The sequence below is a fragment of the Sphaerimonospora thailandensis genome, assembly GCF_016863115.1.
GTDB lineage: Bacteria > Actinomycetota > Actinomycetes > Streptosporangiales > Streptosporangiaceae > Sphaerimonospora > Sphaerimonospora cavernae.
Genome location: NZ_BOOG01000003.1, coordinates 114,849 through 156,646, shown reverse-complemented (window position 1 = coordinate 156,646; position 41,798 = coordinate 114,849). Strand labels below are relative to the sequence as shown.

Here is a 41,798-nt window from a genome sequence, read left to right as displayed (position 1 = left end):
CCCGGGGGGGGGGGGGGGGGCGGCACCGGGCGACCGTACCGGCGAGAGCCGGATGTATCCGATCGGCGCACCCATCCGAGCACACTCCGTTCTCTCCGGTGGTGGTCGCGCCCTGGCCTGCCCCGCTCAGTCGCGACGTGCGGCGAATCCCTCGAAGAACAGCTTGGCGAGCAGGTCCGCGAACTCGGGCGTGGAATAGCCACGGCGAATGGGCCAGTGCATCGTCGCCCATAGGGAGTCGCGGACGGATCGGTAGAAGATCTCCGCGGGGATGTCGTCGCGGAGGCTTCCGTCCGCGATGCCGGCCCTGATCGCTGTCATCCAGTAGTCCCGGACTCCGCGGGAAGCGCTGTCGACCGGTTCGAGGAGGCCGTTGTCGCGCAGGTACTGCCGGTCGTTCTGGTAGATCGCCGTTGCGTGGGGATGCTGGTCGATGGTCACCAGTGTCTCCCGGATCAGGCCCTGCAGGGTCTCCCGGGGTGTCCGGGTGTGCTCGGCCACCCGGGCGAACCGACGGTGAACATCGTTCATGAGGTCGCCCAGGATTTCGGTGACGATGGCGTTCTTCGATTTGAAGTGGTGGTAGAGGCTGCCGGAGAACACTCCGGCGGCTTCGCCGATGTCGCGCACCGTGGTGGCCGCGATCCCCTTGGCGGCGAACAGTTCTGCCGAGATGGCGAGGATCTTCTCGCGCCGTTCTGGCGTCGGGCTCAAGGCGTCCTCCATGGCTGCTGCCACTTCATGTGGTTCGTCGACGATTGCTTGACCGAGCCCAGGTCCCTCGGACCAGACCGTCACCTCGGCCTTTCGGTATCAGGGGGGCCACTTGTCGGGGCTCTGTTCGAGGTGTTAGCGTACCGCACCAAGCGCTTGCTCAACTAGTGATTGGAGGGAAGTGAGCGTGCAGAGTCTCGAAGCGGAGCTCGGCCGGTTTATGAGTGAGGCTCCGTAGACCACCGTGCGGACGACGGTGCCGCGGCCGGTGGTGACCCAGGGCAACGAGCTCTGGTTCCGGTTACCGCAGCGGCCACGGACTCTGCCACGTGTGTCGAGCCGGTCTTCTGCGATGTTCCGGAAGCCGGAATCACGCTGCTGCGCTACCGGCCGCTTTCCGGGCTCAGGTAGACCCCATCGGGGAGGTGGCGTGCAGCGCGTTCGTTGTGCCGGCACGTTCATGACGGCATGATGGGTCTTTCCTCGTTCCCAGCCAGGCTATCGGAGTGTAAACTATACGACGTAGTGTAATCGATGGAAAGTCTGATGAATTTCTCTTCCAGTCAGGAAGATCTTCCGCGCACAGGCACTCGTCGTGGAGGATTGCCAGAGAAGCGCCGTGCCATCATCCAGGCGGCGCGCACGGTATTCGGGCGCGAAGGCTTCACCCGGACCAGCGTCGACGCCATCGCGGCCGAGGCGAACGTGTCCAAGCGCACTATCTACAACCACTTCACCCACAAGGAACACCTGTTCCAGACGGTGATCCTGGAAGGTGCCACGCAGGTCGCCCAGGCGCAGGCGGCTATCGCCGACCGCCACCTGCACAAAATCGTCGACATCGAACGGGACCTCATCGACTTCTCGCTCGAACGGGTGGCTTCACTGGAAAGGTTCGCCAGCCACTGGGCGCTCGTCCGGGTGATCGAGGCCGAGGCCACCCACATCCGCCCCGCGGTGCTGGAGGCGTGGATGGAGGCCGGGCCGAGGGAAACACTCCGCATCCTCACCTGGTGGATGGGCGACCTGACCTCGCGTGGTCTGCTGCGGATCGACGACACCGCAGTTGCCGCGAACCTGTTCAACCTGGTGACCTTCATCAGCGTCGCCCAGCCGACGTTCTATGGGGCGATACCGATCGACGGCCCGGACGAGCTCGTGCGCAACGGGGTCCGGGCGTTCCTCTGCCTCTACCTGCCGTACCGCTGACAGACGGCAGGCTTTCGCGAGGCCACCGCGCGGGCGAGGTCATCATCAGTACGGTGCTGCCCGCCGGTCACGTCACCGACAGCCGATCTGGGACGGGAGCCGGATAGGGGAGAGGGTCACGTTCGGTTCTGCGGGAGCCGGACGGCGAGACTCCCACCGGGCGCCCGACATGTTTCGCGATTCCCGGCTCGCGCGCAAGCGTCCACTGGTTTCGCTAAGGGGTTCTCGCCGGACAGTCGCCGACTTGACGAACCTGTCGAGCATGTTTTGCCCGCGGCCAGGATGCCCTGTCAGGATTCTTTTATGAATCAATCCACTGGCGGCCGAAAGCCGCTCTTCCAGGCCCGCGCGGAGATTCGGATTTCGGCTCGGCCGAAAGAGGTCTACGCCGTCATCAGCGACTTACGGCGGAGCGGTGAATGGAGTCCGGAGTGCCGGGGTGGCGAATGGATTTCCGGGGAACCGGGGACCGCGGGCGCGGTGTTCCGCGGTCACAACGAGCGCGGCTCCGACGTCGTCGCCTGGGCACCTGTCGTTCGCGGTCACTGGATCACTACCTGCGAAGTGGTCGAGGCCGAGCCGGACCGCACGTTCTGCTGGGCGATGTGCAGCCGTTCTGGAGAGCGCCAGGAGAGTGTGTGGGGCTTCGGTGTCGAGCAGGTCGGCGACGAGAGCGTTCTGGTCCACCACTTCCTTATGACCGAACCCACTGAGGGGATCCGGGAGATCACCGCTCAGATGGACGTCGCGGAGAAGACGAATTTCTTCTTCGAGTGGGGCGAGAAAGTTCAGCGCGATATGGAGGTCACCGTAGCGCGCATCAAGCGTGTTATCGAGGAGGACTGAGCGGCCCACGCCGAAGGGGACGAGAGATGTTACTCCAACGGATCGGAAACCGGGGCTTCGGGCTGGGCACTCTGTTCGAACGGGCCGCGGCGAAACACCCCGCCAACGTGCTGATTCTGGATCATGACCTGGACATCGCGCCGGAACTCGGACGCCGGACGACCGTCGCCGAGGTCGCCGACGTGGTGGACGAGTACGCGTCCCGGCTGCGGGCAGCCGGAGTCCGTCCTGGTCAGCGGGTGGTCGTCTACAAGTCGAATGGCTTCGACATCACGCTTCTCTCCTGTGCCGCCGCACGTGCCGGCGCGGTTCCTGTGCTGCTGTCCCCGAAACTGGACGGCGAGACCGCGATCGAGCTGATGCGGCGCACGGATCATCCGTACCTGGTCACCGACCAGGCCACGCTCGACAAGGAGCTGACGGAGTCGATCTTCTCCGTCAGCGAGCGGGTGCTGCTGACCTCCGGTAACCACCCGCACGCGGTGGGACTGCGATCGCTGTCCGAGATGCGGCGGGTCCCTTCCATCCCGCGCCCCCCGGACGAACCCATACTGATCACCCACACGTCCGGGACCACGGGTATCCCGAAGCTGGCAGTGCACACGGAACGCACGTTGCAGGCCCGCTACCGGCCGCAGGCGGCCGTGATCAGGCCGATCATCCGCGGCCGGGAGACCATCGCCATGCACCTCTCCTTCGTGCACTCGCGGATGTTCACCGCGCTGGCGATCTCTCTGTTTCGAGGATTCCCGATCATCGTCCTGATCGACTCGGACCCAGACCACGCGGCCGACCTGTTCGCGAGGCTGCGCCCCGGGATCCTGGAGGCCCATCCCAACACGTTCATGCAGTGGGAGCGGATCGCCGATGATCCACGCGGCCCCCTGGCCAACGTCAAGCTCTTCAGCAGCACGTTCGACGCCATCCACCCAAGGACCGTGCGCCGGATGCTGAGTGCCTCGCGCCGGCGTTCTCCCGTCTGGGGCCAGCTCTACGGGCAGAGCGAGGTCGGGCCGGTGGTGGCGCGATCGTTCTCCAGACGGCGTAGCCCCGGTGCCGACGGGCGGTGTATCGGCATGCCGTTCCCGGGCATGACCGACGTCCGCGTGGTGAGCCGGGACGGCCGCCCACCCTCCGAACGAAGTCCTGGGTACATCGAAGTGAACACCGACGGCAGGATCGTGACCTATTTCGGTGAGCAGGCCCGCTACGACGAGCAGGTCCACGACGGCTGGTGGCGGATGGGCGACCTCGGCTACCGCACCAAATGGGGCTGCGTGCACCTGCTCGACCGCGAGGTGGACCTGATCGAGGGTTTCGGCAGCACTCTGGCCGTGGAGGACCGGCTCTTCAGTCGGCTGGAGGATCTCACCGAGGTCGTCATCATCCCCGCCCCGGATGGCGAGCCGGTGCCAATCGTGTGCACCAGAGACGACAAACTCGTCGATCCGGCGGCGTGGCGGGCCGCCACCGCGGATCTTCCCCCCATGGCCGATCCCGTCCACATGCGGCTCGACGAGCTGCCGCAGACCGCCACCACCAAGATCAGGCGTCTTGAGCTGGCCCGCATGCTGGCCACCGGCGACCATGTGCGGCCGGCCGGACGATCCCCGGAGAGTGAGTGATGCCGAAGATCATCATTGTGGGTGGGGGCATCGGCGGTCTCGCCATGGCTCTCTCCGCCGCCGCGCGGGGCCACGGGGTCGTCGTCCTCGAACGCGCCGCCCGCTTCGCTGAGATCGGCGCGGGCATCCAACTCGCCGCAAACGGCATCGCGGCCCTGGACCGACTCGGCCTGGGCGAGGAGGTCCGCCGCATCGCGGTCCGCATGGCCGAGCTCCGCTTCATGGACGGGGTCACCGAGGAGCACGTGACGAGCCTCACCCTCACCGAGGAGTATCGACGGCGCTTCGGCAACCCCTATGTCGTCGTGCATCGCGCGGAGTTGCACGCCCTGCTCCTGGAGGCCTGTCAGCGATCGCCGGCGATCGACCTGCGCGCTGGCAGTACCGTCACCGGGTACGAGCAGGACGTCCGAAGCGCGACCGTCCTGCTGGAGGATGGTGCTCGAATGACGGGCGATGCCGTGATCGGCGCCGACGGCATCCATTCGGCGATCCGGCGGCAGCTCGTGGGCGATGGTGCACCGCGGGTGTCGGGTATCACGGTGTATCGAGCGATCATCCCGATGGAGCGGGTCCCCGAGCGGCTGCGGTGGAACACCTCTGTGACGTGGTGGGCGGGCCCCGGCTGCCACTTCGTGCACTATCCGATCGGCGGGGGCACGTATCTCAACCTCGCCGCGAGCAGCGACAACGGCGCGACCGAAGCGCTGGCGGGCGTACCGGTGACCCGGGAGGATGTGCGCCGTGAGTTCGCCGTTCTCGGTGACGCCCCGCACGAACTCCTCGAACTGGGCGACGGCTGGAAGACGTGGGTGCTCATCGATCGGGACCCGGTACGCGACTGGACCGACGGCAGGGTGACACTGCTCGGAGACGCGGCCCACCCGATGCTGCACTACGCCGCGCAGGGCGCGTGCCAGGCGCTGGAGGACGCTGTCGTCCTCGGCGACCTGCTCTTGTGCGGGGTGGACGAGTTTCCCCAGCGGTTCGAGAAGTACAACGCCGAACGGTGTGAGCGCACCGCTCGCATCACGCTTCTCGCCCGCGAGAGCACCAAGCTCTGGCACCCCGCCGGTGAGGAGGCCGTCGCTCGGAACGTGATGCTGTCCTCGCTCTCGACGACTCAGCTGCACGACTTCGTGGCCTGGATGCACGGTGCCCGGCACTTCAGGGAAGCAGAGGGTATTCCCTGACGGGTGTCGCAGTCCGAGACGGTTCCGGGCCCGGTGGCTCAGCCACCGGGCCCGGAACGTCATGCCTGGCCGCCCGCGGTCAGTCCCGGATGACGGTTTTGGTCCGCATCAGGAACTCGCCGAGGTAGCCGTCGTGCGGCACTCCCGGTCTGATCCAATACGTGGGGTGGTCACCGTGGTAGACATTGCTGATGGTCGGCTCGTCGAGCAGCCGGTCGACCAGCTCGTCGTCCCCGGTGATCGCCGTGAGCACCAGGGTGCCGCGCAGCGGCGCGATCCCGTTGGCGCGCGACCAGGGAGCCACCCACACGCAGGGGAAGGGAACCTCGATGCCGGCCTGCTCGGCGTCGGGGCGATCGAGCTGGTAAACGGCAGGGCGCAGGACCGCGCTGCCGTCGCCGAGCTCCTCCACCAGGCCCTCGTCGCCCAGCCAGGCCCGGAGCCCCGCCGCCCGGCCGAGCACGAACGCCTCGATGGCGCGCGCCGACTCCGCCGGCTGGACCGGCAGTACCGCCTTCTCGTCCTCGGGTGGCAGGCTGGGCAGGTCGGCCAGCCGCTCGGCGATGGCCTCCGCGACGGGCGCGGGGTCGCCCTCCACGAAGACCGCCGTGGCGTTGATGCAGGCAACGCCGCCCTGGTCGCCGATCGAGCCGACGATCGTGTCGAGATGGTCGCGCCAGTCGCGGTCGCGGGTGATCAAGATCTTGGATCGTCCGGGTCCTTGGGGCAGCACGTTGGTTCCGGCGTACTTGCGAACGACCTCGTCGCCTCCGTAGACCATCCCCAGATCGCTCCGGCGCAGCAGCTCGTCGGCGGCGTCGTGATCGGTCGGCAGCAGCGCGACATGGTCTTCGCCGAAGCCCGCTGCGCGCAGCGCGGTGATCAGTCTGTGCGGTGTGAAAGGCTCGCGGCGGGAGGGGCGGACCGCCACTCGGTAGCCGAGCGCCAGGGCCTCCAGCCAGAGGCCGTGCGGGCCCGGATGGTTGCCGGCCGCGTGCACCGCGAAGACGTCGCCGCGCCGGGTCCACACGGCTCGGCCCTCGCGAGTGAGCGGATCCCGCCAGTCGCCGACGGCCCCGGCGGGCCGCGCCTCGAAGGCCGTCGAGCCGGCCTGCTTCGCCGAATCGGCGACGGCGGCCGCGGCCTCCCGGACCACGCCGATCGGTACGCCGGAGACCCGGCTGACGACGCGCTCGTACTCGTTGAATGTGAGCCCGCCGATCACGCCCTCGGTGAAGAGGCGGGCGGCGCGGGTCAGTGCGGCGATCCGCTCAGCGAGCGGCAGGGTGTGCGCCCGGTGCATGGCCGCCATCGAGCGGGTCACGTACAGCCTGGGGACCAGGCTCAGTTCGGCTACTGGCGTCCCGGAGACGTCGGAGACAGCCATCCGGTTCCGTGCTCGGAACGTCCCGTGGGCGCCCAGCGCCTCCAGGGAGATCAGGCCGCGCCCCATCAGTAGACCCCCTCGATGACCTTCTCGCTCTTGAACTCCGCCACCGGCGCGATGTCCGCCACGGAGTCCCCGACCTGACCGGCCGGCGGCTCGACGCGCGTGGCCAGGTCCCGCTCCAGGTTGTTGGGCAGGAACATGGCCTTACTGACGTGGTGCATCACCACCTGGCCGCGTTCGCCGTACGGCACGGGCTTGCCGGTCTCTGGGTCGACGACGCTCAAGCTCATGTACGGCGAGAACGGGTCGTAGACGCATGGGTCGTCGTCGGTGAGGCCGACCCGCTCGCTGGCGTTACCCAGGATCATGGTGCTGCCGTAGCCGCTGTACAGCACGGCATTCGGGAAGATCTCGCTGCGGTAGAGGAAACGGGTGTCGGCGTCCATCTGCGTGCCCACCCAGTTGATGGCCCGAACCTTCTTGTTCACCAGCCGGGCGAGGTCGTCGCGGGCGGCGATCCGTTCCAGTACCGGCGGGGTGCACATCAGCACACCGATGTCCTGGGACTCCAGAAGATAGGCAACCTGCTCGATGATGTGGTCGGCGTACATCCCCGCCTCGGCCGCCTTGCCGTCTGCGATGAGCCTCTTCACCCACCGCGGATCGAGATCGACGGTGAACGGGAGACCGCCGCGCGACACGGCCTGCGCCTTGATGACGTCCCCGACCATGTGCGGACCCGTGGGCACCACCACCAGCCAGTTGACGTCCCGCGGAAAGCCGTGGGCGTCCAGTTGGGCGCTGCTCCAGTGCAGCAGCCGATCCAGCCAGTCCCGCAGCAGCACTACCCGTTTGGGCTCGCCGGTGGTGCCGCCGCTCTCGTATACGCCGACGACATCTGGGCACGGGCCGTAGCCGCGGGGAATCACGTCCTCTATTCGGACCTGCCGCAGCTCGTCGGCGAAGTTGGGGAACAGCGTGAGGTCGTCGAAGGTTCGAACGTCGGTACGCGGGTCGAAGCCGAGGCTTCCGGCGCGCTCCAGCCAGAAGGCGGAGCCGGTCTCGGGTGAGAAGTGCCAGTGCATGGTGGCACGCAGGAACTCCTCGGGGTCGATAGCGGCCCCGAAGGGCACCTCCAGCGGGGATTCGGCAAATGACACGGTTGTCCTTCCGGTGATTTTCTGCGTCGAGCCGGCTCAGTGGCGCGGTCGGTCTGTTCCAGACGGGTTGTCGATCACGTACCGCCAGCGGCCGTCCGGCCCGCGGCGGGCGACATCGGTCGCCGAGCCCGCCAGGTGCACCGGTTCTCCGTCGGGTCCGATGCCCTCGATGAGGTAGTCGCAGATCAGCAGTGCGAGATCCTGGCAGACGTAGGAGTGCCGTACGGTCAGCTTGATCGGCACGCCGAGCCGGAGGAACTCCGCGTTGGCCCGGCGGCGGGCGTCACCGGTGACGGTCGTACCCGGCTCGGTGATGAACACCGCCTCGGGTTCGAAGAGGCTGTCCACGGCGGCCAGGTCACCGGAGTTGAAGGCACCGGCGAACACGAGCGGGAGCCGCTTCGGGTCGGCGGGGGGCAGGGGGGCCTCGGTCACGGCGCGGACCTCACCCCAGTTGGGGGCCCGCGACCTCGCGGTTTCCTGGCTCCGGCCGCGGGGGAGGGCTGTCGAGGTTGAAGCCGAAGTACTTCCGATAGGCCGCGAGCACCGCTTCGTCGTCGGACAGTTCCTCGGTGGTGCGCTCTTCGCCGTTCACGAAGGTCAGCGTGTTGCCCTTCAGCGTGATGCGACCGGTCTCGGTGCGCAGTGTGCAGAACACCTCCCGGAGGAACGGGGACTGCGGCGAGGTCCGCCACCACCACAGGGTGGGCTCGAAGTCCTCCAGACGACAGGGACGGGTGTCCAGCCGGTACAGCGGCCTGCTGTCGAGGTACACGTCGATGCCGCCGTCCTCGGCGTCCCGCAACTGGTATTCCCCGTCGGGATCACGCTGTGCATCGCGGGAGTCCCAGCGCAGCGGAAGCCGGCTGTTCCGGCCGAATCCTACGTCGACCAACCAGGTCTCCGCGAGTTCGACGCGCAGCGCCAAGTGGCACAGGGCGGGTCCCAGGACGCCGCCGGGCCGGTACACCCGACCTGGGAGGATCTCCACCTCGTATCCCAGCGCACGCAGCAGGAACGCGAACGCGGGGTTCACCTCGTAGCAGCCGCCGCCCCGGTGCCGGTGCACGATCTTGCCGAGGACCCGCTCGTCCATGAAGATCGGCTGGTCCAGGTGGTAGTCGAGGTTCTCGAACGGCACCGAGAGAACGTGCTGTTCCTGGAGGTGCCGCAGGGACGTGAGGTCCGGCCGATCGGGGCGGGTCGCGCCTATTCGTTCCAGGTATGCCGCTACCGGGACGTCACTGGTTACGTGATCCATGTATGTCTGCTCCTGTCGTCTTTTCTGATGTCGGCCGGTCACCAGCGCAGCAACCCCAGCCCAAGAGACATGCCTCCGCCGAAGCCCGCCAGGAGGACCAGGTCACCCGAGCCGAGCGCGCCGGATTGCGCGAGGTGGTGGAGCGTGATGGGCACCGAGGCCGCCCCGGTGTTCCCGAGATCCTCGTAAGTGGTCCCCATGCGCCGGTCCGGGATGCCCACCCTCCGGGCGAGGTCGGCGAGCATCCGGCCGTTGGCCTGATGCGGCACGAAGTGCGCGATGTCCGCCACCGACAGACCCTGGTCGGAGAGGAAGGCCCGGATGGCCGCGGGCACGTGCTCGGCGACGAAATCACGTACCGCCCGGCCGTTCATCGTGAAGTAGTGCAGGCCGAGCTCCACGGTGTCCGCGGAGGCCGGGAGCCGGCTGCCGCCCGCCCGTACCTTGATCAGGTCGCGCTCGGAGCCGAACGTGATGAGCCGGCTCGCGACCAGGCGCCGCCGGCCACGGGCCGGTCCCAAGACCACCGCGCCGGCGCCGTCCCCGAACAGCACCACCGTGCGTCGGTCGGCGGGGTTCAGGATGCGCGAGTACATGTCCGCGCCGATGACGAGCACATACATCGAGTCCGAACCGGCCAGCATGCGTTCGGCCACGCTCAGTGCGAAGACGAAGCCGCTGCACACGGCGTTGATGTCGAAGGCGGCCGCGCCCGTTCCGGCGCCCAACTCGTCGGCGACCACGCAAGCCGTCGGCGGCTGCGGCGAGTCCGGTGTGGACGTCGCCACGATGATCAGCGAAAGATCGACGGCCGAGAGCCCGGCGGCTGCGAGCGCGGCGCGTCCGGCCATGGCGGCCAGGTCAGAGGTGGCTTGGTCCGGTTTGGCCCAGCGCCGCTCGCGAATCCCGGTCCTCTCCCGGATCCATTCCGCGGTGACCCCGGCCGCCTCGCAGATCTCATCGTTGACGACCACACGGTCCGGCCAGTACCCCCCGGTGGCCAGGATGCTCAACGCTCACCCCCCGCTGCGGCGCTCGCGGAACCCGCCAGAACGTCCGTCAGAAGCGTGCCGAGGATTCGCTCGCCGCCCTGGGTGAGCACGGACTCGGCGTGGAACTGCAGCGAGACGAAACGCGGGCCGCGCAGCGCGTGTACCTCGCCGGTGCCCGGATCCCGGCTGAGCTCCACCACGCCCACGCCCGAGCACTCGATCTTGTCCTCCGGATTGCGGGCGGCGAAGGTGTTGTAGAAGCCGACCCGCTCCCGGACCCCGAAGAGGTCGATCTCCCGCTGCAGCCCCTGCGCCGGCGCGTCCCGGCGGATCAGCTCCAACCCGAGCTCCGCGCATAGCACCTGGTGGCTCAGGCACACGGCCGCGAAGGAGTGCTGACCGGTGAGCAGCCGTCGCACCGTCGCGCGCAGATGAGCGATCTTGGGATCACCGATCCGGCGTGGATCGCCGGGCCCGGGCCCCATGATCACCAGATCGTACCCGTCGAGGGCGTACGACTCGTCGAATCGGCGAACGGCCACCGTCGGCCCCAGGGCACGGAGCTGGTGCGCGATCATCTCGGTGAACGTGTCCTCGGCGTCGATGATCAGCACGCTCCGGCCCGTTAACGCGGGCCACAGCTGGGCTCGCTCTTCCTGGGGAGTCAGCCAGAAGCCGGCCAGGGTCTCGTTGCGCCGATCCAGCGCGGCACGGACCAGGGGGTGGTCCCCGAAACGGCCGGAGCCGTCGCCGCGCAGTGCCGACAGCAGCCCCGACGCCTTCGCCCGCGTCTCGTCGACCTCAGAGGCGGGCCGGGAGTGACGTACGAGCGTGGCGCCGAGTCCGATCCGCAGTCGGCCGGCGGCATCGATGTCCGCAGTACGGATGACGATGGCGGAGTCCATGGTCCGCCGGCCCGCCCCGTCCCGTCCGATGAGCGCCACTACACCGCTGTAGTAGCCGCGGCCCTCCGGCTCGTACCGGTCGATGACGCGGCAGGCGCTCTCCAGCGGACTGCCGGTGACGGTCGGCGCGAACATCGTCTCCCGCAGGATGTCGCGCGGGTCATGGGCGCTCCGGCCTTCGATGACGTACTCGGTATGCGCCAGCCGGGCCATCTCCTTGAGGTACGGGCCCCGCACCCGGCCTCCGGTATCGCACACCCGGGCCATCATCTTCAACTCCTCGTCGAGGACCATGTAGAGCTCCTCGGCTTCCTTGCGGTCGGCGAGGAAGTCCATGACGCCGGAGAGCGACGGTCCGGAGGGGGGGTAGCCGTAGGTGCCGCTGATGGGGTTCATCACGGCGACGCCATCCCGCAGGCTGATGTGACGCTCCGGGGTGGCCCCGACGAGGGTCCGGGTGCCGGTGTGCACGATGAAGGTCCAGTAGGTGCCCGACTCCCGTTCGAGCAACTTCCGGAACAACGCCAGGCTCTGGGCGAGCGCTGGGCCGGACAGCGTGGCGGTGAAGGCACGCTTGATGACGAAGTTCGCCCCTTCGCCGGTGCCGATCTCGTTCGCGACGACCTGGCGGACTGTCTCGGCGTACGCGTCGTCGCCGGGCTCGAAGCGTTCTCCTGACAGGTTGATCGGCACGTCGGGGATCCGCCGGACAACCTCGGCGACCGGCAGCTCGCACTGGCCCGTGACGGTCATCGCGATCAGCGGCGTCCCGTCGTCGGGGCAGCGCAGGCCCCGCTCGGCGAGCTGCCGGTACGGCACAAGCACCAGGACGTCGTGCACGGCGGCGCCGGGGGCGGTGTCCGGCTCCGGCAGGGGAATCTCCGCCAGTGTGCCCGGCAGGGAGATCTCGCCGACGAGGATGTCGACGATCCCGCGTCTCGCGGACCGGTGGATCAGGGCGAACGGGGGAGGATCCGGAGCCAGCAGCGCGTCCAGCGGGTCGGTCCTCAAGCCAGCACCTCCTTGGAGAGCAGGACGGCGGCGCAGCGGGCCGCGGCGTATCTCAGGGCGAATTGGTGATGTTCGGCCGAGAAGTCGGCGACCGCATCGCCGACCAGGAAGGTCTCGATGTCGTGGCTGAACGCGTCGACCGCGGTCATCAGCACGCCGACGTGCGCGTAGACACCGCAGAGGATCAGCTGGTCACGGCCGACGGCACGCATCCGGTCCAGCAGGTCGGTACGGAAGAAAGCGCTGTAACGCCACTTGGTGAGCATCCAGTCGCCGGGCTCGGGAGCCAACTCCGCAATGATCTGCTGCTCCACCGGGAGTCGGCGCATTCCCGGGCCCCAGAAATCCTTGAGCAGCCCCCGTTCCTCGTCGGTCATGTCACCCGGCTGGGCCGTGTAGGCCACCGGCACGCCCAGGGCCGCGCAACGTTCTCGCACCTGGACGACGCCGCGTACCAGATCGTCGCGCAGCATCGCGGGCAACGGTCGCAGGAAGTAGCGCTGCATGTCGTGGATGAGCAGCACAGCGCGGGCGGGATCGACCGCCCACGCGACGGTGTTGCCGGGCAGGTTGCCCGCGCCCGGCAGCGGATACGGTGTGATCGTGGGAATACCCGCCATATGCTTCCTCCGTTTGGCGTGTACGAAGAGCGATGCCCTGTCACTGACCGAGGGTGGCGCCTCCGTCGACGGTGAGGGTGTGCAGGGTGATATGGGACGCGTCGTCGGAAAGGAGAAAGGTGACGGCGTCGGCGATGTTCTCGGGCTGGGCGATCCGGCCCAGAGGGATACCCACGCGGAAGGCCTCCGGCCGCCCCTCCAGCGTTCCCGCTCGATCCGCCTCGTCACGCCACATCCCGCGAAGCATGGGCGTGTCGGTCGAACCGGGCGCCACCACATTGCAGCGGATCCCATGCCGGGCGACCTCCAGCCCCAGCGTCTTGGTGATCATGACTGCGGCCGCCTTGGAAGCGCCGTACGCGCCCATGCCAGCGCGCGGGGTGTACGCGGCGTTGGACGCGACGGTCACGATCGCGCCCCGGCGGCGGGACATCATACGGCTCGCGACGGTCCGTGACACGAAGAAGACGCCATGCGCGTTCACCGCGAAGGTGTCCGCCCAATCCCGGTCGTCGAGGTCGCGCAGCTCGCCGAGCCGCAGCACCCCCGCGCCGTTGACCAGGAACTCCACCGGTCCCAGCCGCCGTTCGACGGTGTCGACCACGGCGTCGACGGCTGACCGATCGGAGATGTCGGCGGGGAAGGCCTCGACCCGCAGACCGCCCGCGGCAAGCTTGTCCGCGATCTCCCGCAGCGGCTCGGCCGCCCTGTCGACGGCGGCCACCACGGTGCCGCGGCGGGCAAGCTCCCGGACCACGGCGGCGCCGATGCCGCCCGCCGCCCCGGTGACCACTGCGACCTTGTCCTCCATCAGGTCCTCCTATCCCATGCATGTCTCTGGCCGCGATGCCGCCCCGTCCGGGTCACCCCTGCCAGGCCGAGACGATGGAGACGGCTTGGGCCGGGTTGAGCCGCGGGTCGCAGAGGGTGGTGTACTTGTCTCCGACGGATCCGAGGCCCGAGGCATCGATGACGCATTCGGTGACGTCGTCGGGGGTGGTCTCCAGGTGTAGGCCCCCGGCGATCCCGCCGGCCATGTGGACGGCACGGCGGAATCCGCTGATCTCACAGACGACGCTCCGTACCAGTCTGGTCTTGAGGCCGTCGCCCGTGGTCACGGTGTTGCCGTGCATCGGGTCGCACAACCAGATGACGGGGTGTCCCGAGTTTCGCACCGCCCGCACCAGCGGCGGGAGCCGGTCAGCGACGGCGTCGGCCCCCATCCGGGCGATGAAGGTGAGCCGGCCGGGTTCCCGCAGGGGGTCGAGGGCCTCGCACAGCGCCAGTAGGTCGGCGGGTTCCGCGGTGGGGCCGACCTTGCACGCCACCGGGTTGCCGATCCGCGCGAGTAGCGCCACGTGAGCGCCCTCCACCTGCCGCGTCCGTTCGCCTACCCACGGCCAATGGGTGGAGGTCAGAACCGGACGGCCGTGCTCGTCCGGCCGCACCATGGGCAGCTCGTAGTCCAGCAGCAGCGCCTCGTGGCTGGTCCACAGGGGCGGGCAGATCTGGGTGTCCCTTTCAGCGCCCAGCCAGTTCAGGTGGCGCATGGCGGTCCGTGCCGCATCGTACCCCGACAGCAGCCGCTCGGGGTCCGGCCGGCGCACGGCCGGGTCGGGTTCGGGGCCGTTGACCATGTGACCGCGGTACACGGGTAGTTCTACGCCGTTCACGCACTCAATGGGGCGTGAACGGGGTTTGGCGAACTGCCCGGCGATCCGGCCGACCCGCAGCACCGGCATGCAGGCGGCCATCTTCATCACGCCCGCGAGCACGTCGAGCAGGCCGGCTTTACGTGCCAGGTAGCCGGCTGTGCACTCGGCCGGGTCCTCTGAGCAGTCCCCGGCCTGCACCACCTGGGCCTCACCCCTGGCGACCCGGGCCAGCAAGGTCTTCAGCCGCCGGACATCGTGCGGACGGACCAGGGGTGGCCTGACCGCCAGTTCCTCCCTGACCCTTCGCAACCGACCATCGTCGGCCCAGTCCGGTTGCTGCCGAGCCGGCGGCGAGAGTATGCCGGGCAGAGCATCGCTCACGAAGCGTCCTCCAGATGAGAGTGCGGGATTGTTCATCGATCCGATGTCAGGCAGGCGCCAGCGCGGGGAGCACCCCGGCGATCTCGGTAAGTCGGCGAGCCTGGTACCCGACCGCGGCCACATTGTCCTCGTGGACGTTGCCCGGGCGATTTCGCGAGACGTTGGCGCTGCCGTAGGGATTGCCGTTGCCGGGCCTGAACAAGACGGGGTCGGTCGAACCGTTCGGAACGATTAGCGACCCCCAGTGGCAGAAGGCGTTGTGCAGGGCGAGGATCGCGGTCTCCTGCCCTCCGTGCGGAGCTGACCCGGAGGTGAAGGCCGAAACGGCTTTGTTGCGTAGCTTTCCGGGAATCGAGAGCCCGGCGGTGGTGTCAATGAACCGCGCGACGGCCGCTGCGGGAAGCCCGAAGCGAACCGGAGTGCCGATGAGAATGCCGTCGGCCCACTCCAAATCCTCCAGTGCCACCTCCTCGATGTGCCCGGTGGTGAGTCGATGCGCGGCGGCGGCATCCTCGGTGCCGGGGACGTGAACCTCCTCGCCGGGTACAGGAATCCGGCGGAGACGCACCGAGGCCCCCACCTTCTCCGCTGCCGCGGCGGCCGCCCCGGCCAACCGGTGCACATTTCCCGTGGTCGAGTAGTAGATGACGGCGACATTTGTCACAGCGCGCTCCAGTAGGGCGGATTTCTAGTGCAAGTCGATTCTGTTGGCGCCCCGGAGCCGGGCCAATAGATCCGGCAACACTTTGTCAATTCAGCGGTGATCTGTCAGATCGCCGTAGATCCGCACTGTCATTCGGTACCGTCGGCGGGCCTGGTTATGGTCGTTACCGAAACAATGCCTTTCCGTAACCGGTCGACCGCCCTCTGCTATGTCATTCCTACCGCGCAAGGCGTGTGTTCGCACCATGACACGTGCCCTTTGTGTCTGACGGGCATACGAAGAACCGGCAGAAAGGCAGCGAATCCGAAAGATGCGGCACTGCCGGAAACGCGATGCGGGTTGCCGGGGAGGGTGACCCGCACAGTTTTCATCGCAGGTCATCCCTGAAGGGGCGGGGCTAGTCAAGTAGGGTTTGGCCTGTCCTGTATCCGTTTTTTGGTGGTTCCGGTTCGATGTTCGAGCATGCCGACGAGGGGCCTGGGTCAAGGTGGAGCGCCCGGAGGCGGAGCCGAGGACGTACGACCTTGACGCGGGTCCCGAAAGTCGGCGCAGACTTGGTCATCGCCGGGACCGGGTGTGTGGTTGTCGGGTTGTGGTCCCCCCATCAGCAGCTCGGCGGGTGGCAGGCCTGTCGGCCGGGGTCATCCCTTCGCGGTAGGTCCCGCCCGTGTGGGGCGGGTGGCATGGGGCGTTTCACAGGCGACCGGCGGGGTCAATCAGAGGCGTCGCTCACGCCGCACCCGGGTGGCGGGGAGCAGACCTGCGAGCGACCTCGCGCCGATCGCCGGCCGGGGCGTCTCATGCGGCACTGCCCGCGGCAGGACGGGCGGGTGCTGGGTGCGTGGTCCGGTGCTGGTCCAATCGGCGGATGTGGCCGTCGCGGAGCCCGTAGAACACCGGCTCGAAGAGTTCTCGGTTCGCGATGTTCTTCGCCTCGGGACCGCGCCGGCCTATGAGCACTACGAAACGACACTCACGGTGCGACACGAGGGTCAGGTCTCCGCGAGGGGACGAGTAAGGGCCGCGATGGCGTGCGCGGCCGAGGCCAGGGTGATGTGCCGGTGCCAGCCGGGATACGAACGGCCGGTGAAGTCCTTGACACCGACCGGCTCCGATATGGACGTGAAGTCTCGCTCCACTTGGTCGAGCAACCGGCTCAGCCTGAGCAGGGTCGCCGACCGGGCGTTCGTCATGTCGGTGACCCACAACTCCTCAGGCCACTTGCCCGCGATGTCGCCCACTCCCAGGAGCCTGAACTCTTCGTCGCCCTGTCCCCTGAGACGGTCCGGATAGCCTGCCATCCGGACCGGAACCATCGCCGCCAGACGTGGCCCGGCCTTTCCCTCACAGCCGTACTCGGGAGACGCCACCGGACGGCGCAGGTGGCTTGCGGACGATATGACGTGAAACGCCTTGCGCAGGCAGTCCCGTACCCTGGCCTTTTTCGGACCAGACGGCATAAGCGGTTCCGTGCCGTTGATCCGGATCAGCAGGGGCAGCCCGGCGGCACGCAGTTTCTCGACGAGACCCGGCACGTCGGCACCACGGCCGTCGATCACCACGGGCCGGATCGGCAGGCCGCATCGGGAGGGAAGCTCCGCGCAGGCGCGCACCACACAGGCTTCCAGCGACTCCGCCGTCACCTCTTCGGGGATTGAGGCCCTGCGCCGCCGCGAGTCATCGTTCGTCCAGTCCTCAGTCAGATAGAGGTGCCAGTTGACGGGGTAGGTGACGGTGTCCGACGCGGCGTACACGCCGATCGCGCGCTGCGCGCTCAGCATCTGACCGAGCGAAGGAACGAAACAACGTCCCACGCCGACGGAGTGCTCGCCCGCCTTGGGGATGATAATCGACCGCACCACCCAGGCCCGTGGCAGGGAGAAACGGGCGAAGTGGCGGGCCAGGGACTGCCGGACCAGCCGCCAGTCCCACGGAGAACTGTTGATGAAGTGGTGCAGGCTCTGTTCTGTGCCCTGCCCGCCCACGATCGTCGCGATGTTCCGTATCGTCTTGCGTCCCCGTGCGCTCAGCAGCCCGCGGATGTACTGCACTCCTTTCTGCCGTTGATCGATTCGCGGGAGTGAGGCGAACAGGACTGGACGGAGTTCGGTGAGCAACATCTCCTGGGCCGCTTCACGGGCGAGCACCTTGTCTCCCGTGGCGGCCGGATTGAAATCCAGAGCGAGGTCGGTCATGAACCCTCCTGTGTATAGCGGCCGGAATGGTCGTGCACCAGGAGCCGGTTGGCCTGCGCCCGCGATCTACCGGGAACCTCGGGAGATCGCGGGCGTCCCTGTACTCAGGGCGTGAATTCCTCGATGTGATCGGCGACCCATTCCGCGAAGGAGCGGGCGGGGTGGCCAGTGATCTTCTTGACGTCGTCGGACAGGTCCGTCGGCACGCCGTTCGACGCGGCCCAGTAGCCGAACACCGCCGCCCGCACCCATTCGGGCACGTAGGGGGCTAACTCGGTGTGAGCCTGCTCGGGGGTGAGCTCGTCGAACCGCAGCGGCCTGCCGGTGACCTCTGCGATGACTTCCAGTTGCCGGCGCTGAGTGATCGACTCGGGGCCGCTCACGAAGTAGCTGCGGCCTTCGTGACCCGGTTCGGTGAGCACCTTGGCCGCCACCTCGGCGATGTCCTTCTCGTGGACGGCATCGCTGTGCGAATCGGGGTAGGGGAAGCGCAGCCTCCCCGTTTCGCGGATGCTCTCGCCCCAGCCCCACATGAGGATGTTCGTGGCGAAGTTGTGCGGTCGCAGGAAGGTGTACGGAATCGCTGAGTCGACGACCGCCTTCTCGACGACCCTGTGCATCTCGACTATCGGTTCCTGTGCGGGAAAGTTGTCGACCACCGTCTGGGACGACAGCACCACGATGTGCTTCACCCCCGCCACCTGGGCGGCGGACAGGAAATCGAAGACGCCCTGGGGCACCGCGTACAGGAAGACCTTGTCCACGCCCTCAAGCGCGGCGGAGAGCGTCGCGGGTTCGGTGAGGTCGGCTGGCACCACCTCGACATCGCCTGAAACCGACAGCTTGCCGGGAGTGCGCGCACCGGCTCGGACAGGTGCTCCGATGGACCGCAGTTCGTCGAGCACAGCCCGGCCGACTTGGCCGGTCGCGCCGGTGACCAGGATATTTTCCGAAGAAGGCATGGGTGTCTCCTCGATCGTCGTTGGTGAAGATGTGCTTCCGGAGATCTGAGGTCAGGTGGCGGTGGCCTGTGCCCGGCGCGGGCGCGACCAGCGCCGCGTGATCGGCCGCTCCACCAGGGCGTACATCGCCCATGAGAGGAGCACGGTGACAGCGAGCGAGGCTGCCAGCAGACCGACTGTGGCGGGGACGGAGAAGCTCGTGCTTCCGAGCAGCTTCCGGCAGTAGGCGAGCACGATGAAGTGCAGCAGGTAGAAGGCGAACGAGATGTCGCCGAGCCAGACCATCACCGGGTTGCGGAAGATCGTGAACCGATCCTTCGTGTCCGCGACGGCCCCAGCAGCGATCATGAAGACGATCGGGATGATGCACACCGCGCGCTGCCCGTACAGGTAGGGGACGTATGCGGTCAGGATGTACGTGACGACCAGTAGCAGGCCCGACCAGACCATCCCGATGTTTCGCCACCGCCCGTTCATGACCGCCAGCGCGACGAGGACGCCGAGCACGAAGTCCAGCATCCGGACAGGCGGGAGGACGTAGGTGAACCAGTACTGGACAACGGAGCTCTTCTCGCCGCCGGGGATGCCGGGCGCCTGAGGGAGCAGCGCGTATGCCAGGAGCGGCGTGGCGAAGATTCCAGCGATCACGCCACCGATCCAGTACTTGAGCCGGCCCGGGCGGATCCGCCGGCAGAAGTGGAGGACCAGGGGGAATGCCGCGTAGAAGAACGCCTCAGCCCCCAGAGACCAGCTGGGCGGATCGACACTGAAGTTCAGGTTGAACTCAGGCACCCAGACCTGGAGCATCAGCAGGTTGGTGAGTGCCATCCAGTCGGGGGTGTAAGCGGCGGCGAAGAGCACCATCGCCAGCACCCAGGCGATCACGTAGTTCGGATAGATCTTGACGAAGCGGCGGCGGATGAACGCCTTCGGCGAGTCGTCGGCACGGGCCGACCAGGTCAGCACGAACCCACTGAGGACAAAGAAGAACGAAACGCCGAGGCCGCCGGCCTGGCCGGCCAGTTTGTAGAAGCCGGTGACCGCGTCCTGCTCTTCGAGCAAGCGGAGGGCGGGAATGGGGAGTGCCGCGTGGTAGAGGAACACCAGCAGCGCAGCGGGGAAGCGCAGGCCTGTGAGGGTGGGAAGCCTGCTCAGACGGGCAGCGCCTTTGTGGGTGTCGGTCTTCGCCTTGGTGTCCGCTAAACGGGACATTTGGGCGATAAGAGGTTCATGCGTCATCACAGTGTCCATTCAGTATGAAGTGGAGACGTTGTGTGGGGCCGCAGCGAATGGGTAGGGACTAGCCGAAACGAGGGCGAGAGGGCGATATGTCTGACGACTGATCAAGAAGGGGCCTTCAAATACACTACACGGTGTATGGCCAAATAAACACTGATTAGTGTAACGTTGGCGGCATGCGTGCGGCGTTCATCGAGCAGTTGGGTCCACCGGAAACCATCCGCTACGGCGAAGTGCCGACACCTCGGCCGGGGCCGACCGACGTCCTGGTCGACGTCGTAGCCGTGTCGGTCAACCCGGTCGACACTTTCGTGCGCTCCGGCCTGTTCCAGGTGCCGATGGAGTTCCCCTTCGTCATTGGACGTGACCTGGTCGGCACGGTGGTGGAAGCAGGGCCGGGAGCGCCGGGATTCGCGCCCGGAGACATGGTGTGGTGCAACAGCCTCGGACACGGGGGGCGCCAGGGCGCCGCCGCGGAACAGGCCGTGGTGCCCGCCGACCGGCTCTATCACCTGCCCGCGGGGGTGGACGCGGCCGAGGCCGTCGCGATGGTGCACCCGGCGGCCACCGCGTACCTTGCCCTGTTCACCCACGGACGGCTCCGGATGGGCGAAACCGTGCTCGTTGGCGGCGCCGCCGGGAACGTCGGCAGCGCGTCGGTCGTCCTGGCCGCCCAAGCCGGTGCCTGTGTCATCGCCACCGCCGCCGCGCACGATGGCGCATATTGCGGAGAGTTGGGCGCCGACGTGGTGATCGATTACCGGGATGCCGGGCTCGCCGAGCAGGTCCGTGCCGCCTGCCCGGGGGGCGTGGACCTCTGGGTGGACACATCGGGAGTCAACGACCTCGCCGCCGCCGTCGACCTGCTCGCCCCGAGGGGCCGGATCGTCCTGCTCGCCGGGGCGCGATCCAAGCCCGTTCTGCCCGTCGGCCGGCTTTACATGAAGGATTGCTCGGTGGTCGGCTTTGTGATCTCTCGCGCCACCGCCGCCGAGCTGGCCGAGGCGGCCACCACCCTCAATCACCTGCTCCGGGCTGGGGGGCTTCGCCCCCGGGCACTTGAGCAGCTTCCCCTGAGTGCCGCCGCCGAAGCGCACCTGCGTCTGGAACGAGGTGAGTTGCACGGCCGCCGCGTCGTCCTTCGCACCGACTTGTAGCCCGCTATCAACGGAAGGTCTGCCATGTCCTCGACCCCTGCTAACACGGCCGTCCCAATACGGCGGCCGCGGAGATCAGGGCTCACCTTGGCTCTGCTTGCGTTCGCCCAACTGATCGTCTCCGTCGACTACAACATCGTGTACGTGGCGTTGCCGGAGATCGGTGACGGTCTGGGCTTCTCGGGCCAGACCCTCCAGTGGGTCGTCAGCGCCTATGCGGTGGCCTTCGGCGGAGTGCTGCTCTTCGGTGGGAGGGCAGCCGACCTGTTCGGGCGCCGCAGGATGTTCGTTCTCGGCCTCCTGCTGTACGCACTGTCGTCCCTCGTGGGTGGGCTGGCCACGACTCCCGGCCTGCTGGTCGCGGCCCGCGCGGTCCAGGGGCTGGGCGGCGCGTTCCTCTTTCCCGCCACCCTGTCCCTGGTCAACACCACGTTCGCCGAGGGGCGACAGCGCAACCACGCGCTGTCGATCTGGGCCGCGGCGGGCGCCAGCGGCATGATCCTCGGCTCGCTGCTCGGCGGCGCCCTGACCCACGCCTTCGGTTGGGAAGCAGTGTTCTTCGTCAATGTGCCGCTAGCCGGCGGTGCCGTGGCCCTCGCCTTCGTGCTGATCGCCCCAGACGGAGAGCGTGGCACGGCCCGCTCCTTCGACCTCCCGGGAGCGGTGACCGCCACCCTCGGTGCGACCCTGCTGGTCTTCACCCTGGTCCAGGGCCCGGAGCTCGGCTGGACGTCACCGCTCGTCCTGATCAGCGGCCTGGCGGGGCTGCTGCTGATCGCTCTGTTCCTGGTCATCGAGTCGCGTAGTCAGGACCCGCTCATGCCGCTGCGGCTGTTACGCAACCGCAACATGAGCACCGGTGTCGTCACCACGTTCCTGTTCATGGCGACATTCGGCACGCTGCTGTACTTCTTGACCGTCTATTTCCAGAACGTGCAAGGCTACAGCGCCATGGCCACCGGGATCGCCTTTCTCGCCCCCATGACCGCCGGTTTCGTCGGCTCGATGCTGGGCGGGAGGCTGGCCACCCGCTTCGGCACCCGGCGCACGATGGTGGTCGCCTACGTGGTGGGGGCGATCAGCACCGCGGCGGTGGGAGCGGTAATGTCGACGGACGGGACGTACGGCGAGATCCTTCCCGGCTTCATTGTGTTGAGCGTATGCCAGGGCGTCATCTTCAGCACAATGTTCGCCGCCGCCGCGACCGGCGTCGTGGCCGAGGAGCAGGGCATCGCGTCCGGTGTCGTCTCGACAGGCCAGCAGTTCGGCAGCGCGCTGGGCCTGGCCGTGCTGGTCGCGGTCGCCAACTCGGGTACGAGCGGCCTCACCGGCGAGGCGCTGCGCTCGGCTACCGCTGACGGCCTGCGCACCGCGGTGCTCGTCGCCAGCGCCGGGATCCTCGCCCTCATCTTGGTGGCCCTGAACTTCCGGATCCCGAAAATTACCGCTGCACAGGACACCCCAGAAGGTAAACTACACGGTGTCGGGCAATCGTTATAAGTCAACCCCTTCTTCAGACAGGAGAGACCCCATGCCTGTTCAGCTTGTCGGTAACACCCGTGTCCACTACACGGTGCACGGGGAAGGCCCCGGGCTGGTGCTTGTCCACGGCACAGGCTTCGGCTCCGACGGCACATTCGGCCACCTCGTCGACCAGTTCACCGGCCGGACGGTGATCCTGCCCGACTACTCCGGCTGCGGCGAGACCGAGGACGACGGAGGCCGGCTCACCATCGAGACGCTGGCCGAACAGGTGGCAGGTGTCATCGAGGGATCCGGGAAGGCGCCGGTCGACCTGCTCGGCTTCTCCCTGGGATCGGTGGTGTCCGCCGCGGTGGCGGCCACCCGTCCCGACCTGGTCCGGCGCCTGATCCTCACCGCCGGCTGGGCCCGCCCCGACGACGAGTACCTCAAGAACCTGATGACCGTTTGGCGAAGCATGGCCGGTGACCCCGAGGCGTTCGGCCGCTTCGGCACCCTCACCGCGTTCAGCCGGGGCTTCCTCAACATGATCGGCAGTGAGGAGGTCGAGAACATCGTGCGGGGCAACCAACCGACCGATGGTGCCCTGCGGCACATCGACCTCAACCTCCGCGCCGACATCCGCGACCTGCTTCCGGAGATCCAGGCTCAGACTCTGGTGATCGGCTGCGCGCTGGACCACACGGTGCCGGTGGAGCACTCCCGCGAAATCCACGCGGCCCTCCAGGGCAGCACCTACGCCGAGCTCGACAGCGGTCACGTGGTCGTCTACGAGAAGCCCGCCGAGTTCGTGGCGCTGGTCCAGGAGTTCATCGACAAGCCCTAACACTCTCAACTGAAGTCACCGGCGGCTCCGGCCGGCAGGGCGTCGCGGCCACGGCACCCCCTATCGATGTATCGATGCCTTCCCCTGGGTCCGTCGCCGTGGCTCTGCCGGGCGGGGTCGTACGCGTCGTGCCGAACGGCGTAGCAGGTCGCCTCAGTGGAGGGGCAGTGTGGGGTGGGGAGGCCATGGTCCGTCGCCGACCATGCTCGTGGTGATGGCCCATCGCTCGTGGTCGCGCCAGGCGCCGTTGATGAACAGCAACTCCGGTGAGCAGCCCTCGTAGCGGAAGCCGAGGCGCCGGACCAGCGTGATGGAGGCGTGGTTGCCCGGCTGGATCTGTGCTTCCAGCCGGTGCAGCCGCAACCGCTGGAACGCGTACCGCAGCACCAGGGAGAGGCCTTCGGACAGGTAACCCCGGCCCGCGAAAGGGGCGAAGGCGGCATAGCCGACAGAAGCGGACTGCAACCGCCCGCGGATGATGGAATTGATGTTGACGACGCCCGCCATCGCCCCGGTCTCGCGGACGCAGATCAGCAGGCCCTGGCCGGTCACGTGATCGAACCGGTCCACGTAGGACCGGAACTCCTCCGGCGTGGCGGGCAGCGACATCCACGGATGGTGCAGGTCCACGCTGGCCCGGACCAGGCCGAGGAACTCGTCCCGGTCCCGATACGTGATCGGGCGCAGGACCACCCGGGATCGCTCCGTCCGCTCATCGGCGAAGAACGCCTCGAGTTCCGCCGCGGTTTCGGGGCTTCCCCCGGCCCTGTCGCCCTGGATCACGGACAGAACATTAGCGCCGTTCGGTACGTTCGCCGGGAACGTTCCGATCTCCGTGACGAGCCCCGGCACCTGACAGGTGTCTCAGCGGGTGTCACCCGCGCCGCGGCCCCCGCGCCGGGAAACGCCGCCGCGGCGGGTCGTGCGGGCAATATCGACAAGGCCGCACTTGGGGGCTACTTTACCTTACGCTTTCCTTATTCAGGGGGCGGCATTCGAGCTTCCCCGGGAGCAGCGGGCGGAGCGAGAAATATGAACGAGCAACCGATGGGTCCCGCGGACGGCCCGAACAGCGGCCAGCCGCCCACGTGGGGTCCGCAGCCCGGTCAGCCTGCTGCGAATCCCCAGCCTGCCGCGAATCCGCAGCCCGGCTGGGGCCCGCAGCCCGGTTATCCCCCTCCGCCCCAGCCCGGCTGGGGTCCGCAGCCCGGCCAGCCGACCTGGGCTCCCCAGCCGGGCCAGCCCAACTGGGGAGCACAGGCGGGCCAGCCCGGTCAGCCCGGCTGGGGACCACCCCCGGCACCTCGGAAGAGCGGCATGCCGAAGGGCTGTCTGATCGCGCTGGTGGTGGTCGGGATCATCGCGGTCCTGGGCATCGGTGCGGTCGTCGTGGGAGGCCTGTTCGTGGCCAACAAGGTCAACGAGGCCGCGGAGCAGGGCTCGCCCGGAGCGGACAAGCTGCCGCAGCAGATCGACGGGCTCACGCTCATGAGCGGAGGTGTGACCGGGTTCGCGTGCAGCCTCGGAGGAAGCGCGTTCGACGGCATCACGGAATCCGGAAAGATCGGCTCGTACTGCTACACGACGGACGACAGCGGCGCGTTCGCCATGGCCATCGCGGGCAGGGGAGAGGTCTTCGAGATGACCGGCTCGGCGCTGCTGAGCGGCACCGGTGATGGAGCGGAGCCGAAGAACGTCGGCGGTGCCCAGTGTGTCAGAGACACCAACGCGTCGGCGGTCTGTGTCGTGACCAAGGGCGGTGTCACGGCGCTCGTCATGTCCTCGGGCGGCGTCACCGAGGACACCGCGGCCAAGATCGCGGTAACCGTGGCCGAGAACGTCGGCTGAGCGGCCCAGAAGGCGGGCGTCGGACGCTGGGGACTCACCATGATGGAGAAGATCGTCGGACCGGACGTGGTCGCGGTCGACACTCGCGCTGAGCTGACCGGTGTGGTGCTTTTCCCCGGGGAGCGGGCCGAGATCGCCAACGCCGTCGCCAAGCGCCGAGAGGAGTACACAACGGCCCGGGCGTGTGCGCGCCAGGCCATGGAGAAGCTCGGGCTACCCCCCTCGCCGATCACGCGCGGCCCGCGTGGCGAGCCGATCTGGCCGGAGGGCGTGATCGGCAGCATCACCCACTGCTCGGGCTACCGGGCCGCCGTCCTGGGGCGGGCGGGCGAGGTCACGACCCTCGGAATCGACGCCGAGCCGAACGGTCCGCTGCCGGAGGGGGTGCTGGAGACCATCTCGCTCCCCGCCGAGCGGGCATGGATCCGGCGGCTCTCCGCGACCCGCCCCGGCGTCGCCTGGGACCGGCTGCTGTTCAGCGCCAAGGAGTCGGTCTACAAGGCGTGGTATCCCCTGGCCAGGCGCTGGCTCGACTTCAGCGAGGCGATGATCGGCCTGGACCCGAGTGATGGGCGTTTCCGGGCCCGGCTGCTCGTGCCGGGGCCGGAGGTGGAGGGCGAACGGCTTACCGAATTCTCCGGCCGATGGCTCGCCGAGGACGGGTTGGTCCTCACGGCCATTGTGGTGCCTTCCCGGGAATCGAACGTGGACCGCTGATCCGCCGCCGACCGCGGTCACTTGCCGAAGCCGGCGGTCAGGCCGCTGAGCAGCCGGCGGCGGCCCACCGTGTAAAGGATCAGGATCGGCAGCATGGTCAGCACGACGGCGGCGAGCACGGCGGGCACGTTCACGCCGTACGGTCCCCCCTGGAAGGCCGCCAGCGCCAGCGGCAGCGTGCGCTTGTCGGGGCTCTGGGTGAGGATCAGCGGCAGCAGGAACCCGTTCCAGACCGTCAGCGCGTTGTAGATCGACACCGTCACGACGGCCGGCCGGGTGAGCGGGAAGGCCAGCCGCCAGAGCGTCGTCCACTCGGTCGCGCCGTCCAGCCGCATCGACTCGAACAGCTCCTTGGGCACGTCGCGGATGAAGTTGCCCAGCACCAGCACCGACAGCGGGATCGCGAAGGCGATCGACGGCAGGATCAGCGCCGTCAGCGAGTCGTAGAGGTGCAGCTTGATGATCATCAGGTAGACCGGGATGACGGTCGCCTGCAGCGGGATCGCCAGGCCCATGAGGAACAGCGAGTTCACCCCGCGGAGGAAGCGGCCGGCGCCGCCGCTCCGGACGATCGCGTACGCCGCCATGAACGAGAACGTCACCGCGGGGACCACCGTGCCGACGGCGACGATGAGGCTGTTCAGGAAGTACAGCGGGAAGTCCAGCTCGATGACGAGCCGGTAGTTCTCCAGGGTCGGATCGGACGGGGGCACCAGCGGGTTGGTCAGGAAGTAGGTGCCCTGCGTCTTGAGACTGGTGATCACGATCCAGTAGATCGGTACGATCACCACGGCCAGCCACAGCCAGCTCACGAGCCCGCCCACCCAGTTGGGGCGCTGGGGAGTCGTCCCCGGTCGGTGCCCGCGCGGCTTGGCCGCGGCGGTGTCCCCGGCCCCCGTCGACGTGTGGGTCGCGGTCACGGTCAGGCCCCTTCCAGTTGGCTGGCGCCCGGGTCGCGACCGCCGAGCCGGCGCAGCAGCAGCGCCAGGGCGAGACCCAGCAGGACGAGGATGACGCCGATCACGCAGGCCGCTCCCATGAGGTTGGCCTGGAAGCCGCGCTTGTACATGTCCACGGCGAGCACGCGGGTGGCGTCGCCGGGACCGCCCGCGGTCAGCACGAAGATCAGGTCGAAGAAGGTCAGGGAGCCGACGATCATCAATGTCGAGGACGTGATGATCGTGTACTTGAGCTGCGGCAGCGTGATGCTGAAGAACGTACGGACCCGGCCCGCGCCGTCCAGTGCCGCGGCCTCGTACATCGAGCGCGGGATCTGCCGCACTCCGCCCTGGTAGAGCAGCGAGTGGAACGGGATGAACTGCCAGGACACCACGAAGATCACGACGCTGAAGGCGAGCACGGGCTCGCCGAGCCAGTCCTGGTTGAGCAGATCGAGGTGCAGCCCGGCCCCGAGTCCGAAGTTCGGGTCGAGCAGCGCCTTGAAGGCGATGGCGATGGCCGCCGAGCTGAGCAGCAGCGGGATGAAGTACAGCACCGCGAGCAGTTCGCGGTAGCGCTGACGACCGGCCAGGAACACCCCGATCAGAATGCTGGCCGGCGTCTGGACCGCCCAGGAGGCGGCCGTCACCAGGAACGTCACCCACAGCGCGTGCGGCAGTCCCGGGTCGGTGAGCACGTCCCACCAGCTGTCGAGCCCGCTCAGCCGGATGTCGCCGAGCGTGTCCCAGGACGTGAAGCTGAGCAGCAGGACCCCGATCAGCGGAACCACCGCGAAGGCCACGAAGCTCAGCAGGGCCGGTACGGCCAGCCACGGGAGGACGCCGCCGCCGCGCGCCTCGCGCGCGGCGGCGGACGGCGTCCGTCCAGCGGTGGTCGCGGACATGCTCACTGGCCGATGACCGCGTTCATGTTCGTAGCGAACTGCTGCGGCGAGATGGACAGCTGGAACAGCTTGGCGATGTTGTCCAGCAGCACCTCGGCCGCGGTCGGGCTGAGCGCCTGGTCCCAGGACTGGGCGAACACCTTGGCGTTGCCGGCGACGCCGTAGATGAAGTTGAGGAACTCGGCGTCCTCGGAGCCGGCGAACAGACCGTCGGAGCCCTTGACGATCGGCACGCCGCCGGTGTCGATCCACTCCTTCTGCTCCTGGTCGTCGAGCACGCCGGTGGTGAAGAACCTCTTGGCGATCTCCTTCTCCTCGGGCGTCGCCTTCGAAGAGATCGACAGGTACTGGCCGGGGTTGCCGACGGTGTCGCTCGGGTCGCCCTTGCCGCCGTCGACCGGCGGGAAGTTCATCCAGCCGAGGCCGCCGCCGGAGACGAAGTCGCCGCCCTGCGCCTGCTGGATGCCGTACGACCAGCTGCCGTGCAGCATCATCGCGGCCTTGCCGGTGTACAGCAGCGCCTGGTCGGCGTTGGAGTCGGCGGTGACGGAGGAGAAGCCCTTGACGAAGCCGTCGGCCTGGATGAGCTCCTGCATCCTGGTCAGGGCCTCGATGGACGCGGGGTGGTTCCAGGCGTCCTTCTCGCCGTCGAAGACGGCCTGGAACACCTCGGAGCCGCCGATGCGGTCGAAGAGGAACTCCAGCCACATCATGTTCGTCCAGCGGGACTGGCCGCCCAGGGAGAACGGCGCGACGCCCGCGGCGTTGAACTTCTTCACCAGATCCAGGATGTCGCCGTAGGACTGCGGTGGCTGCACCCCGACCTTCTCGAAGACCTTCTTGTTGTAGAACAGGACGATCGGCTGCACGGTCTCGCACGGCATCGCGTAGATCTTGCCGCCGATCGTCGCGGCCCCGAAGGCGCCGGGGAACAGCCGGTCCTTCACGGCGGCGTTCTGGTCGAACCACGAGGTGAGGTCCTCGACCTGGCCGGCCCGCACGTAGCTGCGCAGCCCGCCGCCGCCCCAGCCCCAGATGATCGTGGGCGCCTGGCCGGCCCCGATCGCCGTCTTGATCTTCGTCTTGTACGCGTCGTTCTGGACGGCCGTCAACTCGATCCCGCTGTTGGGGTCGGCCTTGTTGAACCGCTCGACGGCCGCGGTGCGGACGGCCTCGCCGGGCGGGCCCGAGAGGAACCAGTAGGTGGCCTTGGCGCCGCCGCCTCCTCCGCCTGCGCCCGTGCCTCCGCCGGGCCTGGCCGGGCCGGACGTGCCGCAGGCCGCCATGGCGGCGGTCAGGGGGAGGCCCATCGAGAGGCCGAGGAAGGTTCGGCGGGATGTTGCCCTGGAGTCCACTCTGATCTCCGTACGTCTATGTCGAGGCTGGTGGCGGCTCAATGACAGATCGAATACGGGGGCCGGTTGTCGTGGATCGTACCGCCAGTGTCCCCGTTTGGCCCTCCTTGGATCATCTCGTCGAAATATTTCGAGACATGCCGCGTGGGAGCTCGCCGGGATGTTCGGGCAGGGCACCTCGGGCGAGGGCTGCGACGCCGAGGACCTGCGGCTGCCCGGGGTGCAGGAGGACCTGCTGGTGGAGCTGACCGCGACGGGGACGCCCGTCGTGGTGGTCGTCGTGTCGGGCCGGCCGTACGCGCTGGGCGAGGTGCACGGCAGGGCCGCCGCGCTCGTCCAGGCGTTCATGCCCGGTGAGGAGGGCGGCGCGGCCATCGCCGGCGTCCTGTCCGGCCGGGTGCAGCCCACCGGGAAGCTGCCGGTGCAGATCCCGCGCGGCCCCGGCGGGCAGCCGGGCACCTACCTGCGGACCCCGTCGCCGGGGGATTAACGCGTGCGGAGGCGGGTGCGCAGCTCCGCCTTGGCGACCTTGCCGCCGGAGCCCCGGGGCAGCTCGTCGACGATCTCCAGTCGTTCCGGCCAGTTCTCCGGGGAGACCCCGCGCCCGGCGAGATGCGCCCGCAGGCCGTCCAGGTCGACGGCGGCGCCGGGGCGGAGGACCACGACGGCGCAGACCCGCTCGCCGTACGTCGGATCAGGGACGGCCACGGCGGCGACCATGGCGACCGCCGGGTGGGTGCCGACCTGCTCCTCCACGGCGGCGGCGCTGACGTTCTTGCCGCCGCGGATGATGAAGTCCGACTTGCGGTCCACCACGTGCAGGTAGCCGTCCTCGTCGACGGTGCAGATGTCCCCGGTGAGCATCCAGCCGTCCGGGGTGAACAGCCGCTCGTTGGCCTCGGGGTCGTCGAAATATCCCAGACAGGTGGCCGGTCCGGCGCACGCGGCCTGACCGGGACCGCCGGTGGCGGTGACGTCGGCGCCGTCCTCGGCCAGCAGCCGGACGTGCATCTCGTCGATGACGCGCCCCGCCGTGCGCAGGCGCCGCTCCACGGTGTCGGTGGTCCGGGTCCGCGACAGCGCCCCCGTCTCGTTGGAGCCGAAGAACTGCAGCACCTGGGCGCCGGTGCGCCGCTCGAACTCGGCGGCCCGCTCGTAGGGCACCGCCTCGCCGCCGGTGAACATGCAGCGCAGCGAGCTCAGGTCGTACCGGCCGGGATCGGAGTTGAGCATCATGATGAACTGCGTGCTCACGCAGCACACCACGGTCACCCGCTCCCGCTCGATCAGCTCCAGCGCCCCGGCGGCGGAGAACCGCGGCATCACCACGGTGGGCGAGCCGAGCAGCGTGGGCGTGAAGTTCGCGGTCCACTGCGCGAAGCCGTACGGCGCCGGGATGAGGGTGAGGAAGACGTCGTCAGGGGTGAGCGCCCCCGCCTCGACGGCGAGCTCGTGGTAGTACATCCACCGGTTCTGGTTGTGCGCCACGCATTTGGGCATGCCGGTGGTGCCCGAGGTGCCGTTCAGCAGATGGATCTCGCCGAGGCCGAGGGCGCGGGACTCGAGCAGCCGGCGATCGTCCCGCGTCGGCTCGGGCCAGTCCGCGTCCGTGAGCCGGTGGGGCAGCACCAGCCGCGACTGCAGCGGCAGCCCGTCGACGAGCTCGCCGACGGGTGTGCCGCGGTGTTCCGCGTGGCTGATCAGCGCCGTGGCGCCGCCGACGGTGAGCAGGTGCCGGAGCTCCTGGCGGCCGGCCCGCGGCCCGATGCCCACGACCACGACGCCGGCCTTCAGCGCCGCCAGATAGGCGACGTGTACGGCCACGCCGTCCGGGAGCAGCACTCCGACCCGTTCACCGCGCGCGAGGCCGCCACCGCCAGGGACTGCGGAGCGCAGCAGCAGCACGGCGAGGCGGTCGGACAGCTCGTCGTACTGCCTCCAGCTGATCCGGTCCCCGTCTTCTCCTGAGACCTCCCCCGAGGCGTTCCCTGAAGTCTTCCCCGGAGCCGGGGCGGCGATGAAGGCGGGACGGTCGGGGATGACCGCGGCGTGCCGACGCACCCGGTCGACGAGCGTGTCCGTGCCCCACCGCCCCACCTCGGCGAGCCGCTGCGCGACGTAACGCTCGTGCGCGCTGCCGGCGGCCGGCGCCGTACCAGGCGGAAACAGAGCGGCGACATCAGCGAATCCCACGGTACCCTGCCCTAATCTATCTAACAAATGCTTGGTTGTGTCATTCTGTGTGGATCCAAAAAGGACGTCAAGGAGGCGGAATGGACATCTGGCAGACCCCGGCCGCGGACCAGCTGCTGGCCGATCCGGTGCAAGCGGGCGATCAGATGGAGCGCTCCTTCGAGGTGACCGAGTCCATGGTCACCGGGCACGTGCCCGGGGCGCCCCCGGTGCTCACCACCCCGTCGCTGATCGCTTTCCTGGAGGACACCGCCGCCGACATCCTGCGCCCGCGTTTCGCGCCGGGCGCCGCCGCCGTCGGCACCTGGATCGGGGTACGGCACCGGGCCCCGGCCCTGGCCGGCCAGCGCGTCGACGTGCGGGCGGTGGTGGCCGAAGTGCGCGGCCGCCACATCACCTTCGACGTGTCCGCGCGAGTGGCGGGCACCACGATCGGCGACGGCCAGGTGACCCAGACCCTGATCCAGGGCCGCGGCTGAGGCAGCCCGTGGTCACACCAGCCCGCGCAGCGCCGGCTTGTCGACCTTGCCGCCCGCCCCCATCGGCAGGGCGGGCAGCCGGACCAGGCGCTCCGGCCAGTTCACCTTGGAGACGCCCGCGGCGTCCAGGTGCTCCCGCAGGTCGTCGAGGGTCAGTTCGCGACCGTCGCGGGTGACCACGAACGCGCACACCCGCTCGCCCAGCACCTCGTCGGGCATTCCGATCACGGCCGTCTGGGCCACCCGGGGGTGACCGCCGACCGACTCCTCCACCACAAGTGCGCTGACGTTGTGCCCACCCCTGATGATGAAGTCGGCGGTCCGCCCGGTCACCGACAGATAACCGGCCTCGTCCACGCTCCCGATGTCCCCGGTGAGCAGCCGGCCGTCCGCCCGGAACAGAACGCGGTCGGCCTGCTCGTCCCGGAAGTAGCCGGGGCAGCAGCCCGGCCCGTCGACGGCGACCTGGCCGGGGCCGCTCTCATCCATGGCCCCTTCGGGGGTGATGAACCGGACCCGCATCTCCGGGATCGGGCGGCCCGCCGTGCGCAGCCGCCGCTCCCGGTCGTCGGCGACCCTGGTGACCGAGATCGGGCCCGCCTCGTTGGATCCGTAGAACTGCAGCACGGCGCAGCCGGTGCGCTCCTCGAACTCGACGGCGCGGTGATAGGGCACCCGTTCCCCGCCGGTGAACAGCACCCGCAGCGAGCTCAGGTCGTGCTCGGCGAACTCCGGCGCGTTCAGCAGCATGATGAACTGGCTGGTCACGGCCGCGAGCACGGTCACCCGGTGGCGCTCGATCAGCCGCAGCGTCTCGGCCGGGTCGAACTCGGCGGTGAGCACGGTGGGGAAGCGGTACTGCGCCGGCACCACGTGGGCGCTCCACAGTCCGAAGCCGTACGGCGCGGGCAGCGCGCTCAGCACCACCTCGCCGGGGCCGAAGCCGGCGGCCTCCGCGGCGAGCGGTCCGAAGTACTTGCGGATGTTCATGGTCGCCCGCACGCACTTGGGCCGCCCGGTCGTGCCGGAGGTGGAGTTGAGGAAGAACAGGTCGTCGGGGCCGAGCCCCCGGCCGGCCACCCGCGCCGCGGCCTGCTCCCACGGCGGGACCGGCAGCGGAACGCCCTCGCACGCCACGGTGAGGTCCGACCCGATCAGGTCCACCACCAGATGCCGGCCGACCCCGGCGGCCCGGGCGATCTCGTGCCCCGGCCGGCCGCGATGCGACGCCCGGGTCGCCAGCGCGGCCGCGCCGGTGTGCCTCAGCAGGTGCGCGATCTCGGCGTCCCCGGCCCGCGGCGGCAGGCCGACGGTCACCAGCCCGGCCTTCTGCGCGGCCAGGTAGGCCACATGGGTGAGTGCGCCACCGGTGAACAGGACCGCGATCATGTCACCGGGCCGCAGGCCGTTGAGGGCCCAGGCCGCGGCCAGCCGGGTGGACAGCCGGTCGTACTCCCGCCACGTCAGCGTGGCGTCGGAGGCGTGGAAGGCGACGGCGTCCGGCGCGTCCGCGGCGTTGCGCGCCACCAGATCGGCGATCGTGTCGCCGGTCCAGACGCCGTCGGCGTAGTAGCGGTCGATCGTCGCCGCGGAGAACTCCGTCGTCTTGGAGAACTCAGGCACCTGCGGCTCCATTCATGTCGACCCCATTCATGTCGATCCCAGGGTGTACGCCCAGGGGCTGCTGCCGCCGGGCGAGCTCGTCGTCGAAGGCCGCGGCCACCGCCGCCACCGTCCAGGCCGGCATTCTCACGGCCGGCATCGCCACACCGGGATGCGTCATCAGCGACAGTTCGTCGCCGTCCACCCGCACGACCTGGCCGTGGATGCCGGCTGCCGCGTCGGACAGCAGGTAGACCACGGCAGGCGCGTTCGTGGCCGGTGATTTGCCCACGTTCTGCCCCCGTGCCCGTTCGCCGAGGTAGCGCTCGAACGTGTCCGCCATCCGGGTGTGCGCGTTCGGCGACACGGCGTTCACCCGTACGGCGGTGCCGGCGAGGTCGGCCGCCCAGCAGTAGGTGAGGGAGGCGACCCCGCCCTTGCTCGCGCCGTACGCGCCCATGGCGGCGGAACCGGCCTGGGAGCCGGACGTCACGTTCACGACCGAGCCGCCGCCGGGCTGGCCGAGCATGGCCCGGATGGCGTGCAGGCCGCAGTAGGCGGTGCCGAGCAGGTTGACCTCGATCATCCTGCGGAACTCCGCGGGATCCTGCTCGCGTGGATGGGCGAGGTGGAAGATCCCGGCGTTGTTGACCAGGCCGTCGATCCTGCCGTACGCGCTCCGGCAGGCCTCGATCAGCCGACCGGCCCCTTCCCAGGTCGCGATGTCGGAGTCGTCGCCGATCGCGCCGATCTCCGCGGCGATCGACGCGGCCGCCTCGCCGTCGACGTCGTTGACGATCACAGATGCGCCTTCGGCGGCGGCCAGGCGGGCGTACGCGGCGCCGAGACCGCGGCCCGCGCCGGTGACCACGATCGCCTTGCCGGTCAACCGGCCCCGCGGGGCCGTGTCGGCATTCATCGCGAACTCCTCTCCACAGTTCCTGAAGGCGGCTCACGCCGCGGCTTCGACGGTCCGGTCATCGGCCCGCGGGACGCAGGTCCTTGGGCTGCTCGATGCCGATCGCCGTGCTGTACGCCTCGTCCAGGGCGCTGCCGCCGTCGTCCACCTGCGCCACGACCTCGCCCCGGACCAGCACGTAGCCCCGGTCGACGACCCGCCGCAGGACGCCGAGCGCCGGCTCGGCCAGCAGCACCGCCACACCCTCGCGGGCCAGGGAGGTCACCGACCGGGCCAGCTCCTGGACGATGAGCGGGGCGAGGCCGGTCATCATCTCGTCCAGCAGCAGCACCTTGGGCGAGCTCATCAGCGCGCGTGAGACCACGAGCATCTGCTGCTCGCCGCCGGACAGCACGCCGGCCAGGCTGCGCAGCCGCTTGCGCAGGATCGGGAACCGATCCAGTGCGTCGTCCACGGCGGAGCCGGGCAGGCGGAGCAGCTCGGCCATCACCCGGAGGTTGTCCGCGACGTCCAGGTGCGGGAACAGTTGCCGGCCCTGGGGCACGATCGAGATTCCCGCCCGGGCCCGGGCGACCGGGCGCAGCCGGGTGATGTCCGTGCCGTCGAGGTACACCGTCCCCGTCGCGGGCACCGAGCCGTACGCGGCGAGCAGCAGGCTGCTCTTGCCGGCGCCGTTGGGGCCGACCAGCGCGGTGACCGCGCCGCCCCGCGCCGTGATCGTGACGTCGCTGAGCGCGCTGGCCTGCCCGTAGCGGACGCTCAGCCCTTCGACCTTCAGCTCATGACCGGACATCTTCCACCTCCGCCTGCGTCTCCGGGGAACCGGCACCGGAGTCGGTGTCGGTGTCGGCGTCCGATCCGAAGTAGACGCTCTGCATCTGCGGGCTGGCCAGGCACTCGCGCGGGTCGCCGTCGAAGACCACCCGGCCCCGGTCCAGCAGCATGACCCTGTCCACCAGCCGCGCGACCAGGTCGACGTTGTGATCGACCAGGATGACCGCGTGCCCGCGCCGCTGCACGGTGTGGATGACCTCGGCGATGCCGGTGACGCCACGCGCGTCGGAGCCGGCGAACGGCTCGTCCAGCAGCAGCACCAGGGGGTCCTGCCCGAGTGCCCGGCCGACCTCGACGAGCCGCTGCTCGCCGAGCGTCAGATCGCCCGCGGCCCGGTCCAGGCCCTCGATGCCCAGCTCCTCGGCGAGGGTGCGCACGGCGGCCTGGTCGGCCGGTACGCGGGGCCGCAGCGCCCCGGCGGCCGCGCCGACGATCATCTGCCACAGCGAGGCGTGCCTGCGGGCGGCCCAGCCGAGCAGGAGGTTGTCCCGGACGCTCAGCTCCAGTGCGAGCTGCGGGTACTGGAAGGTCCGGGCGAGGCCGGCCCTGGCGCGGCGGGAGGCCGGCCCGGTCAGCTTCGACCCGCGCAGCACCAGCTCACCGGTGGTGGCCGCCTGCGCCCCGGAGATCAGGTCGACGAGAGTGGTCTTGCCGGCGCCGTTCGGGCCGACCAGGCCGAGGATCTCCCCGGCCCGCAACTCGAAGTCGACCCCTTCCAGGGCGGTCACCCCGCCGTACCGTTTGGTCAGGCCGCGCCCGACCAGCAGGGTCTCCTCAGCCACGGTCCCGCTCCTTCCGCAGCAGCGCCCACAGGCGCGTGCGCAACTTGTCGGCGTAGCCCACCACGCCCTTCGGGGCGACCAGCATGATCACCAGCACGCCGACCGCGAGCAGCAGCGTGCCGCTGGTCTGGACGGCCGGGAAGTTCAGGGTCAGCTCGACCGCGATCACCGCGCCGGCGACCGCGCCCCACGGCGTGCCCGCCCCGCCGATCAGCGGCATGAAGATGGCGAGGAAGACGATGTTGAGCGTGAACGTGTCGGGCGTGATGCTGCCGGCCGCATAGGTGAACAGGCCACCGCCGACGGCCGCGATCATCGCCCCCAGCGCCAGCGCGACGATGTTCAGCACCGGGACGCGCACACCGGCCGCCTCCACGGCGCGCGGCGCGTCGCGCATGGTGCGCACGACCACACCCCACGGCGAGAGCCGCAGCCGGTCCAGCAGGAACGCGATGACGCAGACGACGACCGCCGAGCCGACCACCACGTGGTAGTGGCTCGGCGTCCAGCCCAGCAGGTTGAGCGGCCGCAGGTTGCCCAGGCCTCCCGACCCCCCGGAGACGCTCTCGGCGTCGATGAGGAACGCGGTGAAGGCCATGCCGAACAGCAGGGTCACCGCCGCGAGGAAGAAGCCGGACAGCCGCCGGGTGACCATCCCCAGCACCACCGCGACGAGCGCCGCCACGATCGGGCCGGCGATCCACGCGACGACGAGCGGCAGACCCGTCCTGGCGGAGATCAGCCCGACCGCGTAACCGCCGATGCCCGCGTAGGCGCTGTAGGCCATGGAGAGCGAACCGGCCATCAGATAGGGGACGTACATCCCGAGCGCGATCAGCGCGTACGTGGCGGCGGAGATGACGAGGGTCTGCCGGTAACCGTCGGAGCCGACCCAGACGAGGATCAGCGCGGCGACGGCGACGCCGAGAGCCAGACCGCCGCCGCCGGGAATCCGGCGCGGGTCCCACCGGTCGCTGGACACGGTGGGCCGGGAGATCGTGGTGGTCATGCGCGCACCTTCCGGACGAACAGGCCCTGCGGCTTGAAGGCGAAGAACAGCAGCGCGATGAGGAGCATGCCGTAGACATGCGACTGGCCGCCGAAGTAGTAGGGCAGGAACACCTCGACCAGCCCGAGCAGCATGCCGCCCAGAAGCGGCGCCCACACCGAGCCGGTGCCGCCGACCACGACGGCCAGGAAGCCCGACAGCGACCAGTGCAGGCCGGACAGGGAGTTCACCCCCGCCTTCGGGGCGAACAGGAGGCCGGCCAGGGCGGCGACGAAACCGGCGACCACGAACGCGATGAGCCGGATCCGGTTGACGGGCAGGCCGAGCAGCGCGGCCGCCTGGTTGCTGTCACCGACCGCGCGCAGCAGCCGGCCGGTCCGGCTGAACCGGATCCAGGCGGCGGTCGCGACGAAGGTCAGCACGGCGACCACGATCAGCAGCAGTGAGCTCGGCTGGACGGTGATGTCGCCGACCGGCACCGGAGCGAAGCTCGCCAGGCTCTGCCCGGGCAGGGTCGGATAGCCGAAGAGGTAACCGGCGAACTGCTGGATCGCGAAGAGCACGGCCGCGACCGCCACCAGCGCGGGCAGCTCCCCGCCCCCGCGCTTCTGAACCGGCCGCACGACTCCCAACTCGGTGGCGGCGGCCAGCGCGATCGTCGCCGCCACGCCGATGGCGGCGGCCGGCCACACGCCCAGGTCATAGGTGATGACCAGCCATGATGTGCACAGCCCGCCCATCATCGCGTACGGGCCGATGGCGAAGTTGAAGAAGCCGGCGCCGACGTAGATCAGGTGGTAGGCAAGCGCCAGCATGCCGAAGAAACAGCCCATCTCCATAGCGGAGAGCCAGAGCTGGAGGTCCGTCATGGAAACTCCTCTTGCGCGGCGGAGTGAGGGCGGGCCGGCCGGACACCGGCCGGACGCCGCCCGCCCTCATCCGCACAGGATCAGCTTGAGCAGGGGGGCTGGAACGTGGCCCAGGGGCCCTTCGGCCTGTTGTCGGCGCCGAACTCGATCAGGGACAGCCCGCAGGGGCCGTCGGCGCCGAGGTGCTTGGTCGCGGAGAAGGACAGCGTGAAGTTGCCCTGTCCGAAGCTGGCCTGGTAGCCGCTGATGCTCTGGATCGCCTCGTTGAGCTTCTTCGGATCATCGGGGCCGCCGGCCTTCTCGATGGCCAGCTTGAGCAGCTGCACCGCGTCCCAGCCCTCCGCGTCGTAGGCGGTGACCTCGTAGTCGGGGCCGTTCGCCTTCTTGAGCAGCTCGGTCAGCGCCTTGGTGCGCGGGTTGTCCTGGTTGATGGAACCCATGAAGATCAGCCCTTCCAGGGCGCCGGGGTTGGCCAGCTTCCAGGAGGAGGGCTGGTTGCCGATCGACGCCAGCGAGAAGCGGAGCTTGTCCTTGAGCTGGGCGGCCAGCGTGTTCTGGGCGAGCACCTCGAACGCGCCGCCCACGCTGGTCACCAGCACCGCGTCCGGGTTGGCGTCCTTGAGCCGCGCCACCTGGGCCGACAGGTCGGAGGCGTTGGCCGCGCCCTTCTCGGTTGCCGTGATCTTCACGCACGACATCCCGCCGAGCAGGGCCTTGTTCAGGGCGGCGATGGTGGTGGTGTCGTCGGTCAGGATGCCCAGCGTGTTGATGTTCGCGGCCTTGAACGCGCCGCAGTAGACCTCGGCCCAGTCCGTCGTCGTGTTGGCCAGCATGTAGATGAGCTCGTTGTCCGGCGGCTCGACCAGCGTCGCGGTGACCCCGGTGGGCGCGATCGCGGGCAGTCCGAGCTGGGTCAGCGTGGACTTGGCCTGCATGACGGCCGCGCTGCCGCTCTGCAGGAACAGTGCCTTGGCCCCCTGGCTGTGGAGCTTCTGCAGCACGGCGGGCACCTTGGTGGGGTCGCTCTCGTCGTTCTCGATCACCAGCCGCAGCGGCCGGCCGAGCACGCCGCCCTTGTCGTTGATGTCCTGGACGGCCAGCCGGATGGTCTTGCCGGCGATGGTGCTGTAGGAGGCGCCGGGGCCGGTGCTGTCCTCGTCCATCCCGATGATGATGGGTGCGCCCTTCGCGCTGCCGTCGGTCGGGCTGTCCGCGTCGTCGCCGGTGCCGCCGCAGGCGGTGACCGCGAGGGCGAGGGTGGCCATGCCCGCGACCCAACGCGCCATCGTTCCTCTAATTATGGACAATTTACTCTGCCTTTAACGTCTAATTGCATTTAGATAACTTTGAGGTATCTTTCGCGGCGAACCGTGCGTTCGCCCGATGTCGATACCGTCGCGTCGACGCTGGTGGAGTCGCTTATTCGTGGCCCGGGGTGAGCCAGATGGCCTATCAAACGCTTGGTGGCTATCCTGCTTTTCGGCCATGCTTGTGTCAAGTGGACAAAAGTCCCTTTCTCCGTTAGCCAGTCGTTATCTCGGTCAGAGTGATCCGGATCCGCGAGCGTTGGATCTGGCCGGTCGCGGGAGTGCGGGGGATCGACGGCACCACCGCGACCCGGCGCGGCTGCTTGAAGCCGGCCAGCCGGCCCGCGACGTGCGCGCGGACCACGGCGACCTCGGGCGGGGCAACGCCCGGCGCCGGCACCACCACGGCGCAGACCACCTCACCCCACCGTTCGTCGGGCACGCCGACCACGGCCACGTCGACGACGCCGGGCAGGTCCCGCAGCGCGCTCTCCACCTCGAAGGGCGAGACCGTCTCGCCGCCGGTGCGGATCACCTCACGCTCGCGCCCGGTCAGGTGGAGGTAGCCCTCGTCGTCCAGGTAGCCCAGATCGCCCGAGCGGTAGACGCCGTCGCGCAGGGCCGCCGCCGTCTCCGCGGCCAGATCGTGATATCCCGACATCAGCGCCGGACCGCTGACGCAGACCTCACCCACCTCGCCGGCCGCGGCGTCCACCCACAGCGCACCGGGGAAGGCGGGAAGACCGACGCTGCCCGGCTTCCTGAGCAGGTCCTCGTCGGGCAGGGCCGCCATCCTGCCCGCCTCGGTCGAGCCGTACAGGATCGTCGTCGTCGTCCCGGGCAGGCGCTCCTTGATGCGCATGACGAGGTCCGTCGCGACCCCCGAGGTGCCGGAGTCCGCGTGCCGCAGCGACGACAGGTCGGCGTGCCGGTGTTCGCGATCGAGCAGCCGCTCCCACACCGCCGGAATGCAGTAGATCGCCGACGGGCGCTCCCGCCGCACGGCATCGATGATCTGTACGGCGTCGGCGCGGCTCACGAGGTGTACGGCGGTCCGGTTCTGCCAGGCCTCCATCACGTAGTGCCAGCCTCCGTAGTGGTACAGCGGGAAGCTGCAGAGCACCCCGCCCGACCCGCGGAGACCGGTCGTGAACGTGCCGCCGCCGGGCGCCGCGCGAAGCCAGCTCGCCCGGTGGCTGACCAGCGCGCCCTTGGGCCGGCCGGTGCTGCCGCTGGTCAGGTAGACGATGTGCGGGTCGCTGTCGGCGACGCGGTCGTGCCCGTCGGGCGGGGCGGCCGACGCCCCGGCCGCCAGCGCGCCGAGGTCGTCCCCCGGGCCCGGCCGGCCGCCGACCCGGGCGACCGGCACGCCGCCGGGGAGGCCGCCTGGGAGGCCTCCGGGGGCGTCGGCGAGGACGTCGGCCCGGTCGGTGACCAGCAGGACGGGGTCCAGGTAGGAGAGCACCGAGTCGAACTCGGCGGCGGACAGCGCCGGATTGATCGGCGCGAAGGCGGCCCCGAGCCGGGCGCAGCCGAGGAAGCCGTCCAGGGTGCGCAGCGTGGGCGCCGCACACCAGGCGACGCGGTCGCCGCGCCGTACACCCAGCCCTGCCAGGGCGTTGGCGGTGCGGTTCGCCCGCTCGTCCAGGTCCCCGAAACCGACCCGGTCCCCGGCCAGGGTCGCCGCGGTCGCCGCCGGCGCCATGCGGGCCGCCCGGCGCACGATATCGCCGATCAGGAGTTCCACGGCTGCTCCCATCCGCCGGTCAGGTCGACCTGGGCCGGGTTGATCGCACCGTGCGCGGTCTTGTTCCGGGTGATGTCCACCGCCTTCGGCACCTCCTCTATTCCGGACAACTGGTGCGTGATGAGTGATTCCACGTCGATGTCGCCGCGGGCGACCAGCCGCAGCGCGTGGTCGAAGACGCCGCCGCCGGGGGAGTAGCCCCCGGCGCCGGAACGCGGGTGCAGCAGCGAGACGCTCCGCTCGCGCAGCAGGCCCAGCGGCGCCGGCACCCGGTCGGGGAGTACGGACACCATGACGACGCGGCCGCCGCGGCGCACGCAGCGCGCGGCCGACTCGAACGTGGCGACGCCGGCGAGTCCGGCCTCGGGCGGACCTCCCGCGGTCTCGATCACCACGTCGACGCCGATGCCCCCGGTGGCCTCGCGTACGGCAGGCCACACGTCGTCGGCGGCGGCGTCCACGACCAGGTCGGCGCCGTACCGGGCGGCGAGGGCGAGCTTGGCCGGGCTGCGCCCGGTGATGATGACGAGGCCGGCGTTGCCGCGCCGGGCGACCTGCAGGGCGAGCAACCCCATCACACCGGCGCCGATGATCAGCATCGTCTCGCCGGGCTGGACGGCCGCGAGGGCGTGTGCGTGCAGGGCCCCGGCGAGCGGCTGGACCGCCGCGGCCGCGGCGGCCGACACGCCGGCCGGGACCGGCACGACGCAGGACGCGGGCACGACCACCTGCTCGGCGAACGCGCCCGGCCGGGTGAAGCCGATGAACTCGGGGGCCAGGCAGGCGTCCGAGCGGCCGCGCAGGCAG

General features: G+C 69.3%; 38 protein-coding genes and 1 pseudogene (1 of these 39 only partly in view). 11 read left to right on the top strand and 28 right to left on the bottom strand.

What is annotated here, in order from left to right; genetic code table 11:
* Positions 1-126: 126 nt before the first annotated feature.
* A complete protein-coding gene (locus Mth01_RS01245; protein WP_204009882.1) occupies positions 127-714 on the bottom strand; it encodes a TetR/AcrR family transcriptional regulator in 588 nt (195 codons plus the stop codon).
* A gap of 534 nt (positions 715-1,248) precedes the next feature.
* Between Mth01_RS01245 and Mth01_RS01240 the strand changes: the two genes are divergently transcribed.
* The 4 genes from Mth01_RS01240 to Mth01_RS01225 all read left to right on the top strand — a co-directional run bounded on the left by Mth01_RS01240 (position 1,249) and on the right by Mth01_RS01225 (position 5,587).
* The gene (locus Mth01_RS01240) at positions 1,249-1,923 is read left to right on the top strand and encodes a TetR/AcrR family transcriptional regulator (RefSeq protein WP_204009880.1); all 675 of its coding nucleotides are present in this window, start codon (positions 1,249-1,251) and stop codon (positions 1,921-1,923) included.
* 282 nt (positions 1,924-2,205) lie between these two features.
* Positions 2,206-2,769: an SRPBCC family protein gene (locus Mth01_RS01235; protein ID WP_308440762.1), complete on the top strand. Its 564-nt coding sequence runs from the start codon at positions 2,206-2,208 to the stop codon at positions 2,767-2,769.
* A gap of 26 nt (positions 2,770-2,795) precedes the next feature.
* A complete protein-coding gene (locus Mth01_RS01230; protein ID WP_204009878.1) occupies positions 2,796-4,394 on the top strand; it encodes a class I adenylate-forming enzyme family protein in 1,599 nt (532 codons plus the stop codon).
* Positions 4,394-5,587 (top strand): FAD-dependent monooxygenase, encoded by a 1,194-nt coding sequence (locus Mth01_RS01225; RefSeq protein WP_239088988.1) that lies wholly within the window; start codon positions 4,394-4,396, stop codon positions 5,585-5,587. The genes Mth01_RS01230 and Mth01_RS01225 overlap by 1 nt, the downstream gene beginning before the upstream one ends.
* A gap of 79 nt (positions 5,588-5,666) precedes the next feature.
* Here the strand turns inward: Mth01_RS01225 and Mth01_RS01220 are convergent, their stop codons facing one another.
* From Mth01_RS01220 to Mth01_RS01160, 13 genes are all read right to left on the bottom strand, one after another.
* Positions 5,667-7,040 (bottom strand): aldehyde dehydrogenase family protein, encoded by a 1,374-nt coding sequence (locus Mth01_RS01220; RefSeq protein ID WP_204009876.1) that lies wholly within the window; start codon positions 7,038-7,040, stop codon positions 5,667-5,669.
* The gene (locus tag Mth01_RS01215) at positions 7,040-8,137 is read right to left on the bottom strand and encodes an AMP-binding protein (RefSeq protein ID WP_239088978.1); all 1,098 of its coding nucleotides are present in this window, start codon (positions 8,135-8,137) and stop codon (positions 7,040-7,042) included. The genes Mth01_RS01220 and Mth01_RS01215 overlap by 1 nt, the downstream gene beginning before the upstream one ends.
* Positions 8,138-8,173: 36 nt before the next feature.
* On the bottom strand, positions 8,174-8,572 hold the full coding sequence (locus Mth01_RS01210; RefSeq protein WP_239088975.1) for a YybH family protein: 399 nt from the start codon (positions 8,570-8,572) through the stop codon (positions 8,174-8,176).
* 10 nt (positions 8,573-8,582) lie between these two features.
* Positions 8,583-9,398, bottom strand: a complete 816-nt coding sequence (locus Mth01_RS01205) for an arylamine N-acetyltransferase family protein (protein WP_204009874.1) — start codon at positions 9,396-9,398, stop codon at positions 8,583-8,585.
* A gap of 38 nt (positions 9,399-9,436) precedes the next feature.
* Positions 9,437-10,411, bottom strand: a complete 975-nt coding sequence (locus tag Mth01_RS01200; protein WP_204009871.1) for a 3-oxoacyl-ACP synthase III family protein — start codon at positions 10,409-10,411, stop codon at positions 9,437-9,439.
* On the bottom strand, positions 10,408-12,306 hold the full coding sequence (locus tag Mth01_RS01195) for an anthranilate synthase family protein (protein ID WP_204009868.1): 1,899 nt from the start codon (positions 12,304-12,306) through the stop codon (positions 10,408-10,410). Before Mth01_RS01195 ends, Mth01_RS01200 begins: the two co-directional genes overlap by 4 nt.
* Complete coding sequence (locus tag Mth01_RS01190) at positions 12,303-12,926, bottom strand: isochorismatase family protein (protein WP_204009865.1); 624 nt, start codon at positions 12,924-12,926, stop codon at positions 12,303-12,305. Before Mth01_RS01190 ends, Mth01_RS01195 begins: the two co-directional genes overlap by 4 nt.
* 40 nt (positions 12,927-12,966) lie before the next feature.
* On the bottom strand, positions 12,967-13,737 hold the full coding sequence (locus Mth01_RS01185; protein WP_204009863.1) for a 2,3-dihydro-2,3-dihydroxybenzoate dehydrogenase: 771 nt from the start codon (positions 13,735-13,737) through the stop codon (positions 12,967-12,969).
* A 52-nt stretch (positions 13,738-13,789) separates the two neighbouring features.
* Positions 13,790-14,962 (bottom strand): 3-deoxy-7-phosphoheptulonate synthase, encoded by a 1,173-nt coding sequence (locus Mth01_RS01180; protein ID WP_239088968.1) that lies wholly within the window; start codon positions 14,960-14,962, stop codon positions 13,790-13,792.
* A gap of 46 nt (positions 14,963-15,008) precedes the next feature.
* A complete protein-coding gene (locus Mth01_RS01175) occupies positions 15,009-15,626 on the bottom strand; it encodes a flavodoxin family protein (protein WP_239088966.1) in 618 nt (205 codons plus the stop codon).
* 992 nt (positions 15,627-16,618) lie between these two features.
* On the bottom strand, positions 16,619-17,821 hold the full coding sequence (locus tag Mth01_RS01170; protein ID WP_204009859.1) for an IS701 family transposase: 1,203 nt from the start codon (positions 17,819-17,821) through the stop codon (positions 16,619-16,621).
* Between the two features lie 104 nt (positions 17,822-17,925).
* Positions 17,926-18,783 carry an NAD(P)H-binding protein gene (locus Mth01_RS01165; RefSeq protein WP_204009857.1) on the bottom strand — a complete coding sequence of 286 codons (858 nt, stop codon included), beginning with the start codon at positions 18,781-18,783 and terminating at the stop codon, positions 17,926-17,928.
* A gap of 51 nt (positions 18,784-18,834) precedes the next feature.
* Positions 18,835-19,995, bottom strand: a complete 1,161-nt coding sequence (locus Mth01_RS01160; RefSeq protein WP_204009856.1) for an acyltransferase family protein — start codon at positions 19,993-19,995, stop codon at positions 18,835-18,837.
* 203 nt (positions 19,996-20,198) lie between these two features.
* Here Mth01_RS01160 and Mth01_RS01155 point away from each other — a divergent pair, with 203 nt between their 5' ends.
* The 3 genes from Mth01_RS01155 to Mth01_RS01145 all read left to right on the top strand — a co-directional run bounded on the left by Mth01_RS01155 (position 20,199) and on the right by Mth01_RS01145 (position 23,487).
* The gene (locus tag Mth01_RS01155; protein WP_204009855.1) at positions 20,199-21,179 is read left to right on the top strand and encodes an NADPH:quinone reductase; all 981 of its coding nucleotides are present in this window, start codon (positions 20,199-20,201) and stop codon (positions 21,177-21,179) included.
* Between the two features lie 87 nt (positions 21,180-21,266).
* The gene (locus Mth01_RS01150) at positions 21,267-22,679 is read left to right on the top strand and encodes an MFS transporter (protein ID WP_239088956.1); all 1,413 of its coding nucleotides are present in this window, start codon (positions 21,267-21,269) and stop codon (positions 22,677-22,679) included.
* A gap of 31 nt (positions 22,680-22,710) precedes the next feature.
* Positions 22,711-23,487: an alpha/beta fold hydrolase gene (locus Mth01_RS01145; protein WP_204009853.1), complete on the top strand. Its 777-nt coding sequence runs from the start codon at positions 22,711-22,713 to the stop codon at positions 23,485-23,487.
* Between the two features lie 153 nt (positions 23,488-23,640).
* Here the strand turns inward: Mth01_RS01145 and Mth01_RS01140 are convergent, their stop codons facing one another.
* The gene (locus Mth01_RS01140) at positions 23,641-24,270 is read right to left on the bottom strand and encodes a GNAT family N-acetyltransferase (RefSeq protein WP_239088954.1); all 630 of its coding nucleotides are present in this window, start codon (positions 24,268-24,270) and stop codon (positions 23,641-23,643) included.
* A gap of 249 nt (positions 24,271-24,519) precedes the next feature.
* Here Mth01_RS01140 and Mth01_RS01135 point away from each other — a divergent pair, with 249 nt between their 5' ends.
* Together Mth01_RS01135 and Mth01_RS01130 are read left to right on the top strand one after the other, a co-directional pair.
* A complete protein-coding gene (locus tag Mth01_RS01135; RefSeq protein ID WP_204009851.1) occupies positions 24,520-25,335 on the top strand; it encodes a hypothetical protein in 816 nt (271 codons plus the stop codon).
* Positions 25,336-25,374: 39 nt separating this feature from the next.
* A complete protein-coding gene (locus tag Mth01_RS01130) occupies positions 25,375-26,052 on the top strand; it encodes a 4'-phosphopantetheinyl transferase family protein (RefSeq protein WP_204009847.1) in 678 nt (225 codons plus the stop codon).
* Positions 26,053-26,069: 17 nt separating this feature from the next.
* Here Mth01_RS01130 and Mth01_RS01125 read toward each other — a convergent pair whose 3' ends face one another.
* From Mth01_RS01125 to Mth01_RS01115, 3 genes are read right to left on the bottom strand one after another with little or no spacing between them, the layout of a single operon-like run.
* The gene (locus Mth01_RS01125; RefSeq protein ID WP_204009844.1) at positions 26,070-26,972 is read right to left on the bottom strand and encodes a carbohydrate ABC transporter permease; all 903 of its coding nucleotides are present in this window, start codon (positions 26,970-26,972) and stop codon (positions 26,070-26,072) included.
* 2 nt (positions 26,973-26,974) lie between these two features.
* The gene (locus Mth01_RS01120; RefSeq protein WP_204009841.1) at positions 26,975-27,895 is read right to left on the bottom strand and encodes a carbohydrate ABC transporter permease; all 921 of its coding nucleotides are present in this window, start codon (positions 27,893-27,895) and stop codon (positions 26,975-26,977) included.
* A 2-nt stretch (positions 27,896-27,897) separates the two neighbouring features.
* Complete coding sequence (locus tag Mth01_RS01115; protein ID WP_239088951.1) at positions 27,898-29,250, bottom strand: extracellular solute-binding protein; 1,353 nt, start codon at positions 29,248-29,250, stop codon at positions 27,898-27,900.
* 154 nt (positions 29,251-29,404) lie between these two features.
* Here Mth01_RS01115 and Mth01_RS01110 point away from each other — a divergent pair.
* Positions 29,405-29,725 (top strand): annotated as a pseudogene (locus tag Mth01_RS01110) (glycoside hydrolase family 3 protein); the annotation flags it as partial.
* 11 nt (positions 29,726-29,736) lie between these two features.
* On the opposite strand, the gene Mth01_RS01105 reads toward Mth01_RS01110, so the two are convergent.
* On the bottom strand, positions 29,737-31,443 hold the full coding sequence (locus Mth01_RS01105; protein WP_204009838.1) for a class I adenylate-forming enzyme family protein: 1,707 nt from the start codon (positions 31,441-31,443) through the stop codon (positions 29,737-29,739).
* Positions 31,444-31,523: 80 nt separating this feature from the next.
* Between Mth01_RS01105 and Mth01_RS01100 the strand changes: the two genes are divergently transcribed.
* Complete coding sequence (locus tag Mth01_RS01100; protein WP_204009835.1) at positions 31,524-31,922, top strand: thioesterase family protein; 399 nt, start codon at positions 31,524-31,526, stop codon at positions 31,920-31,922.
* A gap of 12 nt (positions 31,923-31,934) precedes the next feature.
* On the opposite strand, the gene Mth01_RS01095 is transcribed toward Mth01_RS01100, so the two are convergent.
* The 9 genes from Mth01_RS01095 to Mth01_RS01055 form a co-directional block, all read right to left on the bottom strand.
* Complete coding sequence (locus Mth01_RS01095) at positions 31,935-33,545, bottom strand: class I adenylate-forming enzyme family protein (protein ID WP_204009833.1); 1,611 nt, start codon at positions 33,543-33,545, stop codon at positions 31,935-31,937.
* A complete protein-coding gene (locus Mth01_RS01090; protein WP_204009831.1) occupies positions 33,538-34,443 on the bottom strand; it encodes an SDR family NAD(P)-dependent oxidoreductase in 906 nt (301 codons plus the stop codon). Before Mth01_RS01090 ends, Mth01_RS01095 begins: the two co-directional genes overlap by 8 nt.
* Before the next feature lie 58 nt (positions 34,444-34,501).
* Positions 34,502-35,236: an ABC transporter ATP-binding protein gene (locus tag Mth01_RS01085; protein ID WP_204009829.1), complete on the bottom strand. Its 735-nt coding sequence runs from the start codon at positions 35,234-35,236 to the stop codon at positions 34,502-34,504.
* Positions 35,223-36,059 (bottom strand): ABC transporter ATP-binding protein, encoded by an 837-nt coding sequence (locus tag Mth01_RS01080; RefSeq protein WP_204009827.1) that lies wholly within the window; start codon positions 36,057-36,059, stop codon positions 35,223-35,225. The genes Mth01_RS01085 and Mth01_RS01080 overlap by 14 nt, the downstream gene beginning before the upstream one ends.
* Positions 36,052-37,068: a branched-chain amino acid ABC transporter permease gene (locus tag Mth01_RS01075; RefSeq protein WP_204009825.1), complete on the bottom strand. Its 1,017-nt coding sequence runs from the start codon at positions 37,066-37,068 to the stop codon at positions 36,052-36,054. Before Mth01_RS01075 ends, Mth01_RS01080 begins: the two co-directional genes overlap by 8 nt.
* The gene (locus Mth01_RS01070) at positions 37,065-37,937 is read right to left on the bottom strand and encodes a branched-chain amino acid ABC transporter permease (RefSeq protein WP_204009823.1); all 873 of its coding nucleotides are present in this window, start codon (positions 37,935-37,937) and stop codon (positions 37,065-37,067) included. Before Mth01_RS01070 ends, Mth01_RS01075 begins: the two co-directional genes overlap by 4 nt.
* A gap of 80 nt (positions 37,938-38,017) precedes the next feature.
* Complete coding sequence (locus tag Mth01_RS01065) at positions 38,018-39,223, bottom strand: ABC transporter substrate-binding protein (protein ID WP_204009821.1); 1,206 nt, start codon at positions 39,221-39,223, stop codon at positions 38,018-38,020.
* A 235-nt stretch (positions 39,224-39,458) separates the two neighbouring features.
* A complete protein-coding gene (locus Mth01_RS01060) occupies positions 39,459-40,991 on the bottom strand; it encodes a class I adenylate-forming enzyme family protein (protein ID WP_204009818.1) in 1,533 nt (510 codons plus the stop codon).
* A protein-coding gene (locus Mth01_RS01055; protein ID WP_204009815.1) for a zinc-dependent alcohol dehydrogenase crosses the window boundary here: on the bottom strand, positions 40,979-41,798 show its 3' portion. It continues 314 nt past the right edge of the window; only the last 820 of its 1,134 coding nucleotides appear in the window; the start codon falls outside the window, past its right edge — the gene reads right to left on this strand; it ends in the stop codon at positions 40,979-40,981. Before Mth01_RS01055 ends, Mth01_RS01060 begins: the two co-directional genes overlap by 13 nt.

Bases quoted from the DNA above. Each gene is read 5' to 3' on its own strand.
- Mth01_RS01240 (WP_204009880.1), top strand. From the start codon at position 1,249: ATGGAAAGTCTGATGAATTTCTCTTCCAGTCAGGAAGATCTTCCGCGC.
- Mth01_RS01235 (WP_308440762.1), top strand. From the start codon at position 2,206: ATGCCCTGTCAGGATTCTTTTATGAATCAATCCACTGGCGGCCGAAAG.
- Mth01_RS01230 (WP_204009878.1), top strand. From the start codon at position 2,796: ATGTTACTCCAACGGATCGGAAACCGGGGCTTCGGGCTGGGCACTCTG.
- Mth01_RS01225 (WP_239088988.1), top strand. From the start codon at position 4,394: ATGCCGAAGATCATCATTGTGGGTGGGGGCATCGGCGGTCTCGCCATG.
- Mth01_RS01220 (WP_204009876.1), bottom strand. From the start codon at position 7,040: ATGGGGCGCGGCCTGATCTCCCTGGAGGCGCTGGGCGCCCACGGGACG.
- Mth01_RS01205 (WP_204009874.1), bottom strand. From the start codon at position 9,398: ATGGATCACGTAACCAGTGACGTCCCGGTAGCGGCATACCTGGAACGA.
- Mth01_RS01190 (WP_204009865.1), bottom strand. From the start codon at position 12,926: ATGGCGGGTATTCCCACGATCACACCGTATCCGCTGCCGGGCGCGGGC.
- Mth01_RS01185 (WP_204009863.1), bottom strand. From the start codon at position 13,737: ATGGAGGACAAGGTCGCAGTGGTCACCGGGGCGGCGGGCGGCATCGGC.
- Mth01_RS01170 (WP_204009859.1), bottom strand. From the start codon at position 17,821: ATGACCGACCTCGCTCTGGATTTCAATCCGGCCGCCACGGGAGACAAG.
- Mth01_RS01165 (WP_204009857.1), bottom strand. From the start codon at position 18,783: ATGCCTTCTTCGGAAAATATCCTGGTCACCGGCGCGACCGGCCAAGTC.
- Mth01_RS01160 (WP_204009856.1), bottom strand. From the start codon at position 19,995: ATGTCCCGTTTAGCGGACACCAAGGCGAAGACCGACACCCACAAAGGC.
- Mth01_RS01155 (WP_204009855.1), top strand. From the start codon at position 20,199: ATGCGTGCGGCGTTCATCGAGCAGTTGGGTCCACCGGAAACCATCCGC.
- Mth01_RS01145 (WP_204009853.1), top strand. From the start codon at position 22,711: ATGCCTGTTCAGCTTGTCGGTAACACCCGTGTCCACTACACGGTGCAC.
- Mth01_RS01135 (WP_204009851.1), top strand. From the start codon at position 24,520: ATGAACGAGCAACCGATGGGTCCCGCGGACGGCCCGAACAGCGGCCAG.
- Mth01_RS01130 (WP_204009847.1), top strand. From the start codon at position 25,375: ATGATGGAGAAGATCGTCGGACCGGACGTGGTCGCGGTCGACACTCGC.
- Mth01_RS01120 (WP_204009841.1), bottom strand. From the start codon at position 27,895: ATGTCCGCGACCACCGCTGGACGGACGCCGTCCGCCGCCGCGCGCGAG.
- Mth01_RS01100 (WP_204009835.1), top strand. From the start codon at position 31,524: ATGGACATCTGGCAGACCCCGGCCGCGGACCAGCTGCTGGCCGATCCG.
- Mth01_RS01090 (WP_204009831.1), bottom strand. From the start codon at position 34,443: ATGAATGCCGACACGGCCCCGCGGGGCCGGTTGACCGGCAAGGCGATC.
- Mth01_RS01085 (WP_204009829.1), bottom strand. From the start codon at position 35,236: ATGTCCGGTCATGAGCTGAAGGTCGAAGGGCTGAGCGTCCGCTACGGG.
- Mth01_RS01075 (WP_204009825.1), bottom strand. From the start codon at position 37,068: ATGACCACCACGATCTCCCGGCCCACCGTGTCCAGCGACCGGTGGGAC.
- Mth01_RS01070 (WP_204009823.1), bottom strand. From the start codon at position 37,937: ATGACGGACCTCCAGCTCTGGCTCTCCGCTATGGAGATGGGCTGTTTC.
- Mth01_RS01065 (WP_204009821.1), bottom strand. From the start codon at position 39,223: ATGGCGCGTTGGGTCGCGGGCATGGCCACCCTCGCCCTCGCGGTCACC.